The organism is Paenibacillus chitinolyticus NBRC 15660, from assembly GCF_000739915.1.
Lineage (GTDB): Bacteria > Bacillota > Bacilli > Paenibacillales > NBRC-103111 > Paenibacillus_F > Paenibacillus_F chitinolyticus.
In genome coordinates, this window is the sequence record NZ_BBJT01000009.1 from 114,509 (window position 1) to 171,837 (window position 57,329).

General features: G+C 53.3%; 55 protein-coding genes and 1 other annotated feature (2 of these 56 running past the window's edge). Of the genes, 43 read left to right on the forward strand and 12 right to left on the reverse strand.

Annotation, left to right across the window (positions count from 1 at the left end; all coding sequences use genetic code 11):
- From PCH01S_RS20685 to gndA, 9 genes are all read left to right on the forward strand, one after another.
- Positions 1-40, forward strand: the end of a protein-coding gene (locus PCH01S_RS20685) for a hypothetical protein (RefSeq protein WP_042232593.1). It extends 668 nt beyond the left edge of the window; only the last 40 of its 708 coding nucleotides appear in the window; its start codon lies off the left edge, out of view; the stop codon is at positions 38-40.
- Positions 37-867, forward strand: a complete 831-nt coding sequence (locus PCH01S_RS20690) for a hypothetical protein (RefSeq protein WP_042232595.1) — start codon at positions 37-39, stop codon at positions 865-867. Before PCH01S_RS20685 ends, PCH01S_RS20690 begins: the two co-directional genes overlap by 4 nt.
- Before the next feature lie 6 nt (positions 868-873).
- Positions 874-2,778 (forward strand): ATPase, T2SS/T4P/T4SS family, encoded by a 1,905-nt coding sequence (locus PCH01S_RS20695; RefSeq protein WP_042232597.1) that lies wholly within the window; start codon positions 874-876, stop codon positions 2,776-2,778.
- Positions 2,759-4,846, forward strand: coding sequence for a hypothetical protein (locus tag PCH01S_RS20700; protein ID WP_255246860.1), 2,088 nt, complete (start codon positions 2,759-2,761; stop codon positions 4,844-4,846). The genes PCH01S_RS20695 and PCH01S_RS20700 overlap by 20 nt, the downstream gene beginning before the upstream one ends.
- Before the next feature lie 21 nt (positions 4,847-4,867).
- Positions 4,868-5,347, forward strand: a complete 480-nt coding sequence (locus PCH01S_RS20705) for a hypothetical protein (protein ID WP_009672600.1) — start codon at positions 4,868-4,870, stop codon at positions 5,345-5,347.
- An 8-nt stretch (positions 5,348-5,355) separates the two neighbouring features.
- The gene (locus PCH01S_RS20710; protein ID WP_042232603.1) at positions 5,356-5,742 is read left to right on the forward strand and encodes a hypothetical protein; all 387 of its coding nucleotides are present in this window, start codon (positions 5,356-5,358) and stop codon (positions 5,740-5,742) included.
- Positions 5,743-5,771: 29 nt separating this feature from the next.
- On the forward strand, positions 5,772-6,311 hold the full coding sequence (locus tag PCH01S_RS20715) for a hypothetical protein (RefSeq protein WP_042232605.1): 540 nt from the start codon (positions 5,772-5,774) through the stop codon (positions 6,309-6,311).
- On the forward strand, positions 6,298-7,281 hold the full coding sequence (locus tag PCH01S_RS20720) for a hypothetical protein (protein WP_042232607.1): 984 nt from the start codon (positions 6,298-6,300) through the stop codon (positions 7,279-7,281). Before PCH01S_RS20715 ends, PCH01S_RS20720 begins: the two co-directional genes overlap by 14 nt.
- Before the next feature lie 564 nt (positions 7,282-7,845).
- The gene (gene gndA / locus PCH01S_RS20725; protein ID WP_042232609.1) at positions 7,846-9,258 is read left to right on the forward strand and encodes an NADP-dependent phosphogluconate dehydrogenase; all 1,413 of its coding nucleotides are present in this window, start codon (positions 7,846-7,848) and stop codon (positions 9,256-9,258) included.
- Between the two features lie 90 nt (positions 9,259-9,348).
- Here gndA and PCH01S_RS20730 read toward each other — a convergent pair whose 3' ends face one another.
- Complete coding sequence (locus tag PCH01S_RS20730; protein ID WP_322786831.1) at positions 9,349-9,690, reverse strand: hypothetical protein; 342 nt, start codon at positions 9,688-9,690, stop codon at positions 9,349-9,351.
- A gap of 186 nt (positions 9,691-9,876) precedes the next feature.
- Between PCH01S_RS20730 and PCH01S_RS20735 the strand changes: the two genes are divergently transcribed.
- Positions 9,877-10,425 carry a shikimate kinase gene (locus tag PCH01S_RS20735; protein WP_042232613.1) on the forward strand — a complete coding sequence of 183 codons (549 nt, stop codon included), beginning with the start codon at positions 9,877-9,879 and terminating at the stop codon, positions 10,423-10,425.
- A 26-nt stretch (positions 10,426-10,451) separates the two neighbouring features.
- Here the strand turns inward: PCH01S_RS20735 and PCH01S_RS20740 are convergent, their stop codons facing one another.
- Positions 10,452-10,745, reverse strand: a complete 294-nt coding sequence (locus tag PCH01S_RS20740; protein ID WP_009672581.1) for a rhodanese-like domain-containing protein — start codon at positions 10,743-10,745, stop codon at positions 10,452-10,454.
- 131 nt (positions 10,746-10,876) lie between these two features.
- Here PCH01S_RS20740 and crcB point away from each other — a divergent pair, with 131 nt between their 5' ends.
- The 12 genes from crcB to PCH01S_RS20800 all read left to right on the forward strand — a co-directional run bounded on the left by crcB (position 10,877) and on the right by PCH01S_RS20800 (position 22,162).
- Positions 10,877-11,254, forward strand: coding sequence for a fluoride efflux transporter CrcB (crcB, locus tag PCH01S_RS20745; RefSeq protein WP_042232616.1), 378 nt, complete (start codon positions 10,877-10,879; stop codon positions 11,252-11,254).
- A complete protein-coding gene (locus PCH01S_RS20750) occupies positions 11,251-11,610 on the forward strand; it encodes a fluoride efflux transporter FluC (protein WP_042232618.1) in 360 nt (119 codons plus the stop codon). The genes crcB and PCH01S_RS20750 overlap by 4 nt, the downstream gene beginning before the upstream one ends.
- 57 nt (positions 11,611-11,667) lie before the next feature.
- On the forward strand, positions 11,668-12,966 hold the full coding sequence (gene aroA / locus PCH01S_RS20755; RefSeq protein WP_042232830.1) for a 3-phosphoshikimate 1-carboxyvinyltransferase: 1,299 nt from the start codon (positions 11,668-11,670) through the stop codon (positions 12,964-12,966).
- Between the two features lie 34 nt (positions 12,967-13,000).
- The gene (locus tag PCH01S_RS20760; RefSeq protein WP_042232620.1) at positions 13,001-13,795 is read left to right on the forward strand and encodes a C39 family peptidase; all 795 of its coding nucleotides are present in this window, start codon (positions 13,001-13,003) and stop codon (positions 13,793-13,795) included.
- A 52-nt stretch (positions 13,796-13,847) separates the two neighbouring features.
- The gene (locus tag PCH01S_RS20765; RefSeq protein ID WP_042232622.1) at positions 13,848-14,273 is read left to right on the forward strand and encodes a CoA-binding protein; all 426 of its coding nucleotides are present in this window, start codon (positions 13,848-13,850) and stop codon (positions 14,271-14,273) included.
- 195 nt (positions 14,274-14,468) lie between these two features.
- On the forward strand, positions 14,469-15,221 hold the full coding sequence (locus tag PCH01S_RS20770; protein ID WP_042232624.1) for a hypothetical protein: 753 nt from the start codon (positions 14,469-14,471) through the stop codon (positions 15,219-15,221).
- Positions 15,222-15,356: 135 nt separating this feature from the next.
- On the forward strand, positions 15,357-17,249 hold the full coding sequence (locus tag PCH01S_RS20775) for a glucose PTS transporter subunit IIA (protein ID WP_042232626.1): 1,893 nt from the start codon (positions 15,357-15,359) through the stop codon (positions 17,247-17,249).
- Positions 17,242-18,972, forward strand: a complete 1,731-nt coding sequence (ptsP, locus tag PCH01S_RS20780; protein WP_042232629.1) for a phosphoenolpyruvate--protein phosphotransferase — start codon at positions 17,242-17,244, stop codon at positions 18,970-18,972. The genes PCH01S_RS20775 and ptsP overlap by 8 nt, the downstream gene beginning before the upstream one ends.
- A 31-nt stretch (positions 18,973-19,003) precedes the next feature.
- Positions 19,004-19,549, forward strand: coding sequence for a type 1 glutamine amidotransferase domain-containing protein (locus tag PCH01S_RS20785; RefSeq protein ID WP_042232631.1), 546 nt, complete (start codon positions 19,004-19,006; stop codon positions 19,547-19,549).
- Positions 19,550-19,714: 165 nt separating this feature from the next.
- Positions 19,715-20,164 carry a hypothetical protein gene (locus tag PCH01S_RS20790; RefSeq protein ID WP_241688716.1) on the forward strand — a complete coding sequence of 150 codons (450 nt, stop codon included), beginning with the start codon at positions 19,715-19,717 and terminating at the stop codon, positions 20,162-20,164.
- Between the two features lie 240 nt (positions 20,165-20,404).
- Positions 20,405-21,424: a catabolite control protein A gene (gene ccpA, locus PCH01S_RS20795; protein ID WP_009672618.1), complete on the forward strand. Its 1,020-nt coding sequence runs from the start codon at positions 20,405-20,407 to the stop codon at positions 21,422-21,424.
- A 39-nt stretch (positions 21,425-21,463) separates the two neighbouring features.
- Positions 21,464-22,162, forward strand: a complete 699-nt coding sequence (locus PCH01S_RS20800; protein WP_042232635.1) for a 5'-methylthioadenosine/adenosylhomocysteine nucleosidase — start codon at positions 21,464-21,466, stop codon at positions 22,160-22,162.
- Positions 22,163-22,321: 159 nt separating this feature from the next.
- Here PCH01S_RS20800 and PCH01S_RS20805 read toward each other — a convergent pair whose 3' ends face one another.
- Entirely contained in the window at positions 22,322-23,500 is a 1,179-nt protein-coding gene (locus PCH01S_RS20805; RefSeq protein ID WP_042232638.1) for an acetoin utilization protein AcuC, read from the reverse strand.
- A 36-nt stretch (positions 23,501-23,536) separates the two neighbouring features.
- On the reverse strand, positions 23,537-24,175 hold the full coding sequence (locus tag PCH01S_RS20810) for a GNAT family N-acetyltransferase (RefSeq protein WP_042232640.1): 639 nt from the start codon (positions 24,173-24,175) through the stop codon (positions 23,537-23,539).
- Positions 24,176-24,381: 206 nt separating this feature from the next.
- Here PCH01S_RS20810 and acsA point away from each other — a divergent pair, with 206 nt between their 5' ends.
- Positions 24,382-26,106 (forward strand): acetate--CoA ligase, encoded by a 1,725-nt coding sequence (acsA, locus tag PCH01S_RS20815; RefSeq protein WP_042232643.1) that lies wholly within the window; start codon positions 24,382-24,384, stop codon positions 26,104-26,106.
- Between the two features lie 200 nt (positions 26,107-26,306).
- Here acsA and PCH01S_RS20820 read toward each other — a convergent pair whose 3' ends face one another.
- Positions 26,307-29,387, reverse strand: coding sequence for a transglycosylase domain-containing protein (locus tag PCH01S_RS20820; protein WP_042232644.1), 3,081 nt, complete (start codon positions 29,385-29,387; stop codon positions 26,307-26,309).
- A 143-nt stretch (positions 29,388-29,530) separates the two neighbouring features.
- Positions 29,531-29,846, forward strand: a binding site (T-box leader).
- 60 nt (positions 29,847-29,906) lie between these two features.
- Between PCH01S_RS20820 and tyrS the strand changes: the two genes are divergently transcribed.
- Positions 29,907-31,172, forward strand: a complete 1,266-nt coding sequence (gene tyrS, locus PCH01S_RS20825; RefSeq protein ID WP_407670195.1) for a tyrosine--tRNA ligase — start codon at positions 29,907-29,909, stop codon at positions 31,170-31,172.
- A gap of 97 nt (positions 31,173-31,269) precedes the next feature.
- On the opposite strand, the gene rpsD is transcribed toward tyrS, so the two are convergent.
- Positions 31,270-31,875, reverse strand: a complete 606-nt coding sequence (gene rpsD, locus PCH01S_RS20830) for a 30S ribosomal protein S4 (protein ID WP_042232646.1) — start codon at positions 31,873-31,875, stop codon at positions 31,270-31,272.
- 317 nt (positions 31,876-32,192) lie between these two features.
- Between rpsD and PCH01S_RS20835 the strand changes: the two genes are divergently transcribed.
- From PCH01S_RS20835 to PCH01S_RS20855, 5 genes are all read left to right on the forward strand, one after another.
- Complete coding sequence (locus PCH01S_RS20835; RefSeq protein WP_042232649.1) at positions 32,193-34,208, forward strand: diguanylate cyclase; 2,016 nt, start codon at positions 32,193-32,195, stop codon at positions 34,206-34,208.
- 149 nt (positions 34,209-34,357) lie between these two features.
- Positions 34,358-35,071, forward strand: coding sequence for a TVP38/TMEM64 family protein (locus PCH01S_RS20840; RefSeq protein ID WP_255246861.1), 714 nt, complete (start codon positions 34,358-34,360; stop codon positions 35,069-35,071).
- Between the two features lie 41 nt (positions 35,072-35,112).
- On the forward strand, positions 35,113-36,228 hold the full coding sequence (locus tag PCH01S_RS20845) for an aminopeptidase (protein ID WP_042232653.1): 1,116 nt from the start codon (positions 35,113-35,115) through the stop codon (positions 36,226-36,228).
- A gap of 103 nt (positions 36,229-36,331) precedes the next feature.
- Entirely contained in the window at positions 36,332-36,580 is a 249-nt protein-coding gene (locus tag PCH01S_RS20850; RefSeq protein ID WP_042232655.1) for an HPr family phosphocarrier protein, read from the forward strand.
- 145 nt (positions 36,581-36,725) lie between these two features.
- Entirely contained in the window at positions 36,726-37,010 is a 285-nt protein-coding gene (locus PCH01S_RS20855; protein WP_042232658.1) for a YlaN family protein, read from the forward strand.
- 48 nt (positions 37,011-37,058) lie between these two features.
- Here PCH01S_RS20855 and cax read toward each other — a convergent pair whose 3' ends face one another.
- Positions 37,059-38,102: a calcium/proton exchanger gene (gene cax, locus PCH01S_RS20860; protein ID WP_042232660.1), complete on the reverse strand. Its 1,044-nt coding sequence runs from the start codon at positions 38,100-38,102 to the stop codon at positions 37,059-37,061.
- 198 nt (positions 38,103-38,300) lie between these two features.
- Between cax and PCH01S_RS20865 the strand changes: the two genes are divergently transcribed.
- A complete protein-coding gene (locus tag PCH01S_RS20865) occupies positions 38,301-38,687 on the forward strand; it encodes an Asp23/Gls24 family envelope stress response protein (protein ID WP_042232663.1) in 387 nt (128 codons plus the stop codon).
- A gap of 113 nt (positions 38,688-38,800) precedes the next feature.
- Here PCH01S_RS20865 and ftsW read toward each other — a convergent pair whose 3' ends face one another.
- A complete protein-coding gene (ftsW, locus tag PCH01S_RS20870) occupies positions 38,801-39,982 on the reverse strand; it encodes a putative lipid II flippase FtsW (RefSeq protein WP_042232665.1) in 1,182 nt (393 codons plus the stop codon).
- 12 nt (positions 39,983-39,994) lie between these two features.
- Positions 39,995-40,339: a YugN family protein gene (locus PCH01S_RS20875; RefSeq protein ID WP_009672640.1), complete on the reverse strand. Its 345-nt coding sequence runs from the start codon at positions 40,337-40,339 to the stop codon at positions 39,995-39,997.
- 136 nt (positions 40,340-40,475) lie between these two features.
- Here PCH01S_RS20875 and PCH01S_RS20880 point away from each other — a divergent pair, with 136 nt between their 5' ends.
- Positions 40,476-41,714, forward strand: coding sequence for a M20 family metallopeptidase (locus PCH01S_RS20880; RefSeq protein ID WP_042232667.1), 1,239 nt, complete (start codon positions 40,476-40,478; stop codon positions 41,712-41,714).
- A gap of 50 nt (positions 41,715-41,764) precedes the next feature.
- Positions 41,765-42,199 (forward strand): CBS domain-containing protein, encoded by a 435-nt coding sequence (locus PCH01S_RS20885; RefSeq protein ID WP_042232669.1) that lies wholly within the window; start codon positions 41,765-41,767, stop codon positions 42,197-42,199.
- Between the two features lie 66 nt (positions 42,200-42,265).
- Here PCH01S_RS20885 and PCH01S_RS20890 read toward each other — a convergent pair whose 3' ends face one another.
- Positions 42,266-43,036: a thermonuclease family protein gene (locus PCH01S_RS20890; RefSeq protein WP_042232671.1), complete on the reverse strand. Its 771-nt coding sequence runs from the start codon at positions 43,034-43,036 to the stop codon at positions 42,266-42,268.
- A gap of 170 nt (positions 43,037-43,206) precedes the next feature.
- On the opposite strand from PCH01S_RS20890, the gene PCH01S_RS20895 reads away from it, so the two are divergent.
- The 3 genes from PCH01S_RS20895 (at position 43,207) to PCH01S_RS20905 (ending at position 47,562) form a co-directional block, all read left to right on the forward strand.
- Complete coding sequence (locus PCH01S_RS20895) at positions 43,207-44,904, forward strand: DNA repair helicase XPB (protein ID WP_042232674.1); 1,698 nt, start codon at positions 43,207-43,209, stop codon at positions 44,902-44,904.
- Positions 44,879-46,885, forward strand: a complete 2,007-nt coding sequence (locus PCH01S_RS20900) for a helicase-associated domain-containing protein (protein ID WP_042232677.1) — start codon at positions 44,879-44,881, stop codon at positions 46,883-46,885. The genes PCH01S_RS20895 and PCH01S_RS20900 overlap by 26 nt, the downstream gene beginning before the upstream one ends.
- A 224-nt stretch (positions 46,886-47,109) precedes the next feature.
- On the forward strand, positions 47,110-47,562 hold the full coding sequence (locus PCH01S_RS20905; protein WP_042232680.1) for a YlbF family regulator: 453 nt from the start codon (positions 47,110-47,112) through the stop codon (positions 47,560-47,562).
- A 156-nt stretch (positions 47,563-47,718) separates the two neighbouring features.
- Here PCH01S_RS20905 and PCH01S_RS20910 read toward each other — a convergent pair whose 3' ends face one another.
- Positions 47,719-48,729 (reverse strand): asparaginase, encoded by a 1,011-nt coding sequence (locus tag PCH01S_RS20910; RefSeq protein ID WP_042232682.1) that lies wholly within the window; start codon positions 48,727-48,729, stop codon positions 47,719-47,721.
- A gap of 73 nt (positions 48,730-48,802) precedes the next feature.
- Between PCH01S_RS20910 and PCH01S_RS20915 the strand changes: the two genes are divergently transcribed.
- The 7 genes from PCH01S_RS20915 (at position 48,803) to PCH01S_RS20945 (ending at position 54,966) form a co-directional block, all read left to right on the forward strand.
- Positions 48,803-49,066, forward strand: coding sequence for a YlbG family protein (locus PCH01S_RS20915; RefSeq protein WP_009672616.1), 264 nt, complete (start codon positions 48,803-48,805; stop codon positions 49,064-49,066).
- Between the two features lie 299 nt (positions 49,067-49,365).
- Positions 49,366-49,803, forward strand: coding sequence for a hypothetical protein (locus PCH01S_RS20920; protein ID WP_042232685.1), 438 nt, complete (start codon positions 49,366-49,368; stop codon positions 49,801-49,803).
- 116 nt (positions 49,804-49,919) lie between these two features.
- On the forward strand, positions 49,920-50,831 hold the full coding sequence (locus PCH01S_RS20925; protein ID WP_042232837.1) for a selenium metabolism-associated LysR family transcriptional regulator: 912 nt from the start codon (positions 49,920-49,922) through the stop codon (positions 50,829-50,831).
- Between the two features lie 70 nt (positions 50,832-50,901).
- A complete protein-coding gene (locus PCH01S_RS20930; protein WP_053228761.1) occupies positions 50,902-51,759 on the forward strand; it encodes a PHP domain-containing protein in 858 nt (285 codons plus the stop codon).
- A complete protein-coding gene (gene galU / locus PCH01S_RS20935; RefSeq protein ID WP_042232690.1) occupies positions 51,746-52,627 on the forward strand; it encodes a UTP--glucose-1-phosphate uridylyltransferase GalU in 882 nt (293 codons plus the stop codon). Before PCH01S_RS20930 ends, galU begins: the two co-directional genes overlap by 14 nt.
- A gap of 15 nt (positions 52,628-52,642) precedes the next feature.
- Positions 52,643-53,959, forward strand: coding sequence for a UDP-glucose dehydrogenase family protein (locus PCH01S_RS20940; protein WP_042232692.1), 1,317 nt, complete (start codon positions 52,643-52,645; stop codon positions 53,957-53,959).
- Positions 53,960-54,033: 74 nt separating this feature from the next.
- Positions 54,034-54,966 (forward strand): MerR family transcriptional regulator, encoded by a 933-nt coding sequence (locus PCH01S_RS20945; RefSeq protein ID WP_042232694.1) that lies wholly within the window; start codon positions 54,034-54,036, stop codon positions 54,964-54,966.
- Positions 54,967-55,067: 101 nt separating this feature from the next.
- Here PCH01S_RS20945 and PCH01S_RS20950 read toward each other — a convergent pair whose 3' ends face one another.
- Positions 55,068-56,825 carry an Rqc2 family fibronectin-binding protein gene (locus PCH01S_RS20950; protein ID WP_042232696.1) on the reverse strand — a complete coding sequence of 586 codons (1,758 nt, stop codon included), beginning with the start codon at positions 56,823-56,825 and terminating at the stop codon, positions 55,068-55,070.
- Between the two features lie 174 nt (positions 56,826-56,999).
- On the opposite strand from PCH01S_RS20950, the gene PCH01S_RS20955 reads away from it, so the two are divergent.
- Positions 57,000-57,329, forward strand: the start of a protein-coding gene (locus PCH01S_RS20955; protein ID WP_042232698.1) for a calcium-translocating P-type ATPase, SERCA-type. It continues 2,451 nt past the right edge of the window; 330 of the gene's 2,781 nt are visible here — the first part of the coding sequence; it begins with the start codon at positions 57,000-57,002; its stop codon lies beyond the right edge, outside the window.

The following is a 57,329-nucleotide window of genomic DNA, read 5'->3' on the forward strand; positions in this document are numbered from 1 at the left end:
ACGGATCATCAAACAAGCCATGAGGAGGAAAACAGGATGAGTCAAGTAGCGTTTTGGGCGCCCGTACGGGGGCATGGAGCCGCAACATCGAATGTGCTCGCGGTCTCTACGATGATCGCGCTCGATTATTACGCGCGGATTATGATTACGCATACGAAAAGAACAAGAACGGCGCTGGAAAACGCCTTCGGTCGGCCTTCTTCGGACGGCAATCTGCTGTCGTTCAGCGAGTACGGGCTGGATGCGCTGGAACGGCTGCTTCAAAGCGACAAGATGATGCCCGAGACGATCCAAGATTACACAAAACCGATTGTCAAGGACAGGCTGGATCTGCTTCCCGGTTCGAGGAAGCCGCTTGCGGACCCGGATTGTTTCCGGGAAGAAACACTGCCGTACATCGTAAACAGTGCCAGCCGATACTATGACCTTACCTTTGTTGATGTCGGAGACGGGTATAAGGAAGACAGCACGGAGGTTATTCTGCGTAATTCGGATCTGATCGTCGTCAATCTCAGTCAGAACCTTGAGCTGCTGGAGCGCTATTTCAACAAGGAACTTTGGACGGAATCTCTGCAAAATAAACCGCTTCTCCTCGTGTTGGGCGATTATGACGGAAACTCCCGTTTTAATGCCGTTAATTTGGCCCGGAAATTCAAATGGCGGCAGCCGATCTATACCGTCCCGCACTGCACCGGTTATTTGGATGCCTGCTGCGATAAAAATGTGCTTGAGTTTTTTTTGAGGAGCCGAAATGCGGGCCCGGGTCATTCTTCGTACGCATTCATTACGGAGATCAGGAAGTTGACCAAGGCTCTTCTTGAGCGGCTGGGCCTGGATTCGAAGCTTATGCAGGAAAGGGGAGCCTAGCCCTCCATGCCCACGGACAGGTTAAATCTCGCTTTGATACTCATAGTGGCAGTTTTTGCGGCAGTGTGGTTCTTTGCCAAAACGGGAGGCTGGCGCGTCAGAACTTCCGCTTCGCAAACCGCAAAAAATTACTCTATTGAGGCAATGACTGCCTTCATTAAAGAAGCTTTTGCCGAGATAACGGCGGGCGGGGGCAGCGAACTCCGGTTGTCCGAGGAGGAATACCGGCGCAGCCGAAACAAAAGACTTCAGCTGAAAAGGGCTCTGAAGGGCTGCGGACACGGTGATCTGAAGGACAAACGATACGTAAAATCCGTCATGATGGACCTGCTGACCGGCGTTAACGGACTTGGCGGAACAACGATTCACCACTCTCTGCCTTTTCATAAGCCCGAGCAGCTCACGGCACAGGACCGGTTTGACATTCTGCTTCATCTCTATCGGAAAAAGTACGGTTACGACGGCCTTCATGAATTAATCCGGAAGCATAAACTGGATGCCGTTAAACATGTGATTGAAGACGGCCGCACACCTTCTTATATCGTAACGGCGGAGGAGATTGCGCATGTATTCCGCAAGGAAGCCGGACTGTTGTCGTTTCAGGATAAGCTGGAAATCGTCGTGCAGCGGATCTATCAGCATTACAAAGGCTTCGGCGTGATCGATGCCATCCGCGAGATGCGCATCGACGGTGTGTCGGGAGGAGTTTCCGGTGCGCTTCCGGACAGTGCCGGGTATCGCGGAGCTCCGCTTGCAGAGAGAGAGGCTGACGGAAATCACCGGTATAAGAAAGAAAGCACGTCTTACGATAGCGTTTGGATTTTCTACCGGGGAAAACCCATCCACTTTTCGTTCCTAAGTTTCGGCAGCAGCGAAGAGCTGCGGCGGGTCTGTCAAAACATCTACAAATATAATTATCCGGGTCAGCTTTCCGAAACGAACGGCTATAAAGTGAACGATATGAAGGACGGATCCCGTGTCGTTGTGGTCCGGCCTCCCTTTTCGGAATCCTGGGCGTTTTTCGTCCGTAAGTTCGATCTGCCCAACGCTACGCTGGATCAGCTTGTCCATGGGGGCAATGCCGGGCTGGCTGTGGAACTCATTCGTCACCTTATCAAAGGCTGCCGGATAACGGCCGTGACGGGTGCACAGGGCAGCGGGAAAACAACCCTGCTCATGGCTATGGTCCAATCCATTTCCGCGACCTTGACGCTTCGCGTACAAGAAATGGCGTACGAACTGCATCTGAGGAATTTATACCCGCAGCGCAACATCTTAAGTTTCCGGGAGACGGATCACATTACGGGACAGCAGGGTCTTGACGTGCAGAAAAAAACGGACGGAGCCGTGCATATCCTAGGGGAAGTGGCGACAGACACGGTTGCCGCCTGGATGATTCAGATGGCCCAGGTAGCCAGCTTGTTCACTCTTTTTACTCATCATGCCAAAACGTTTGCCAGTCTGATCGACTCGCTTCGTAACTCTTTGCTCAAAACGGGAATGTTCCAAGATGAAGTCATGGCCGAAAAGCAGGTTATCCGCGTGATTCATTTTGACATTCATCTGCGTAAAAGTGCCGACGGAACGCGTTTTATAGAACGGATAACGGAATGCGTCCCTCTGGATAGCGATTTATATCCGAGCGAAAAAGCGGGCATGACCGACAAGGATAAAGTTGAACTCCCGGGCTTTCTGGACGATGCCTCCGAATTTTTTCGGAGGACAACGGACCGCAAACTTTACGAACAACGAAACATTGTGGAATACCGGGACGGTGCCTACCGGGTTTGTCGGCCGATCAGTCTCCGCAATACCGAGGAAATGCTGGATCATATGACACCCGCGGATGCCCAGGCATTCGAAAGATTTTTGGAAACGCATTGGGGAGGCGATGTTATTGCCGCTTCGTGATTGGTTGCTTGCGATCGCTTTATTCAGCGGGGGCACCGCATGCGTAATTTGGTTTCTGTACGTATACGCGATTAAAAGGCGGGCAAAGCTGAGCGGTTACGGGGAGGACGAGCTTCAAAAGCTGCTCTCTCCTCTAAAAGGAAACGGAAGAAAACAAATCGAACGGCTGTACGGGAAATGTTACGAGATCATGAGCAATATCCCCGGAATTTCCCGTTATACACAGCGTATACGCCGGAGGATTGCTCCCTTATACTCCTACGACGAGAGTATGATTCGAATGGAAACCGGGCGGATTACGCTGCTTGCTTTCCTTATCGGCTGGCTTACCGCGGGATTTGTTTTTCTTTTTTACCCGGATGTTTCTTACATGCTCATGATTTTGCTTGGAAGTCTTGTTCTTCACGGTATCCTCATCGATACGCTCGTCCACCGGGCCGAAGACCGGCTGCTCCGGCAAATGACCGAATTTTTATCGGATGTCCGGCACTTTTATCACCAGCACGGGATGGTGGACGAGGCGGTTTATGACGCCGCTCAGATCGCGCCCAGGCAGCTGTCGCTCCATGCGGAAGCGGTATACGGCACTTTGAACTCCGACCATCCGGAGCGCAGTCTGGAAATCTACTATGAGCATGCGCCGAACCGTTTTTTGAAAAGCTTTGCGGGCGTCTCCTTTTTAGTCAGGGAATTCGGAGACAAGCTGCTTCCGCATGGCTCCATGTATCTGCATGCCCTCAGCAAAATCACTTCTGAAATTCGCCTTGAAATACTCCGTAAAGAAAAACTCCATTACCTCTTAAAAGGACTTTCCGTTATTGCAATCTCCCCGATTATGGCTGCCAAACCCATTGAAGCGTGGGCGCGGCATAACTTCCCGGCTATGGATGAATTTTATACGGGCGCCGCGGGGTTTGCCGTTAAAACGGGCATTTTCGTGCTGATCATCGTCTGCTTTGTCCTCCTCAGAAAGCTTCAGGATACTGCGGAGGAAACAGGAAGCCGTAGAACAGGCCGGAAACCGCCCGAGCAAAAATGGCTGGGTAACCGGCTTGTCAATGCGGTCACACAGAGAGTCGTCCCCGCAGTGCATTCCATGGAACGGGGCAGGCTGCAAAAGCTTCTCAGGGAAGCCAATTCTCCTTTGCTGCTTGAATGGCTTACCCTCCGCCGCCTGCTTACGGGGCTCGCTTGTTTTCTTCTCGTGCTGGGGATGTTTCTGATTATGCAGAGACTTACCTTGCAGCAGGTTTACTTTTCGCCGACCCGCAATCAGGCGATGTTCGGCAGCCTTTCTCCGCAGGAAAAACGGAAAGCGCTGGAAACTGCGGCCTTTGACCGGAACGTCATTCAGAAATTGGAGCGGTCCGGCAGAGAGCTTCGTGAAATGATAGCCGAAGAAATGCGGCAGCAGGGATTCCAGCCCGATCCTACCGTCCTCAACACCGCGGGCGAACGGATTAAGGCAAAACTGGACAGTATTGCGGGGGCATATTTAAGCTGGCGGGAGCTCTTGTTCTGTTTTATTTCCGGTTGGGCCGGCTACCACAGTCCGGTTTGGCTGCTGCATATGCAGAAACGAATGCGAAGGATGGAAATGAAAAACGAGGTGGACCAGTTTTATACGCTGTTGACCATCCTCGCTCATTTCGAACGAATGTCCGTCGAGCACATACTGGAATGGCTGGAACGTTTTGCAGTCTTGTTTCAGTCTCCGCTGTCCGCATGTCTGCTCGATTACGAAGCGGGGGCGGATGAGGCGCTGGAAAAGCTGAAGGAGGAAGCCGCCTATACGCCCTTTGTCCGTCTGGTTGAACGGCTCCAGGCTGCCGTTAATCATATTCCGGTCAAGCAGGCGTTTGACGACTTGGAAGCGGAGCAGCAGTATCACTTCGAGCGGCGCAAGCAGGACTATGAGCGGATGATCGAAACCAAAGCCGGCTGGGGGCGCTGGATCGGTTTTGCCCCCATGTATGCGCTTGTTTTCCTCTACCTGGTCATTCCGCTCGTTTATATGAGCATGCAGCAGATGAATTTGTATTATCAGCAGATCGGTAAAATTTCTTAAGGATAAAGGAGCTGGATTACAATGGGAAATGCACAGAAAGCACTAATCATGGCGGCAGGTTTTTTTCTGGCCATTGCTCTGATTACGATTGCGGTGGTGATGTTTATTTCGGCACAGGATGCCACGAAAGCGGCGCAGAACAATTTTTCGGATATTCAGACGGAGCTTTCCCAGACCGCTTTTACCGTATACGACAATACCGTGGTTTCGGGGAGTCAAGTTGTAAACGCGCTGCGTAAATTTGCCGATAAGGAGCAGTTCGGAATTCAGGTTCAAACGGGAAAAAATCCGGTCGGTTCCTGGTATACGAACAAGATCGATACCACATCGCCGTCAAGCAGCAATTACGGTACGGTAATCGCCTCGATATCCAGGGATGCTGTTGCGAACGCCACCTTGGAGTCTCATATGGATTACGTGAATCCAAGCGGTAAATTCAAAGCGCACATCATTAAGGATAAAAGCAATGTGATCCGTGCGATTGAATTTATGCAGCAGTAGACGAAGCGATGAATCATGCGACTCGCTCCATGCTGTTTGCCGGTGTTTCGGTCTGCATATTCGTCTCGGCTTTAGTCACGGGCATGATGCTGCTCCAAAACGTAAGGGGAGCCATTGCGGACACTTATTTATCCCGGAAGCTTCTCGATTACAACCAACAGCCCGCAAATGCCAAGCTCGGAGCGGTTTCGGTAAAAGGATCCGATCTGATCATGTCCATTTATTTAAACGCCGGAGAACCTTACGACATTGTGGTAAACGGCAAACGCTATCCGGGCGGTCGGCAGAAAGAAGAAACGGATCCTGCCGGCATAGATCCGGCTGCAGCGTATCGTTATTATGTGGTGCGCGATACCGGAGGAACGTTAAAACGAATCGTATATACGACGCCTTGAATTGTCAGGCGTAAACGGGGAGGGAACAGGTGGATACACTCAGCAAGGCCTTTGTCCTCATTTTAGCGGTTTTGCTGCTGTACATTTATCCGCTGTCGGATTCGGCGGCCAGAGAGGATGATCTGTCTCGGGTAATCGCGTTTGAGACGATGACACGTTTTGTCGACAACGTGCGCGATAAAGGACGGCTGACGCCGGCTATGTACGAACAATTTCAAAAGGAGCTGACAACCTCCGGCCAGGAGTTTGATGTGAATATGGAGCATAAGCATAAACGGTACGTGCCTGTATATGACGACCAGGGGCGGTTCGCGGAAAAGTATACGGTGGAGGACGAAGCATTCTATAACGCCCAGATTCTTTCCGTTCTGTTTCCTGAAAACTCGCTTCCGCCGGACCATGCGGATCGTACCTACAAACTTGGCGCCGGCGATTATTTCACTGTGACCGTGCACAGCCTGAGCCGTACACCGGCAGTTGTCTGGCAGGACGCTTTAAACGGAACGAATACGCCCGGCGGACAGCTTTACATGCCGTACGGGGGGATGGTCCGCAATGAAGACAGCTAAACTGGCCATTTTCTTCGTTCTCATTTATGTGCCCTTCGCCTGGATGAACAAATTCGATGCAAAAGCCCAGTTTCAAATGCTGTTTCTGGAGACGAAGTACGATGCGGCTGTAAATGCGGCCGTCCAGGACGGCGCGGCGGCTCTTTCCGTCAATGAAAAGCAGGGGGAAGAGGTTCGGTACGAATCCTCGAAGAAGGTCAGGGTCAACCGGAAAGAGGCTGTCGATAGCTTTTATAGAACTTTCTATTCGAATTTCGGCGTGTCGGAGAATGCGGCGGGCCAGCAGGTTCTTGATTCTTATCTTTCCGCTCTCCTCATTGTCGGCTACGACGGCTGCTACTCCTACACAATCGAATCTTATACGGGTGAAGACGGTTTTGAGAGGAGTCGGAGACTGGAGGGGCCGAAAAGGCCGTACGTCTACCAAGACCCGACAGGAGAGATTATAGCTTTTACGCTGGACGAATACGTAACGGTGAAAAATGCTGCGGGAACCGGCTGGATAGAAGGGTTCCGGAGCGAGATCCAGGCTAAAACGCAAACGGCGCTTTTAAAGCCGGCGGCACGTTTTGACGAAGTCAGGAGAGGCGCGATTATAAACACGATCCAGCGCGAGCTCGAAAATGCGATCCGGGAGCACAATATTCAGACACGCCGGTTGGGAGCTGCCTATACGTTCACGCTGCCCCTTCTGTCGGGTGAAGAATGGAGCAATACGATCAATGATGTGGGGATGCTCGCTTTTGTACAGGGCATTCCGATCGGATACCGGACCTATAACAATTACGCGCTGGGAGGGGCAAGGATCGTGAAGCGGCCCGTGTTTTATGGATACCGGCAGAACAACCTTCCTTATTTCACGAGCAGCCGGTGCCCGCGTCCCCAGGAGATTCTGGAAACCTTCACGAGTCCCAAAGCCGCTGCTGCAGCCGGTTATTACCTGAAAGAATGCGTCAACGGACGGACATAAAACACTCGTTTTCGCGACGGAACAAAGAAAGCGCTCTACCGAAAAAGATTGTCCGATAAAATTGACATCCGATCCGCGTAACGTTTATCATCAAGTCAACGATGAGTTCGATGCGGCTTCCGCACATTTGTGATGCCACGTTTCATTTATGACTGCAGTGATTTAACGTCATAATGCGGTTCACGGGCGGAATCAGCATGTTGGGCGGTTTGACTGATCTGTGCTATCGGGGCGTTCGGGTCCATGTTAAGAACTGGAACATGCGGCAAGTGGAATCAGGCGCAGATGCTTTGGGAAATCTACGGGAATGTGGAAACCACCGGGCAATGTGCTTTTTTTCACACAAATTTTCGTCTGTTCTTAAACGTGTATCGCCCCGAATTTTGATCAGCATACGCAAGCCCGGAAGCTTTGCCTCGAGCCGGGAGCAGCGGTCCTTGCATGATTCGTAACGGAAAATGCGCCGTTTGTTCCCGAGCGGGTCGAATCCATCCTTCGGCAGCCGTTCTGACACCAAGTTGGGAGCGGTGACGATCTAATACAAGAGGAAAGGGTGTTTGATTCATGTCCAAACAGCAAATTGGTGTAATCGGTCTTGCGGTCATGGGTAAAAACCTGGCGCTTAACATCGAGAGCCGCGGCTTTACCGTTTCCGTTTTTAACCGCTCGCCTGAGAAAACGAAAGAACTTCTTGAAGAGGCAACCGGACGCAACCTGGTCGGTACTTTCAGCATGGAAGAGTTCGTGCAGTCGCTCGAAACTCCGCGCAAAATTTTAATTATGGTCAAAGCCGGACAAGCGACCGATGCGACCATTGAACAACTCGTTCCGCTTCTGTCCGAGGGAGATATCCTGATCGACGGCGGTAACGCCTACTTCCCGGATACCCAGCGCCGCAACAAAGAACTGGAAGCCCGCGGCATCCGCTTTATCGGTACGGGTGTTTCCGGCGGTGAAGAGGGCGCGCTTAAAGGCCCGTCCATCATGCCTGGCGGACAGAAAGACGCGTACAAGCTCGTGGAACCGATCCTAACGGCGATTTCCGCCAAAGTGAACGGCGATCCATGCTGTACGTATATCGGTCCGGACGGCGCCGGACACTACGTTAAAATGGTACATAACGGCATCGAATACGGCGATATGCAGCTGATTTGCGAAGCTTATCAACTGCTTAAAGACGTGCTGAACGTCAGCACGGAAGAACTGCACGAAATTTTCACGGAGTGGAACAAAGGCGAGCTGGACAGCTACCTCATCGAAATCACCCGTGATATTTTCACGAAATACGACGAAGAAACCGGCAAGCCGATGGTCGACGTTATCCTCGATTCCGCAGGTCAGAAGGGCACGGGCAAATGGACCAGCCAAAGCTCCCTGGATCTGGGCGTGCCGCTTTCCATCATTACGGAATCCGTATTCTCCCGCTTCCTGTCCGCCATGAAAGAAGAGCGGGTAGCTGCAAGCAAAGTACTGAACGGTCCGGCAGTGAAGCCGTTTGAAGGCAACCGCGAAGAGTTCATCGAAGCGGTCCGTAAAGCCCTGTACGCGAGCAAAATCGCTTCGTATGCACAAGGCTTCGCTCAAATGCGCGCTGCATCCGAAGAGTACAACTGGAATCTGAGCTATGGCGAAATCGCCATGATTTTCCGCGGCGGATGCATTATCCGTGCCCGTTTCCTGCAGAACATTAAGGACGCGTACGACCGCGATCCGGAACTCCGCAACCTGCTGCTGGACGATTACTTCAAAAACATCGTGGAAAACTATCAGGATGCTTGGAGAAACGTCGTTTCCGTAGCGGTAACGCGCGGTATTCCGGCACCGGCTTTCGCCTCTGCGCTGGCTTATTACGACAGCTACCGCACAGAGCGCCTGCCGGCCAACCTCCTGCAGGCTCAGCGCGATTATTTCGGCGCGCACACGTTCCAGCGTGTGGATAAAGAAGGCACCTTCCACTACAACTGGCTCGACAGCTAAAAACGGTAGCCGAACCGGTTCCGTTTCGCCTTACCGGACATTGCGTCCGTTTCGCTGGCATCCGATCGGGTACGGCATCGTCCGTGCTTCCTAATCGTTTGCCGGCGAGGAATCCCGCTCCGAAGGGGGTTCATTCTCGAAGAGACCGTACGAAGCTTCTTTCAGACAGCTTTTGATACGGTCTGCTTCCTGATCGAAGGCGCTTCTGCGATGGACGAGCATCATGGAAACTTCGGCGAAAGATTCAAAGTTTTTCAATAGACGCGGCTGAGTGAGTTCCTTTAACCGGGAATCCTGCTCAGCCATTTTTTTGCGTATAAATTCGAGCGCCCAGACTACGTCATCTCTGCACAGCATGTACGAGGGCTGAAGCATCTGACTCAGCCGACCGGAAGTATTCCGGCTGGGATCGGGAATCCTTGGATGAGGCATCAATCGGACATCGCTCCTTGTAATCTACTGATCCTTCTACGGATTGCGTATGTATTCTCATTTTTGCTGTCTTTGAAAAGGTTTATTCACTATACCATATGAAATTGATGCAATTTGTATTCATCCGGGGCTTTTGCTGTGATATGATAGTGGAAAGTTTAAACCGAGAGAGGATCGACGGGCACGATGAGCACACAACCGAGATCAAATATAGTGCTGATTGGGTTTATGGGCACTGGTAAAACGACTGTCGGGTTAAAGTTGGCTGATCGGCTAGGTTGGCCTATGATAGATACCGATGAGGAAATTGTAAAAAAAGCCGGAATGTCGATTCCGGAACTGTTCGCCACGCACGGGGAAGCTCATTTCCGGACTTTGGAACGTGAGGTCGTCCGGGAGACGCTGGCCGGCAGCCATCGCGTGATTTCAACCGGAGGCGGTGCGGTACTGGCGGAGGAGAACCGGGCGTGCATGAGCGAGCGGGGCTTTGTCGCGGCTTTGTCCGCAAGTCTGGAAACCATCGTGGAGCGGGTTAAGAACGACTCCAACCGGCCTTTGCTGCAGGGAAGCGGACTGGAGGAAAAGGTCCGTACGATGCTCCAGGAACGTCAAGATGCGTACAGGTTTGCCGACCTTACAATCGATACGTCACCGCTTGCCGCGGACGACATTGCCGAACACATCTTTAACGCCTGGACCAAAGAAAGACTGAAGCGGGAAGAACTTTCAGGCTGACCGGGCCGCTCGTCCGGCGGCGGGGCTTAAAGCTGTTCCCAGGCGAGCATTCCGCCCTCCATGTTTTTCAAATTCGCAAAGCCTTGGGACTCCAGGAAATCGTACGCTTTCCCGCTCCGGTTGCCGCTGCGGCAGACCAGAATGACTTCGCCTTCTTTAGGGATTTCGTGAAGACGGGTGTGAATCTCCATCAAGGGAATCGATTTGGCACCGGCAATTTGACCGGCCGCGACTTCTTCGGGCTCGCGTACGTCTATGACGCACAGCGGCTCACCCGCCGCAAGTCGGGCTTTCAATTCCGAGGGTTGAATCTTATTCATATAAAAGCACCTCCTGTAATCTCGTTTTCCCTGTAACTATACAAAACCCGGAAGCGCGGAGTCAAACCGTCTCCGTGCTTCCCCTAGACTATCTTCAAAGCAAAATACGGGACAGAATAGGTGGTTTGCCCATGAAAAGTTGGATCATCGGAACAGCCGGCGTGTTCGGAGCCCTGTCCCGTTACGGGTTATCCGTTCTCTGGAACGAAGGAACCGGTTCCTTCCCTTGGGGCACGCTGGCCTGTAACATGATCGGCTGCATGCTGCTCGGTTATTTCAGCGAGGCTCTGCTGCCGAAATGGCCACAGGAGCTGCGTACTGCCGTTATGACCGGCTTTATCGGCGCTTTCACGACTTTCTCCACCTTTAGTATGGAAACGGTCCGGATGCTTCAGGATCATCGGGTTCCCCTAGCCCTGCTGTACATTGGCGTCAGTCTGCTCGGAGGGCTCCTTGCCGTCAGTCTGGGCACGGCTGCCGCGCACCGCAGGAAGGAGAAAGCCATATGAACGCGGGCTGGATGAATGTGCTGCTGGTAGGGGCCGGAGGATTCGTCGGCTCCATCGCCAGATACAAATTAGCCGGCTGGGTTCAGAGCCGTACGGCTTCTCCGTTTCCGTTCGGCACACTGGCCGTCAACCTCACGGGTTGTTTTTTTCTGGGGTGGCTGTTCGGGCATGTGACGAATGCCGCCTTGCTTATCGGGCTGGGAACAGGCTTTACCGGCGCCTTTACGACGTTTTCCACTTTAAAGCTGGACAGCTGGAAGCTGAGAAAGAAAAAGCTTTTTAATCTGGATATGATCTATCTGGCCGTAAGCTATCTGGCCGGAATCGGCTTAGCTTTTGCCGGCTTCTACATATAAAAACAAGGCCCTACACGGACCACTCATCGACCAAAGGAGAGAACTACCATGAATTCCATGAAAGCCATTGTAAAAGCGACACCGAACCTGCAGGGAGAAATTCAGGCGCTGTCTTCCAAAAACTATACGACTCGTTACCTCCTTCTTGCGGCATTGGCTGACGGTACGAGTACGATCCACTACCCGGCTCACAGTGAAGACAGTGACGCCATGCGCCGGTGTATCCGGGATTTGGGCGCGGTTATCGAAGAAGACGAGCATAAGATGGTTATTAAGGGATTCGGCAAAAACCCTCTCCCTATCAAAGAATTAAACGTCGGCAACGCGGGAGCGGTTCTCCGTTTTCTGATGTCTACGGCAGCCCTCTGCCAAAGTGAAGTTACTTTCATTAATCAGTATCCGGAATCGCTCGGCAAGCGGCCGCATATGGATCTCATTGATACGCTGGAACAAATGAACGTCCAGGTCGAACATAATGAAGGCCGTCTGCCGATAACTATTAAAGGGGGACAACCCCGCGGAGGCAAAATTACCGTATCGGGCAGTGTAAGCTCGCAATTTTTGAGCTCCCTTCTGTTTTTGACTCCTCTGCTCCAAGAAGACAGTGAAATCGAAGTGCTTCACGATTTGAAGTCCAAAGTGATTGTCGGACAAACACTGGAAGTGCTCGAACAAGCAGGGATTCGCGTGGAAGCCAGCGAAGATCTTATGCATTACCGGATTCCCGGCAATCAATCCTATCGTGCGCAGGAGTATGTCGTGCAAGGGGATTACCCCGGATCCGCGGCGATTTTGGCGGCTGCGGCCGTCACCAACTCGGATGTTACCGTTCATCGTCTCGACGAGAACAGCCGTCAAGGCGAGAAAGCCTGCGTGGACGTTCTCCGCGCGATGGGCGTCTCGCTGACTCACAAGGATGGAATCGTGCGCGTACAAGGCACGGGCAAACTTAAAGCCGGCGAATTCGACGGCGATCATTTTACAGATGCGGTGCTTGCTATGGTAGCGGCCGCGGTGTTCGCGGAAGGCACCTCGCGTTTTTACAACGTGGAGAATCTCCGCTACAAAGAGTGCGACCGGATTACGGATTTCCTGAACGAGCTGCGCAAAGCCGGAGCCGACGTGGAAGAGCGTCAAAGCGAAATCATTGTCCACGGCCGGCCGGAAGGGCTTGAAGGAGGCGTGGAAATTAACGCGCATTATGACCATCGCGTCATTATGGCCCTGTCCGTGGCAGGGCTGAGGAGCAAGCAGGGGCTTGTTATCCGCGACGCCCACCATGTGGCCAAATCTTATCCGCAGTTTTTCGATCATATGATTTCACTCGGAGCGCACATCGAATTAACGAACGAATGAATGGGTGAATAGGATGCGCATTATTTGGAGGGGCATGAAAGTAACGTTCGGTTTCTTTCTGATCCTCGGGTTATTGTTCTCAGGCGGTTTCATGTCTGTGATGCTATATGCCAAAATAAGCGGGCAAGACGTTCAGACTGTCATGGCCATGGACGCGAAACTTGAAAAACAGCCTCCGCCTGAGCCGGAGCAGCCTCCGGCGGCGGAACAGGTTCAAGAACAGCCGAAAACGAAGGCTATGATCGATGCGCCCGTTATCGCGCAGAAACCGGAACTGCCGTCGGGCTGTGAAATTACTTCGATTGCCATGATGCTTCATTATAAAGGCATCAAACTGGATAAGATGCAGCTGTACGACGAAATGCCGAAGGACCCGACTCCTATCGTCTGGAACAAAGACGGGACCATTGCCTCGTGGGGACACCCGAACATTGGTTACGTAGGAGACGGCACCGGGAAGTCTAAAGGCTTCGGCATTTACCACAAGGCGCTGTTTCCGCTGTTGAAGTCGTATATTCCTTCTGCCGTAGATATAACGGGCGAATCTTTTGACGTGTATGAAAAACAAATCGCAAACGGCCGCCCGGTTGTCGTTTGGACGACCATCGGTTTCACGATGCCGACCCGCTGGTCCGAATGGAATACCTCCATCGGTCCGATCCGCGCGACATTTTCCGAGCATGCGGTATTGATGGTCGGGTACGACGAGACGTCCGTTTACGTGAACGACCCGTGGACGGGCAGCAAAAATGTCCGGCTGGATAAAAAGCTGTTCATCGACATCTGGGAAGCGATGGGCAAGCAAGGCTTGTCCTACACGGCTGATTAAGAACAGACAACGGACAATGCCGGTTCTTTAAATTACGAAAGGGAGTGTTCTCATGCCTTTTGAAAATCCGTCCAGAGACGAAATCAAAACCTTGCTGGCTTCAGCCGGCCCCATTGCCGTAGTAGGTTTGTCCGATAACCCGGAAAGGGTGTCGCACATGGTATCGGCAGCCATGAAATCCCGCGGATACGAGATTATTCCGGTTAATCCGAATGCGGATGTCATTTTGGGCGGCAAAAGCTATGCCAGCCTATCCGATATTCCCGGTAATGTGGATATCGTCAATGTGTTTCGCAGAAGCGACCAGGTTGTGCCGATCGCGGAGGAAGCGGTCCGCAAGGGAGCCAAAGTTCTTTGGCTGCAGCAGGGCGTTTATAATGAAGAAGCGGCTGAGATTGCGCAACGCGGCGGCTTGAAGGTCGTCATGGACCGCTGCATCAAGGTGGAAGATGCGATTTTGAATCCGAGAGGCAACTGAACCGGTACGATACAGCCGCTAAAAATAGCATTACCCGACTAAGGCGCAGGCTTTAGTCGGGTTTTATTTTTTCAGAAAAAAATATTTCGGGAAGGTTCATAATTTCAGCGGCTCCTGCAAACAATAGGGGAGGCTTCAGAACAAGGAAAGACTTGTCTGGAAGACTCATCAATTTCCTTAAAGGAGGAACTCCGCATGTACAACCAGTATCAAAATCAAGCCGGTATCGGCTCCCAGTCCCAATACCAAAACAAGTTCCAGCCGACCGGTTATGTTCAATCTTCGTACGGTCAGAACCAGTACCAGAATTCCCAGCAATACGGCAGCTACCAAAACCCGCAATCGTTCCACACGGCTAACTACCGCGGCAACCAACCGGGTCATGACAGCTACCTGCGCTCGGATTCCCAAAATCCGGCCCAACAACAAGGTTTCGGACAAGCTTCCCAGGGCCTGACTCAATCCTATGGTTCCCAAGCTTACGGCAACCAAGGAAACCAATTCTACACGAGCCAACAACAAAGCTACGGACAATTCGCTGCCCCTCAGTCTTACCACACGGCTAACTACCGTGGCGATCAGCCGGGACACGACAACTACCTGCGTTCGGATTCCGAGTCTCCGTCCCAACAAGGCTACGGCCAAGCTTCTTACGGGCTGAGCCAATCCGTTGTCGGCCAAGGCTACGGCTCCCAAAATTACGGTTCCCAATCCTACGGTCAATCGTATGGCCAAGGCTACGGCACACAAAGCTACAGTCAATCCGCCTCCCCGCAGTCTTACCATACGGCTAGCTACCGCGGCGACCAGCCGGCCCATGACAGCTACCTGACTTCGGATTCCCAAACTCCGGCTCAGCAGCAGATCGGCGGTTACTCCAGCAGCGTAGGTTCCGCTCAATCCGGCCGTTTCAACACGGGCATTCCGTACACGACAGGTACGTTTTAATTAAAGGCTGACGATGGCTTACAGCATCGTCATGCCGCTTTATGCCGTCAAGCGGGTCTTCGGACCCGCTTATTTGTTTTTGACAAAAAGTGCGGCAGCCATTAGGATCGAAATAGAGAGGAGGCAGGGCTTAAGTTGAACTGGATGGGAAATTTGCAGCAATTCGGGCGTTCTTTAATGCTTCCGATGATTACGCTCCCTGTTGCCGCAGTACTTATAAGACTGGGAATCCTGCCATGGGATAGTTTGGGGGCGGCATGGCTCGGCGATATGATGCTGCTTGCGGGTCATACCATTTTTACATATTTGCCGCTTGTATTCGCGGTGGGCGTTGCTCTCGGTTTGACGGAGAATGCGGGTATTGCCGGACTTTCCGCGCTGATGAGCTACTTTTTATTCACCGTATTGACCCAGCATCAGCTGGGCGAAACGTTTCAACTGGGGGTCGCGGGAGGAATCCTGATCGGTCTGCTGTCGGCGGTCGCGTACCACCGGTGCAAGCGGATCCAGCTCCCCGAATACGTACAGTTTTTCGGAGGCCCGCGGATGGTTCCGCTTATTATGGGAGTCGTTACGCTCGTCCTGTCCATCCTGATGATCAAGCTGGGCCCCGTCCTGGAGAACGGGATGGAGCAGTTGACGGCATGGGTTCTCAGCCTCGGCGGATTCGGTGCTTTTTTGTATGGCATCGCGCACCGTCTTCTTGTGCCTTCCGGGCTTCATTATATCCTGAACAATTTCTTCTGGTTTCAACTGGGCGCTTACAAAGAACCGAACGGTGATATGGTTTATGGCGATCTGCCCCGTTTCTTCGCGGGTGATCCGACGGCCGGGGCCTACATGGCCGGATTGTATCCGATTATGATGTTCGCGCTTCCCGCCATTGCTTTCGCCATTATCCACGAGGCAAGGGAAGATTTGAAGCCTCATGTCCGAGTTACTTTTATGACGGCGGCACTGACTTCTTTCCTGACCGGCGTCACGGAGCCGATTGAGTTTGCCTTTCTGTTCGTCGCTCCTTACTTGTTCGTGATTCATGCCATTTTATCCGGCTTTGCCATGTGGATCGCGTATGCGCTGAATATTTCGCATGGCTTCTCTTATTCCGCCGGAGCTATCGATTTTGTCATTAACGAGCATTTGTCGCGCAACGGATGGATGCTTATTCCGATCGGACTTGTGTTCGGAGCGGTGTACTATGTCATGTTCAGGTACGCCATCCGGCGTTACCGCATTCCGACCCCGGGGCGGGAGGAAGGTTCATCGCTCGAAGAATGGGCAGGCGACATCCCTTACCGGGCGCCGCTTATCGTCCAAGCGCTTGGGGGCAAGGGGAATATCAAAAAAATCGAAGCCTGCATCACGCGGCTGAGATTGACGCTTGAATCCGACCGCCTCATGGATATCGCCGCACTGAAGCACCTTGGAGCGGCCGGAGTCATTCGCTTAGGCGGCGGCAACGTGCAGGTCGTTTTCGGCACATTCTCCGAATTGATCCGGGAAGAAATCATGAAGCTGCTGCGCAAAGACATCCAGCTTGTGCTCTTCAGTTCCCCGATGGCGGGAAGAATGATTCCGCTGGAGGACGTGCCGGACCGCATTTTCGCGGGAAAAATTGTCGGCAACGGGGTTGCTTTCATACCGGACAAAGGGGAGCTGCTGTCGCCGGTAGCGGGTAAAATCATGCACGTTTATCCGACGATGCATGCGCTCGGGATTCAGACAGAGGAAGGACTTGAAGTTCTGCTGCACATCGGCATCGACACATCCACATTAACCGGAAATTTCTTCGAGGCTCAGGTACGGCCCGGAGACGAGGTGGAGGCGGGGCAACTGCTGATCCGTTTTAACTACAGTCAGTTGAAGAAGCACGCCAAATCGCTGGCCACCCCTATGGTGATTACCAATTCGGACCGTGTCAAATCATGGAGTTTTGCCCCCTATAAATCCGTTAAAAAAGGGCAGGCGTCCGTGATGTCCGTTGTGCTGAAAAAACCGGAACAGAGCGGAGGGACTTCAAATGTTTAAAGGGATAGGAGCTTCATCGGGGATCGCCATGGGTCCCGCTTACGTGATCCCCGCCTGGGATTGGGAGTTCCCGGATAAGATGGTGGACGCCACCGATTTGTCGTTTGAATTCGAACGGCTGTATGACGGGATCCGTTCGTCCAAAGACGAATTGGAACATATAAAACAAGAGATCCGGGACGTCCTGGGCCAGGAGCAGTCGTACATTTTCGACGCTCATCTGGCGATTTTGGAAGATCCCGTGTTTATGAACGAAATTCAGGGTATCATCAGCCGGCAGTACAAAGCCGCAGAGGTGGCCGTCAAAGAAGTGATCGACAAATTCGTCGAAATGTTCGACGTATTGGACGATGACTATATGAAAGAACGGGCCATGGACATTAAAGACGTAGGCAACCGTCTTCTGAAGCATCTGCTGGGCAGCGGGGACGATACTCCGCCGCCGACGGATCATTCCTACGTACTCGTGGCGAAGGAACTTACCCCTTCCCAACTGGTGCATCTGGACCCGGCCCGCGTGCTGGGCATCGTCACAATGATGGGCGGACTGACCTCGCACACGTCGATTATGAGCCGCGCGATGGGAATTCCGTTCGTGCTGGGGCTGGAAGGCAAGCTTATCCGGCCTATTCAGAACGGCGACTTGATGATTGTGGACGGCGAGGAAGGGATCGTCTACGTGAACCCGGACAGCGGCACCGTGGAGCTGTACGAGTCGCGCAAGACGGATTGGCTCATGCACCGCGAGCGGCTGCAGGAAATCGCCCACGTCCCGTCCATGACTCAGGACCGCAAGCAGGTCCGGCTGGCGGCGAATATCAGCTCGATCAAAGAAATCGACCAGGTGCTCAAAAACGGTGCTGTCGGAGTCGGTTTATTCCGCTCGGAATTTCTCTACATGGACCGGGACTCACTGCCGGATGAAGAGGAGCAGACCGAGGTGTATAAGCAGGCGGCGGTCAAGCTGGACGGCAGGCCGCTCATCATCCGCACGCTGGATATCGGCGGAGACAAGAAGCTGGATTACCTTCCGCTTCAGGTGGAGGAGAATCCGGCGCTGGGATGCCGGGCTATCCGGATCTCGCTGGATCGCCGCGAACTGTTCAAAACCCAGCTTCGCGCGATTTTGCGGGCCTCGCACTTTGGTCAAGTAAAGCTGATGTACCCGATGATCTCCTCGCTGGGCGAGCTTAGAGAGGCTAACGCTCTGCTGGCGGAAGCCAAGCAGGAACTGAAAAGCCGGGGTAAGCCGTTTAACCCCGACATTGAGGTCGGCTTGACGATTGAAGTGCCGGGCGCGGCCCTGATTGCCGACGTTCTGGCCAAAGAAGTTGATTTCTTCAGCATCGGAACCAACGATCTGATCCAGTTCGTTTTGGCGGTGGACCGGATGAACGACAGCATCGCCCATTTGTACAATCCGTATCATCCCGCCGTAATCCGGCTGCTGAAGCTGACCATTGATGCGGCCAAGGCGGCCGGTATACCCGTTGCCGTATGCGGGGAGTTCGCCGGAGATATCCGCGCGCTGCCTCTTTGGCTGGGGCTGGGCATCGAGGAGCTGAGCATGTCCGTCCAGCTTATTCTTCCGATCAAGCATCGTCTGCTGACGAGCAATCACGCCGAGTGCGAACGCCTGCTTCAGGAAGTCCTGCAGTGCGGCACCAGCGAAGAGATCGAGCAGGTGCTCCGGCAGGCGGATTCCAGGTCGAGCGCTTCTTAACCTATTCTCACTAAACCAGGAGGGATTTACTATGACCGTACAGGATTTGAAAGGCCAGCGCATACTGGCGTTTGTCGATGAGGAATTCGAGGATCTGGAAATGTGGTACCCCGTTCTTCGTTTGCGGGAAGCGGGAGCAGTCGTCGATATCGCAGGGCCCAAAGCCCGCGAAATTTATCACGGCAAATACGGCGTGCCGATTACGACGGATGTCGCCTTCGGAGACGTAAGCGCGGCCGATTATGACGGGCTGTACGTGCCTGGCGGCTGGGCGCCCGATAAACTGCGCAGATATGCCGACGTTCTGCGGTTTACCCGCGAAATTCATGAGGCGCAAAAACCGATTGCGCAGATTTGTCACGCGGGCTGGGTTTTGATTTCGGCCAAAATCGTGGAAGGCTATACGATGACCTCTACACCGGGCATCCGGGACGATCTTGAAAACGCCGGAGCGATCTGGGTGGACGAGGAAGCCGTGGTCGACCGCAATATCGTTTCGGGGCGGCGTCCTCCGGACCTGCCCGCTTTTATGAAAGCTTTTATCGAGGTATTGATTCAGAAAAAGGCCACAAATTAACGGTAGGCACAGAGATAACGCTGCCTTCAAAAATAAATGAAATTTTCAAAAAAAAGGGAATATGTGACAGGCCTTGAAAAGCAGGAATATCATTCACCCGGATAGAAGTAGCTAAGTAAGACGAAGACAGCAAGTTTCAATCGGCTGCTAGAGGAGTGAGTGATTATGATGCAAAAAGGGTACTGCTGCGGACAACCGATTCATTTATGCTTGAGAACCGTCGTGTTTAAACAAAAGGTAGAGATTGAAAACGTACCCATCTACTCATGTGAAGCATGCGGCAAAAGCGTTGTTTATTCGAGCGTAAAACCTAAAGTTACGGAATTGATCGATACGCTCGGCCCGAAACCGGAAAAGCAGATCCTGCGGTTCGAAGACGTGTCCGAAATCGCCTGCCTCATTGTCCGGCTCGCTTGTTCCTCCGAGGATGGGTACGGATTTAAGCAGGCCGTTGAGGAAAGAGTCAATGAATTGCTGGATCTGCTGCTTCTGGCTACCTCTGTCGGGGATATGGGCTGGGCGGGGGAGATCCGCAGCAGGCTGGCTCAAATCAGCGAGCATATGCTGTCGGACGACCGGCTGCAGGAAGCTTTTGCGGATAGGACTTGCGGCTGATTGCAGGCAGTGACCTTCCTTACATCCCCATCCGCCGGATGCGCTTGGATAGGATTGCGGTTGATTACTTAGCCAACTTGAACGATGAGGCTTCCCGCGAAAGCGGGTATGAACATCGTTGAGTTGGCTTTCATGCGTATTTTTTGCTACTATTAGGTGTGAAAGTGTTTTAATTGCGAAAAGGGAAATAATGTCGTATGATAGTCTGTAATATGGCAAGGACGACGAATATTTGAATAAATGGAGAGAGTGACCGTGACCGTTACTATTTATGACGTAGCAAGAGAAGCAGGAGTATCGATGGCCACGGTTTCGCGTGTCGTCAACAATAACCCGAACGTGAAGCCGCAGACAAGGAAGAAAGTATTCGAAGCAATCGAACGGCTCGGTTATCGCCCCAATGCTGTTGCCCGGGGTCTTGCATCGAAGAAAACAACGACAGTCGGCGTGGTTATCCCTGATATTTCAAACTCGATTTTTGCGGAAGTGGCGCGTGGAATCGAAGACATTGCGAACATGTATCATTACAATATTATTTTGAGCAACGCCGACAAGAAGAAAGAGAAAGAAATCCGCGTCATCAACACGCTGCTGGAGAAGCAGGTGGACGGGCTTCTCTTTATGGGCGGCGTCGTGACGGAAGATCATATCAATGCGTTCCGGACTTCTTCCGTTCCGGTTGTGCTCTGCGGTACGGCCGACGAGCAGAACGTAATGCCGTCCGTCGATATCGATCACGAGAAAGCGGCTTACGATGCCGTGCAGCTTCTGATCGAGAGCGGCCACCGTACGATCGCCATGATCTCCGGACCTCTTCAAGATCCGGCTAACGGCTTTGCGCGCTACCAGGGCTACAAGAAGGCGCTGGAGCATGCAGGCATCGAAGTGAACGAAGATTACGTAAGACTGGGCAATTACCGGTATGAATCGGGAATCGATGCGACGGATTATTTCCTGAAGCTGCCGACGCGCCCGACCGCTATTTTCTCGGCGACGGACGAAATGGCGATCGGCGCCATTCACAAAATTCAGGACGAAGGGCTTTCCGTACCGAAGGATATTTCCGTGATGAGTATCGATAATATCCGGATGGCTTCTATGGTGCGTCCTCAATTAACGACGGTGGCGCAGCCTATGTACGATATCGGCGCGGTGTCCATGCGTCTACTTACGAAATTGATGAACAAGGAAACGATGGAACTTACTCAAGTCGTTCTCCCGCATGAAATCATTAAGCGCAGCTCAGTGGCTCCTCGTTGAGCCGCTTTTTGTTGAGCGGAAAGTAGAGGCTACATTAGGATGATAAATAAAATCGGTCTGATCGGCGCCATGAATGAAGAAATCGAACTGCTTGTCGGCGGGATGAGCGGCGTAACCGAAACGAACAAAGCCGGCATTACATACAGGGAAGGCCAGTTTGAAGGCAAATCCGTTGTGGTTTGTAAATCGGGAGTAGGCAAGGTGAACGCCGCCGTCTGCACGCAGATTCTGATTGACAGCTTCGGTGTTGATGCCGTGCTGTTTACAGGCGTTGCCGGAGCGCTGGATCCGGAGCTGAATATTGGCGATATCGTCATCTCCACAACCTGCATGCAGCATGACATGGATGTGACGCCCCTTGGCTTCCCGCGCGGAGTCATTCCTTACGAGGAAGTCTCGGTCTTCAAGGCGGACCCTCAGCTGGTGAAATTGGCGGATGAGGCAAGCCGGGAGCTGTTCCAGGGAAGAACGAAGCAAGGACTCGTCCTGTCCGGGGACCAATTCGTCGCTTCGCGCGACAAAGTGGCGGAGCTTCACCAGGAGCTCGGCGGGACCTGCACGGAGATGGAAGGTGCGGCCGTGGCGCAGGTTTGTTCCATGAACAAAGTTCCGTTCGTCGTGATCCGGTCCATGTCCGATAAAGCGGACGGCTCGGCGCACGTTAATTTCGCGGAATTTACCAAGCAGGCTTCCGAAAATTCGCACCGGATCATTGAACATATGGTGCGTTCGTTATAATGGACGGATAGGCATATGAAGAAGGCTGGCCGGTTTTAAACCGGTCAGCCTTTTTTGTTCCAACGGATTTGAAAGAAATTTCGTCTGGCATGCACGCAGCAGTGGAGATATCACCCATGTACGGAAGCAAACTGAATTAAAAAACCGCGGGGATCGCGCTCACTTTAAATAAAGCAGAGCGATCTCCACGGTTTTCTTGTTTTTCTCGGTAATGATTTCCCTGCGCGGGATCGGTTCCCAATCCGCCACGTCATCTAGCCAAGTGGCCGGTAGCCTGACGGGGCTTCCGGGCTGCTGCTCGGCAACCCACGCCGCCGGCAGGGGAAGGAGTGGATTGCTCTCCAGCTCCTGTAGCAGCGGGTGCCCGGTCATGACCAGCCAGACCAGGCTCCAGGCACGCGGAACGACCCTGTAGATGTCGTAGCCTCCGCCGCCGAGCGCAACCCAGCGGCCGTCACACCACTTGTCGGCCAGCTCGCGGATTAGCTCGGGCATTCTTTTGTAGATCCGCATGGAACAGTGTACATGGGCCAGCGGATCAAGGGCATGCGCGTCGCAGCCGTGCTGAGACACGATGATATCGGGCTTGAAACGCTCAATCAGCGGCACCAGAACCGCTTCAAAGCTTTCAAGCCAGGAGTCGTCTTCGGTGTACGGCTCCACCGGAACATTCACGCAGGTGCCGAACGCTTCGCCCTCGCCCCGCTCCGTCACATCTCCCGTCCCGGGAAATAAATATTTCCCGGTTTCGTGGATGGAGAACGTGCATACGCGCGGATCGGTGTAAAAGCTCCATTGAACGCCGTCGCCATGGTGGACATCCGTGTCGATGTACAGAACCCTCGCGTTGTAATGCTCGGTAAGATGGGCAATGGCGGCGGAAGCGTCGTTATAGACGCAGAAGCCGGCTCCCTTGCTCTGCAGAGCGTGGTGCAGGCCGCCGCCCAGATGGAACGCCCGCTTCGCTCTGCCTGACATTACGGTATCGGCAGCCGTTATGGAACCGCCGACTATCATCGAGGTGACGTCATGCATCCAGGCGAAATAGGGCGTTTCCTCCGTGTCCAATCCGTACTTGGCCGCGCTGTTCACCCAATCAAGCGAAGGGGAGAGTTCGCTAAGCGCTTTCACGGCATCGATATAAGCGGGTTGATGGACGCGGAGAAGCTCGTCATCCGTGGCTACGCGGGGAGTGACGATTTCGGAGTCGTTCAGAGCTCCGGCCTTTCTGAGTAGGTCAATCGTGAGCAGCAGTCTTTTCGGATTAAAAGGATGTTCCTCGTTGAACTTGTAGGTCGCTTCATGCTCGTTAAATACAAAAACCGATTCGTTCTTCATCTCGAGCTGTTCCTCCCGTAATCCAGGAAATGGTTCTTAATACATGAACCGTTGTTGAAAGCGGATGCGGTCGAACTGCTCGACGGAAGCCAGTGGAACTTTGCTTCCGATGCGAACCATCAGGCAGTTGGCCGGGTGCGAACATATTTCCGGATCGTCGGTGGCAAACCACACCATATCTACGCATTTCATCAGGTTTTCCATCATTTTGCGGTAATCCCACACACTGAGCCCGCTGCTTTCCAGGTCCCAATGCCAATAATATTCGGTCGTGAACGTAATGACGTTCTCCAACTGTCCGTCCGTAAAGGCGAGCCGGATCATCTTTTTGCCGAGTCCGAGATCCCGGTAGCTGTTGGCGACTTCGATCGCCCCGAGTTCAATCAAGTCAGGCATATTGCCTTGTGACCAGCGTTCGATTTCATCGGGATAATGGAAGGTGACATAGCCTACAATCCAGTCCCCGGTACGGGCGATAATAATGCGGCCCTCGGGCAGCTCCGCGATTTCGATCAGGGCTTCATGCTGGTCTTTCGGCTTGCGGAAAGCATCCAGATCGGCATGCATCTGAAGGCCGCGCAGGTGATCGGGGGATACGGGACCCTCCACGGTGATCTCCGCATCCAGGCCAGGCGGCAAGAAAGAGTGCGAATGATAAATTTTTTTATGGTCCATGAGAGGGAGTCTCCTTAAAAGCGGCGTCGGTAACGCAGTTCTCTCTATACTCTCTTATATCACATTTTTCGGCAAATTGAAAAGCAATAGGCAAACATAACCTGCTGTGATATAATATACATGGTGAAAAGTGCGCTTTTCTTCCTGTCAGGCACAAAGCATTCAAAAAAGATTGAAAGCGTTTCAATTGTCGGGAGGTAGGAGAAATGAACCAATTAAAAGGTGAAGTAGTAGATGCAGTTTCACAAAACGGCAACCTAGGCGATTACGAAAAAGCCCGGGAATCGTTCAATTGGGAACAGATAGAATCCAATTTTTCCTGGTTCGATACAGGTAAAGTGAACATGGCTTACGAAGCGATCGACCGCCATGCCGAATCTTCCAGAAAAGACAAAGTCGCCCTCTATTATAGCGATCAGAAGAGAGACGAGTCCTATACCTTCTCTCAATTGAAAACGACATCCAATCAATTCGGGAACGTGCTCCGCAAGCTTGGTGTGAATAAGGGAGACCGTTTCTTTATTTTCATGCCGCGTACTCCGGAACTGTATATGGCGCTTCTCGGGGCCATCAAGATCGGTGCGGTAGTCGGACCGCTCTTCGAAGCATTCATGGAAATGGCGGTACGCGACCGTCTGCACGACAGCGAAGCTGTCGCCATTATTACGACACCCGCACTCGTACACCGTATCCCAACGGCCGAGCTGCCTAATCTGAAGCATGTTATTGTCGTTGGCGAAGATCTTGAACTGCAGGAAGGCCAAGTGGATTTCCACAAGGAAATGGCGCAGGCGTCCGAAGAACTCGACATCGAGTGGGTAGACCGTGAAGACGGATTGATTCTGCATTACACATCCGGTTCTACAGGCAAGCCTAAAGGCGTTTTCCATGTGCATAACGCCATGGTTCAGCATTACTATACGGGCAATATTGTCCTTGATCTTAAAGAAGACGATGTGTACTGGTGTACGGCCGATCCAGGTTGGGTTACCGGCACATCTTACGGTATTTTCGCCCCTTGGCTTAACGGAGCTACGAACGTAATCCGCGGCGGACGTTTCAGTCCGCAGGACTGGTATAATACGATTCAGAAATACGGAGTGACCGTCTGGTACAGCGCTCCGACCGCTTTCCGCATGCTGATGGGTGCCGGAGACGATGTGGTCCACCAGTTTGATCTGTCCTCGCTCCGTCATGTACTGAGCGTAGGGGAGCCTCTTAACCCGGAGGTCGTACGTTGGGGTCTGAAAGTATATGGCCAGCGTATTCACGACACCTGGTGGATGACCGAAACAGGCGGCCAGCTCATCTGTAACTACCCGAGCATGCCGATCAAGCCGGGTTCCATGGGACGTCCGATTCCAGGGGTGGAAGCTGCCATTATCGATGACAGCGGCAATGTTCTTCCGCCAAACCGGATGGGCAACCTAGCGGTCAAAACGCCTTGGCCGTCCATGATGCGCAAAATTTGGAACAACCCTGCCAAATACGAAGAGTATTTCAGAATAACCGGCTGGTATATATCCGGGGACTCCGCTTACATGGATGAGGATGGCTACTTCTGGTTCCAGGGCCGTATCGACGACGTTATTAACACCGCGGGCGAGCGGGTAGGTCCGTTTGAGGTAGAAAGCAAACTGGTCGAGCATCCGGCCGTTGCGGAAGCGGGTGTTATCGGCAAGCCGGATCCGATGCGCGGCGAGATTATCAAAGCGTTCATCGCGCTTCGCGAAGGGTTCGAGCCATCCGATGAACTTAAAGCGGACATCGCCAAGTTTGTAAAAGAAGGTTTGTCTGCGCACGCATCTCCTCGCGAGATCGAGTTTAAAGACAAACTTCCTAAAACGCGCAGCGGTAAAATCATGCGCCGCGTGCTCAAAGCTTGGGAACTTAACCTGCCGACAGGCGACCTGTCGACGATTGAAGATTAAAAAAGGAAAGAGCGGCCTGACGGCCGCTCTTTTTTGCTCTACAATTGTTCTTTTTCATGGGTTCGGTTTCCGTTCCTATGCAAGTTCTGCGATTTTCGCTTGATAGATAAGCTAAAAGAAAAGCCCGGAGCTGCCAAGCAATCAAGCTTAGCAGCCTCGCGGGCTTTTCTTTTAACATTTATCCGGCGCGTTCAACGGATTTAACGAGCCGCATATTTTACCGCGGAAGACAACCGAGATTCTCCGGCATCGTTCACGGCCGACACTTTGTAATACCCGTCATGTTTTACGGACGAGTTTGCATATTCGGCAGAGAGAGCGGCATCGATCTTTTTGTAACTTCCATCCGCTTTCTCGGCATAATAGACATTATAGCGTTTAACTTTATCTTTGGAAGAATTCTCGTTCCATTGCAGCTTTAATCCGCTGCCGCTGCTTTTCACGCTCAGTCCTGTAGGAGAGGACGGTGTCTGCTTGGTTTCCGATTCCTGGTCGGAGCCGCCGTTCCCTCCGTTTTGGCTGCCTCCGTCTCCCGGAACTAATCCGGAGTCAACGGAGGAGCCGGAGCCCGTCGAAGAGGCTTTTCCGGGAGCGGATTCCCGTCCGGCTACGTCAACCGCGGTGACATAGTAGGACTGGGCGGATGAGGGGCTCACGCTATCCGTGAACTTGCTGTCGCTTCCGGTCATGACGACCTTGCCATTCTGCCGGATATAAGGACCGCCGTTGTCCGAACGGTACAGCCGGTAGCCGACTACATCGTTGTTCCCGCTTGGCTGGAACGTGATGACCACGGTGCCGCCCGATTTGGTTGCCGCCACTTTCGAAGGAGGATTCGGATCGCTTCCGTCATCCTTGCGCGGGTCGATCTCGGAAGGCGCGTCCTCGTCGTAGTCCTTAGGCTTGTAGAAGCTGAGCGGACGGCGGTTCTTGGCCGGAAGTTTGTTAAGAACCGCAGAAAGCTCTTTCAGCAGGGAATTAACTGACTTCTCGCGGACAATAACAACTTTCGATTTTACCATATCGCCCGGAGTCTGATCTTGCGCAATATAGTTAATGCCGTTGTATTCGATCGTACTCATGGATTTCATCGAGTTATCGACGGTTTTAGGAATGTATTTACGGTTAAACCAATCCGTCACCACGTGTCCGGACTGCCGGTTCAAATCGCTCGGAAGTTTGCCGGACACGTCGGATACGGTCGCCTGAACGACCGTGGAAGGCCGATTAAACGAGGTGTCCGGGAACAGCTCGGGTTTCTTCTCGACGGCGGTGTTCATAATGAGCGACCACATGTTCATGGCGCGCTGAGTCCCGGCTTTACTGAGCTTATTCACCGGAAGCTCGTAACCCGCCCACACACCGACCGTAATGTTCGGAGTATACCCCATGAACCAGGCGTCGGCATCGTCCTGCGTAGAGCCGGTTTTACCGACCACCGGTATTTTGCCGTAAAACTTAAAGCTTTTCTTGATACTTGTCGCCGTTCCTTCTGTAATAACGGTTCTCATCATGTCCGTAATCAGGTAGGCTGTCTCCTCGGAGAAGACACGCGTCGGCTTCATTTCGTGCTCATAAATTACTTTGCCGGTCGAATCCGTAATTTTCCGGATCATAAACGCTTCGTTGTACAGTCCTTTGTTGGACATGGCCGCATAAGCGCCGGTCATATCCTTAACGGTCACGCCGTATTTAAGACCGCCGATTACGCCCGTTTGAGCGTTATAATCGTCTTTTTCAATCGTGGTAATCCCCAGTTTCTTGGCGAACGTCCAAGCTTCCTTAATTCCGACGGTGTCCGTGAACAGCTTGATCGCCGGGATGTTGTAGGATTGGTTCAACGCCTTGCGGGCCGTGATCAGTCCGCTGTACTTGTGGTTCCAGTTCTCGGGAATGTGATAGCCTCTCGCTCCGTCTTTCAAAATTACGGGCGAATCGTCGATAACGCTGGCCGGCTGGATTTTGCCGGATTCCATGGCGGGAATGTATGCCGCAATCGGCTTCATCGTGGAACCCGGCTGCCTGACGGCCTGGACCGCGTTGTTCATCTGCGATTTGTTGAAATCGCGACCTTCGATCATCCCGAGAACGGCGCCCGTTTTGCTGTCCATCATGACCGCTCCGACTTGTTCCTCGCCTTTTTTGGAATCGGTCGGGGAATAGTTCTTCGCTTCTTTGCCGATCGTCTGCATGGAGTCATAGATCGTTTTGTCTATGCTCGTGTAAATTTGATAGCCGCCGCGCAGAAGCTGGGTATGCATAGCCTTGGATGCTTCGCTGTAAGCGGCCGCGTCTTTTTCGGGATCAAGGTCCGGATGCTCCTGTTTAAGAAGCAGCTTGACGGCTTCTTTCTCGGCTTCAATCATGAGATAGGGGTAGCTGGCATATGCTTTTTGCTGGCGCTTGGCAAGAGAAGCTTCAATATCGAAGGCGAGTGCCTCGTTGTACTGCGCTTCGTTTATTTTGTTTTCCTCGCGCATCCGCTTCAGCACAAGTTTCTGGCGTGCAATCGCGTTTTTGAGTCCCGTCGGATTGGGCGCGCCGCTGCTCGTGTATGCCGAGTAGTTGCTCGGCTGCTGGGGAAGGCCGGCAAGGTAAGCGGCCTGGGCGACATTCAGCTGATTCAGTTCGTCGATATTGAAGACGCCTTTGGCGGCCGCTTTAATGCCGAACAGGTTATAGCCCGTAGCTCCGTTTCCGTAAGGAATTTTATTTAAATAGGCCAGCAGAATCTCATCTTTGGATAAAAGTCTTTCCATCCTCAAGGACAACAGGATTTCTTTGGCTTTACGCCCGGCATCCCGGTCCAATGTCAGAAAAACGCGTCTGGTCAGCTGCTGGGTGATCGTACTCCCGCCGGTTTGTACGTCTTCGTTCAGCAGTTTCTGTGTTACGGCACGGGATAAGCCTTTCAAGTCAACCCCGTTGTGTTTGTAAAAATCGTTATCTTCAATCGCGAGCACCGCGTCGAGAACGACTTGAGGAATTTCCGCCAATTCGGCAAGCCGCCTGTCCTCTTCCGTACGAAGCTGTCCGATGACGGCATCGTCGTTAAAGTAGACAAAGCCCGTGATGGCGTTCTCTTCGATTTTTTTGCGCATTTCCTCTTTATTCCGGACGGGCTCGTTTTTGACAAGAGCGCTTACGTAGCCGAAAGCGGCGGCTCCCCCCATAATTCCGACAACAAGAAATGCCACAAACAACCACTTAACCGTATGAAAGGTGACTTTAAGCGTCTTTCGGACTCCCGGATTTTGTAAAAAAGAAAGTTTTTTTGCCATTTTACCAGGATTCCTCCTTTAATAACCGCCTCAATTATAGCACAAAGCCAAAATCTTGAATACCGCCGTGACTTTGGTCCTAAGGACGCGGATTGACACCGTTTGTTTCTTTATGATATAAATTTAGGGAACTGGATATTAATCAAAATGCGTCGATGGACTTCAGTAGCGGGAAGATGCAGGGAACAGAGAGCCGATGGCGGGTGTGAATCGGTGCCGGTCTCCTCAGCGAAATACCGTCCGGAGCAGGGATTGTGAACACGAGAGCAGCCGGCCGTATGATCGGAACGGCTTGACGACCGCCGTCTGGTCAGGATTGAGCGGAAGTTTCTTTCAGTAGCTTTCTTCCGGGATATTTCCCGTTATCCGAATGGAGTGAAAGCGCCTGCCTGGCCTTATGCCGGTGAAGGTGCTTTAATTAGGGTGGTACCGCGAGTTTAAAGCCTTCTCGTCCCTTGTGGACAGGAAGGCTTTTTGTTATGCAGCGAAAACTTCAGCAATGAGAGGGATGGAAGCAAGATGACGATGAAAGATGTATGGGAAAAGTTGTCGGCCGAGCAGAAGGCCGAAGCGGAGCGCCAGGTTGAGATCCTGCGCCGCGGAGCGGTTGAAATTGTGCCGGAGGAAGAATTGAAGCTGAAAATCGCCGAGTCCCTTGCGGACAACCGGCCGCTCAAAATCAAGCTGGGTCTGGACCCTTCCGCGCCCGATATTCATGTGGGCCACACCGTTGTGCTTCACAAGCTCCGGCAGTTCCAGGAACTGGGGCACCATGTACAGCTTCTGATCGGGGACTTCACGGGCCGTATCGGCGATCCTACGGGAAAATCCGAGACACGCAAGCAGCTGACGGAAGAAGACGTGAAGCGCAACGCGGAGACGTACAAAAAGCAGATCTTCAAGATTCTCGATCCGGAGCAAACGACCGTTTGTTACAACTCGGAATGGCTCAGCCCCCTGAATTTTGCCGATGTGGTGGAGTTGTCCGCCAAATTGACGGTTGCCCGCGTGCTGGAGCGCGACGATTTCTCCAAACGCTACACCTCCGGTCAGCCTATCCACGTGCACGAGTTTTTCTACCCGCTTATGCAAGGCTACGATTCCGTTGCGCTGAAATGCGACGTGGAGCTTGGGGGTACGGACCAGAAATTCAATCTGCTTATGGGGCGCACCCTGCAGAAGGAGTACGGCGTACCGGCCCAGGTCGCAATCATGATGCCGCTGCTTGAAGGACTCGACGGCGTAAATAAGATGAGCAAGAGCCTCGGCAACTACATCGGGATCGATGAAGCGCCTAACGAGATTTACGGCAAAGCGATGTCCGTTCCCGACGAGCTTATGCTTAAGTACTATGAGCTGGCGACGGATCTGAGCCATGACGAGCTCAGCGCGCTCCGTACGGGAATCGAAGACGGAAGCGTTCATCCCCGCGACGCCAAAATGCGGCTGGCCGCTACGTTTGTGCGCATGTACCACGGCGAGGAAGCCGCAAGTGAAGCGGAGCGCCACTTCGTCACGGTATTCCAGCAGCGTGCGCTGCCGGACGACATCGAGGAAGTCGAGCTTGCCGCAGGAGAGCTTGAGGATGGCGGAATCCGCCTGGTGAAGCTGCTCGTAACGCTGGGCCTGCAGGCGACCAACGGAGAAGCGAAGCGCAGCATTCAGCAGGGCGGTGTCCGCTTGAACGAAGAGAAAGTAACCGACCCGAACGCGTCCGTAGAAGTGAAGGACGGCGATATTCTTCAAGTAGGCAAGCGTAAATTCGCGAAAATCAAATTAGCGTAATGCACGATAAAGGCTTCCCCTTCACAACCGGGAGAAAGCACAAAAAAAGCCCCGATCCGGAGATCGGGGCTCTTTTGCGGTCGAACCTGACGGTTGACTAGGAAAGACGGTTGTAGAACTCGACGATTTGCTTCTCGTCGATCTCTTGCGGAAGCTCGGAACGCTCAGGCAGACGAACGTATTTACCTTCCAGAGCCGCTTCGTTGAATTCAACGTAAGCCGGGAGGTAGTTACGGTTAGCCAGTGCTTCTTTGATTACGGAGAGACCGCGGCTTTTTTCACGAAGACCGATCACGTCGCCGGTTTTAACCGAGTAGGAAGCGATGTCGACTTTTTTGCCGTTTACAGTCACGTGACCGTGAGCAACAAGCTGACGCGCGCCTGCACGGGAGTTGGAGAAGCCAAGACGGAATACGAGGTTGTCCAGACGGCTTTCAAGAAGCTGCATGAACGTTTCGCCTGTAATCCCTTTTTGCTTTGCAGCAAAGCTGTAAAGGTTGCGGAATTGCTTCTCGTGTACGCCGTACATGAGGCGAAGCTTTTGTTTCTCTTGAAGCTGCATGCCGTAGTTGCTCAGCTTCTTGCGTTGTCCCGGGCCGTGTTGACCTGGAGGAAACGGACGCTTGAGTTCTTTGCCGCTGCCGCTCAGAGAAATACCGAGACGACGGCTAAGTTTAAATTTAGGACCTGTATAACGTGACATATGGATGTTACCCCTCTTCAAATGTTATTTTGGATAGATGGGCAGATCACGTGATAGTTTCGCCGGCGGACGCGAAGGGCGTCCTCTGAGAAGCTTGTTCAGCCGCAGGCTAATCAGCAGCGAAGCTATAGAGGGTGAGTCACGAAAATCTCCCGACAACCTTTTGTACTCGACTATTTATTTTATGCAAAAAAAGGACTTATGTCAAGCGCAGCACTCCGTATAAACTCTTGGAAAAGATAGTGCATAACTACTAAAAATTTAGTATCATTAGGAGTATACTTCTTAATTATTCGGAAGTGGAAAAGGAGTTGTCTATGAGCGACAAACTTCACCACCCCTTACCGTACTATCCCGTCGAAAACGCGAAAAAGCTTGATGAATCAAGCCTGGAGCCCTATGTTCTTCATCTTGACAGGCAGGGCGGCGTTCTGTCGCAGCGCGACGAACTCCATCAGCTTTTCAAAGATTGGATAGGCCGGTCGGCTCGGTATCTGCGCAGTTTTAATGGTTCTTTGGAACTATTTGATTCTTTCGGTCAAAATATCGGATTTTATACCGCGGAAAATTTTTTGCACCCTCTATACCGGGACGGAACAGCATGGACGGAGGAGCTGCTCGAACGAACCGCTTTCTCGCAGTGTAAGCGCCACCAGAGACTGGTTACCGTCGACGATTCCACATATAACGAAGGGGCGCTGCGCGGCTGTGTGACCTGTGCCGCTCCGCTGTACAACCCGTCCGGAGAATGTGTCGGAACGATCGGCATCCTTGCCGGACCGGTTCAGGATCACGCCCTGCTGGAGGCGCTGCTCGAGTCTCAGATCCTGTCGCTGCAGCAGTTCAGCATGAGCGGCCATTCCGCCCGCACGGCGCTTTCCTTGTCGGGGCAGATCAACCGCAACGAGCGGGAGCTGCGCAAATGGGAAATGCTGTTCGAGATGACGAACAAGCTGCATGCGCAGATCGACGTTAATGCCGTTCTTACGGTCGTAATCGATTGCATCCAGGAGCTGTACCCGTTCGTCATGCTGGATTTGCTGCTTTCGCAGGACCATCATAACGGAGCTCTTCCATTCAAGCTTCTCCGCTACCAGAGTGGCGAGGAAGACATCTGCGCCAAGGCGTTTTTGGAAGGCGAGCTGTTCGTGTACGAAGAAAATTTGGGAGACGGAATCCGCCGCCGGGAGATTGCGGCGCCTCTTTCGGGAAATCAGGGTGTATACGGAGTTCTTCATCTTAAATATACGTGCGATACAGTCGATCCGGCGGAGCTTTCCTTTATAACTCTGCTTGCGGACGCGGCCGGCACGGCGTTCGAGAATGCGAAACTCTACGAGCATTCCAATCTGCTGGTCAACGAGCTGCGGCTCATCAACGATATGACCCAGAAGCTGACCCAAAGCTTGAGTCTTCACGAAATCTTCGATTTCGCCTGTGGAGAACTTACGGATATCTTCAAAGGAGAATTCTGTTGTATTCTTCAGAAGGAAGAAGAGAAGGAGCGGCTTGTCGTCAAAGCGAGCAACTTCAATCGGCTGCATTACGAGCATCTCGAACCGGGGACAGGCTACTCGGGGCTCGTTTACGACCGGAAGGAAGCCATCATCGTGTCGGATTACGACCCGAGATTCCACGTTTCGTCGAAACTGATGGAATTGTCGAAATCGAAATCGCTGATGGCGGCCCCGATTCTTGGAGGGGGAGAAGTGCTTGGCGTTATCCTGGTCGCTCACCGCGAGCCCCATTATTTCTCCTACGATAACTTCAAACTGCTTCAGGCGCTCTGCAGTCATATCGGTCTGGCCATCACGAATGCGACTTTGCATGCCGAGCTCCAGCGGCTGGTCATTATGGATCAGCTGACCGGCTTGTATGCGCGTCATTATTTGAATAACCAGGTACAAGAGATGCAGAAGAAAGATTTCTGCGGGTCCCTCATCGTAGTGGATATCGATTATTTTAAACAAGTGAACGATACTTACGGCCACCAGGTCGGAGACCAGATTCTTATGCAGGTCAGCGGGATTCTGGCTTCAAGTATCCGCGACACGGACATCGCTGCCCGCTGGGGCGGTGAAGAGCTGGCTGTTTATTTACCGAAAGTCGGAAAACAGCAGGCTCTCCGCGTCGCCGAAAGAATCCGGGAAAGAGTCATGAACGAGACGCGTCCGGGAGTGACCGTGTCCTGCGGGGTATCGGACTGGTTCTGGGAAGATGATAAAATCAGCGTGGAATCCCTGTTTTACAAAGCCGACATGGCCTTGTACCAGGCCAAACACGATGGCCGCAATCAAATCGTTATGGATCAAAGCCGCTCCTTCACCTCGTGAGGAGCGCTTTTTTTATGCCGGAAAGGACGGAGTCTAGTTGGAGACGCTTCGTGCGGCTCTTCCGCCGGTTAAAAGGTGACATATCGGGTAATAATGGGCCTCGCAGTTTACATCATCCCAGAAAATGTTACAATAAAAATGTCAGGAGGATGGCGAGTTTGAAATGGCTTACATTTATTCGTACCAAACGATTTATTTATGGGATGACGATCGTGCTGGTTATCATTGCCGTTCTTTCGATCCTCTATAGAAAATCGGATTGGAGACATATGGGCGCGTCTATGGAGCAATTGACTCCATGGCTTATTTCGCTTGGCATGCTGGGCAAAACTCTGGGTATAGCCTTGGTCTTTCTGCAAACTCTGTTTCCCTTCGTACCGTTCGTGATCATAGCGGGCGCCAATGTCGCGCTGTTCGGAATCAAGTGGGGTTTTGTGGTGAATTACGTCATGTCGGTGCTCAGCAGTGTGACGGCGTTTATTATCGCCCGCTATTTTGCCCATGACTGGGTCGAAAGAAAACTGAGCTCCAAACCGCTTGTGCAGCAGTTCAACAAGAAGCTGGAGCATCACGGTTTTTTGTACATCCTAATGGGGAGGCTAATTCCCGTCATTCCATCATCAGCCATCAGCTTTGGAGCCGGTGTTACTTCGGTAACGTTTCGCCAGTTCGTACTGGGGACGACGATCGGTAAAATTCCGATGGTGCTGCTGGAGTCCCTGATTGCCCATGATTTGTTTCATTTCAAAGCGTATAAGGGCCGATTATTCGTTCTGCTTGCCATTTTTGTTATTCTGATGGTACTCGGCAGTCTATTTAAAAAACGGCTGGATGCCCGGAAGCAGGACAAACCGTCCTCGTAATCCGGGAAATACATAATCATTTCAAGGAGGCAATGAAGTTCATGCGTGACCCGAGAATTCAACAACTTGCGGCCAATTTGGTCCAATATTCGCTTGATGTCAAGCCAGGAGAAAATGTGTGGATCGAGATGTACGGATCCGAACGGGAACTCGTCCGCTGCCTGATCGAAGAAGTTTATGCCCGCGGAGGCAAGCCTTACGTGGATCTGATCGACCGGCGCGTACTCGGTTCCTTGATTAAATCCGCAACGAAGGAACAAATGCAGGAATGGGGAGAAGCCGATCTTGCCCGCATGAAAAGAATGGACGGTTACATAGGAGTCAGAGCTGGAGAGAACGTGAACGAATGGGCGGATGTGCCCGAAGAGCAGATGAAACTGTACAGCCTCTACTATCAGAAGCCGGTTCATCTGGAGCAAAGAATCAAGCATACCCGCTGGGTGGTGCTCCGCTATCCGAACGCTTCCATGGCCCAACTGGCCAGCAAGAGCACGGATGCTTTCGAAGATTTCTATTTCGACGTGTGCAATCTCGACTACGGCAACATGGACGCGGCGATGGATCCGCTGAAGGCTTTGATGGAGCGGACCGATAAGGTGCGGCTGGTCGCGCCCGGTACCGATCTGACTTTTTCGATCAAAGGAATTCCGGCAATCAAATGCTCGGGTCAAAATAACATTCCGGACGGGGAATGCTTCACGGCGCCTGTCCGCGATTCCGTTAACGGGACGATTACGTTCAATACGCCTTCGATTCAGTCGGGCGTTACGTTCGACAACATCTCGTTCCACTTCGAGAACGGCAAGATTGTGGAAGCGACAAGCAGCGACACGGCGCGCATTAACGAAGTTCTCGATATGGATGAAGGCGCCCGTTATATCGGAGAGTTCAGTCTGGGCTTTAACCCTTATATCCAGCATCCGATGAAAGACATTTTGTTTGATGAGAAAATCGACGGAAGCTTGCACTTCACCCCCGGACAAGCCTACGAAGAAGCGGATAACGGCAACCGTTCCTCTCTGCACTGGGATCTCGTTCTGATTCAGCGTCCGGAGTACGGCGGCGGAGAAGTGTGGTTTGACGACGTGCTGATCCGCAAAGACGGACGGTTTGTAATTCCCGAACTCGAGGGCCTTAATCCCGAAAATCTGAAATAAGCCCTTTTAGAACGTGCAATGGAAAAAGTTGTTGCGTGTAAGGGGTTTCATCGTGTAACATAGAACTATATGACGACGTTGAACCGTATAGGAGGAATGCTTCATGCCAAGTGCCAACAATGCAGCGATTGTGGAAATTTCCCAGACTGCGAATCAGTTCAGATCTTCCATCGTACTGCAATACGATAATAAGTATATTGACGTTAAAAGCATTCTGGGGCTGTTTACGACGCTTCTGAGCTCCGGCAGCTATGAGCTTCATGTTCACGGAGCGGATGCGGATGAAGCCAAGAAAGCAATGGCCGAAGTATTCGCCAAGCATCAGCTGGCCATTCAAATCGTGGAAGACTAATCCGAGAAATAAGGGCGTCCCGCATGCGGGGCGCTTTTTTTATATGGTTTGAAAAGGAAGGCAAAGGCCCTTTCTCTTGTAACTTGGCTTATTATCGTCTATATTAGACTTAAGGCGTAGGAATCTGTACAAGGGGGAAAGAAGTATGTCTTCATCGGATTTGCTGGTGAGTTTGAACCAGAAAGCACTTAATCTTCTTGAAGAAGATGCATATAAAATCGAAAAGCTGATCGAAATTCAAATGGAAAACTTGACGACTCGTCAATGCCCTTTGTACGAAGAGGTGCTCGATACACAAATGTACGGGTATTCGCGGGAAATCGATTTCGCAATCCGTGCAGGACTTATTCCCGCCAATGTCGGCAAGGAACTGCTGAATAAGCTGGAGCGTAATTTGGCGAAATTGTATGAAGCCTTAAATAAAAAGTAACCCACACCAGGCGGGTTACTTTTTTTGTTGATTCTATAAGGAAGTTCACTAGACGAGGAAGAAGACGACACCGAGGATCAGGTAAACCGCCAGTAGAAGGACCCCTTCATACCAGTTGGAGGAACCGTCCTGAGAGATGGATTTCGAGATAATAACGGCTACCCCGATGGCGACCAGCTCGTAAGTGGTGAAGACGATGTCCATTGTGTTCCCCATGAAGAAGCTCGAGAAAATAAGAACGGGAGCTACGAATAAAGCAATCTGGAGCGAACTCCCGACCGCGATCTCTACGGCGGCTCCTATTTTATTCTTCAGAGCCATCATAACCGCGGCGCTGTGCTCGGCCGCATTTCCGATAATCGCAATAAGGAAGGCGCCGACGAACAGTTCGGAGAGTCCGAATCGGGAAGTGAATTCTTCCAGCGTTCCGACGAGCCACTCACTTTCGAAGCCTACCATAACCGTAGCGAGAATAAGGAAGAGGATCGACGTCCTTTTGGACCAGGCCGGTTCGCTGTGTTCGACAACTTGATCGGAAAGCTCCTTCTTGTGCGTCACCATCGAGAAAATGAGCCACAAAATGTAGGCTACGATCAGGACGCCGGCCACGATCAGGCTCATCTGCGTCGTTTCTTTCTGGGTCAGACTTTTTGCAAAGACCGCCGGAATGAATAACGCGATCACGGCAAGTGTCATCAAGGAGGCATTGTGCGAGGCCAGCTTGATGTTGAAATTTTGCTCTTTAAACTTCAGACCGCCCGCCAGCACGCTCGCTCCAAGAACGAGTAGAAGATTACCGATAATGGCTCCCGTTAAACTGGCTTTTACGACATCGAACATGCCGTCTTTGACGAGAAAGAAGGCAATGATAAGCTCCGCCGCATTTCCGAAAGTCGCATTCAGGAATCCGCCCATCCGGTCACCGGCGTAGTGGGCGACGCTTTCGGTCGCTTTTCCCAGGAATCCGGCCACAAACAGGATAGCCAGACACGAGATAGCGAACTGGATTGTCGTGCCCCAGTGCATATAATGCGCGACGGCACTAAGTGCGAATGTGACAATTAAACCGATGTTGAACAGGTTCTTTCTCAAAAGCTATCCCTCCGCTTAAGGTTAAGTATCTTACAGGTATGTACGCTTTAAATAATATACCCACAAATGGGAATGTTGTAAAATAGGATTTCCGCGCCATAGAAAAAGTCCGCTTCCTTCCGGCTGTGACGCATTCGGTTGCTTTCTCAATTGCCAGCAATTACAATAGGGATAACGATTGGTGAAGGAGTGGTTCGGATGGTCGAAGAAATTCAAACGGGTAACATACGCATTTCAGACGATGTGGTGGCTACAATTGCCGGCCTCGCCGCTTTGGAAACACCGGGAATCGCCGCGATGTCCGGCGGAATATCAGAAGGATTCGCCAAACGTCTGAGCGGTAAAAATGTTCAACGCGGTGTTTCTGTAGAGGTCGGACAAGTGGAAGCGGCCGTCGATCTCCGGGTCATCGTCCTTTACGGAAGCAAGATCCAAGATGTATGCAGAGAACTGCAGCTTAACGTGCGCGAAGCGGTGGAGAACATGACGGGACTCCGGATCGTGGAGGTAAACGTCAAGGTGGAAGGCGTTTCTTTCAAGGAAGACGAGGCCGCCTCGATTGACGATCCGACCCGCGTGAAATAATCCGATTCCGGCCCGCTGCCGGGTAGCGTACATACCAAAAAAGGATGCCCTGGGGGCATCCTTTTTTTCTTGTCACGCACGCACAGACTATCGGATCAGGGGAGAAAGCGCTTCTAGCGGTATACCCGCGTAGTCTGCGTAACCTTCTCGACCTTCTCCTTCTTCTCCAGCCGGTTCTGCTCGCGGGAAAGGCTGAGCATGATCCCCATGCTGATCAGCGTGACCATCATGGACGATCCCCCGTAGGAGATGAGCGGGAGCGTAACCCCGGTCATCGGCAGCGTTCCTGTTACCCCGCCGATGTTGATAATGGCCGTAACTCCGATCATGGTCATAATGCCGACGCCGGTCAGCATTCCGAACCGGTCCGGGCACCGGACAGCAATGACGAGTCCGCGCCACAAGAAGATGATGTAGACCAGCAGGAAAAGTATGCTGCCGATCATGCCGAGCTCTTCGCCGATAATGGCGAAAATAAAGTCCGTATAGGGCTCGGGCAGATAGAGCTTCTGGATGCTCTGTCCAAATCCGGCCCCGGTAATACCGCCATGCCCGAAAGCGTAAAGAGACTGCATGACCTGAAAACCGCTGTCCAGCACATCGTCTTTGGGATTCAAGTAAGTAGTGAACCGTTTCATCCTTAGCCCGACATGATCGGAAGCGGATTTAAAATTAAATAGAAAGTAGAAGCCGAGAAACACCGCAGCGGCCAGTCCGCCTGCCACCCCGAGGGAAAACAGATGCTTCACACGGGCGCCTCCCACGAAGATCACCACGCTGGCGCAAAGGATAAGAATAGCGGCCGAACCGACGTCCGGCTGGAGTAGAATCCAGAAGGCGATAAAAGCCGTAATGAGAACAGCTGGCATTAGGCCTTTTTTCATATTCTGAATATTATCGCCCTTCTTGCTGATGAGCTGCGCCAGGTAAACGATTACAGCGAGTTTGGCAAATTCGGCGGGCTGGAGGCTGAACGTTCCGAGCGGGAGCCAGCTTCTGGAGCCGTTAATTCCTTTGAAAAAGAGGACGGCTACCAGCATGGCGACCACCACAAGAAAGCCGGGCTTGACCCAGTTTTTCAGTTTGCTGTACCGGATGTTCATGCAGAACAGCATCAAGAACGTGCCGATTACGGCAAATAAAATTTGTCTGGTCGCAAAATACCAAGGGTTGCTGAACTTGGTCGATGCGTATACCGAGCTGGAACTGAAAACCATCACGATGCCGAAGCAGACCAGCGCGAAGGTTAGGAAAAGAAGCAGAAAATCTGGCGTTCCTCTGCGAGGGGTACTCAAGAGAGTCTCCTGTTACGCCAGCAGTTGCTGAAGTTGGGACAACTTCTGCTTCGCTTTGTTCAAAATCGCGTCCGGAATCGGGGATTCGTAGTCGAGACCGTGCGGGAATGTAGCTCTGCCTATGTATGCTTCTTCGATGTACAGAATCGCGTAAGGAGATTCCAGTTTGCCGGATTCGGCACGTGTGTTCACACGCAGATAGTAGTCGGATTTCGTCGTAGGGTCTTCCATTTTCAAATCATAAGTTGCACGGGTATATTCCCACTGCCCACGTACAAAACCGAGTTTGGTCGTTACTTCGTCGAGGTGGGCAAGATCGCTTTTCAGGCCTTTAAACCCTTTGGTTTCAATAATCAATTCAGACGCCTCCAATTTCTATGCATTCTTTAACCATGATAGTATGTTTCCCTACGTCTTGCAAGTAAGAGCAAACCCGGAATCGTGTAAAATTGTTGTCGGTTTGGCGGTGAAAGACGTGGGAGGATTTGGTACAATGAAAGGAAGAAACGTATCAAACACGGGGGCGGGTGATACCTTGATCATACAGGGTGAGGAACTGGATAAAGAATGGGAAGCGATGTACGAGACGATGGTGTCCTGGAGAAGGCATCTGCATCAGCATCCGGAGCTCTCTTATAAGGAAGTCAATACGGCGGCTTTCGTAGCGGAGAAACTTACCGAGTGGGGGCTCGATGTCCGCACGGGGGTGGGCGGTTACGGGCTGATCGCCGATCTTCAGGGCAGCGCTCCCGGACCTACGGTCGCTCTCCGGGCCGATATGGACGCACTGCCGATACAGGACGAAAAACAGTGCGGCTACGCATCGAAGGTTCCCGGCATCATGCATGCCTGCGGACACGATGCGCACACATCCACTCTGCTTGCCGCCGCGAAAATATGGAGCACGAAAAAAGAACGGCTGAAGGGCAGAATTCGGTTTATTTTTCAGCATGCGGAGGAAGTTACCCCCGGCGGGGCCGCTTCCATGATAGAAGCGGGCGCCCTTGATGGGGTGGACGTTGTATACGGTGTACATTTGTGGACACCTCTACCGGTTGGGGCAGTCGGATCGAACCCGGGAGCGATGATGGCCGCGGCCGATGAGTTTCATTTTGAAATCCGGGGCAAGGGCGGCCACGGAGGAATGCCTCATCAAGCGATTGACAGCGTTGTCATCGGCTCGCACGCGGTCGTGAATTTGCAGACCATCGTCAGCCGGACAGTGAGCCCTATCGAGTCCTGCGTGGTCACGATCGGTTCCATAAACGGCGGAACCAACTTCAATGTCATTGCGGAAACCTGCAAAATGAAAGGGACGACCCGGACGTTCGATTCCGCTTTGAGGCTGCAGGTGAAAGAAAGGATCGAAGAAATTGTAGCTTCGACCTGCAAGATGTACGGGGCCGAGTCGGTCATGGACTACCGGTTGGGGTATCCGCCGCTGGTCAATCACCCCGGCGAGTTCGAACGGTTCCTTGAAGTCGCCTCCGGCATGCTTCCGGAAGACAGCGTTCTTACGATCGAGCCGGTGATGGCTGCGGAAGATTTCGCGTATTACCTTCAGCAAGTGCCGGGCTGCTTTATTTTCGTGGGAGCCGGGAACGCGCAGACGGGTGCGGACTATCCGCATCATCATCCGAAGTTCGATCTGGATGAGAGGGCGATGCTGACTGCCGGCAAACTGCTGACGCGAATGGCTCTGCATGTTTTGGACGAAACGGGGACACGCTAATTCCAGCCCTAACATAACTTGCCGTTATGCAAGTGAAGGAGGAATTCTTCGTGCCTACAGTCCGAGAGGTCATGTCGACCGACTGCGTAACCGTAACGCTGCAGGATAACGTATATGAAATTGCGCTTAAAATGAAACAGCACGATATCGGATTCATTCCCGTTGTGGAAGGAAACACGCTGATCGGCGTCGTAACCGACCGGGATCTGGTCGTCCGCGGCTATGCCGAGAAACACAGCGGGTCCACGGCCGTTAAGCAGGTTATTTCCGAGCACTTGACGACGATCTCGCCCGAAACGGATGTCCAGGAAGCGGCCAAAGTGATGGCCCAGCACCAGGTACGACGGCTTCCGGTCGTCGAGGACGGCAATTTGGTCGGCGTTATCGCGATCGGAGACCTGGCGGTCCGGGATAAGCTGGAAGACGAGGCGGGAGAAGCGCTGAGCCGTATTTCGAAAGGGCGGAGCACGTCCTCGAACAAATGAATGCCGCTTGGCAGCCCAAAAAAACGCACCGGCATCCGGTGCGTCTTTTTTTCGGGCTATTATAGACTATCCGGCTTTGCGGTAGCCGGCCTTCTTGGCGTCGTTCTCCGTGCAGAACATGGCTTCCGCCTGTGTCTGCTCGTAGGAGGAGCTGCCCGGAACGTGATAAATTTTTTCTTTCTTGGAATTGATATTGCCTTTGATTTGAGGATCGGGGCAGGCTGCCGTTTGATTGGCATCTTCCGAATTTTTGCCGGAGCCGCCTTTTGGGGAGTCGCCGGTTTTGGAGGGAGTTGAAGCGCTTTTGGCGCCCCAAAGGCCCTTGTTTTTGGAGCGGGCTTCCCGCTCCGTTTTTACAAAACGATCGGAGAACATCACATTGGGCTGAATGGTCATCACGTTGGCATACCCCTCCTGTAGAAGAAGTTCGTTATACATGACGGACTCCCCTTCAATAAAGACGTAACGGAGCAGCCGGCCGTATTTATCGGTATCTCCGGCATCGTTGAACAGATAGACGGTTGCTCCGGTCAACCGTTTTTTCGTATAGTCGGACGCTTCCTTGCCGTAAGGTTCGACAGGGCTGTTCGGCTTAACGGTTTCAGGCGTATTGCACCCGATCAGCCGCACTTTGTCTCCGTTTTCCAGCTCGAACGTATCGCCGTCCACTACTCTTTTGACCTTGGCTGTCGTCATTTTTTGCGTTTTCAGCTCGGGATAACGTGCAAGGACGGTTTCTTTGAACGATCCGGAATCCGTTTTTGGTTGGGCGGACCCGCAGGCGGCAAGAAAAAGGGCGGCAAGAATAAATAGAAGAAGGGCTTTTTTTGTGTTCATGAGATCCATTCCTTGTTGTGAGTTTGAATGCTCCTTTGGAAAAAGGAACCTCGTCATTATACAATGCTCCGAAACGGAGCACAAATGATCCGGCAACGTTTATTTCTCGGAAGTTCCTTTCATACTAAGAATAGTGAAGAGAGAATTCGGATAAAAAGGGAGGCCTCGCCGTGAATCCGGCATCTGACAATGCGCTCATCGTTCAACAGGATCTTACTGTACTGGCGGAAGCGGATCATGAGCGTTTCGAGTCGATCCGTGCGGAGTTGGCGCTTTTCGCGGATCTGGTTAAAAGTCCGAAGCATCTTCATACCTACAAAATAACGCCCTTGTCCCTGTGGAATGCGGCGGCTTCGGGCCTGCGCGGCGCCGATATTATCCGTTTTCTGAAGGAGGAATCGAAATACGGTATTTCCCGCCGCATGGAGGATGAACTTCTCTCCATTCTGGGCCGGTACGGACGGCTTCGGCTCATTTCCGACAAGGGGAAGCTGTATCTCCAATCCGCAGACACGGAGCTGCTGGCCAGACTGGGCGGTTTGAAAGAGTTGAAGCGGTTTTTCGACCGGGAAGACGCAGGTCCCGCGGAAGCTGTGCAAAGTTCCGCACTCGCAGTCCGGCCGGACATGAGGGGCGTCATGAAGCAGGAGCTGATGCGGCTCGGATATCCGGTCATTGATCTGGCGGGTTATCACGCGGGAGAAGATCTTCCGGCGGAGCTTAAAGGAGTGGAGCTGAGAGACTACCAGCGCCAAGCGGTAGAGTGCTTTCATCCGGCCGGCGGTTCGGACGGAGGCAGCGGAGTGCTCGTTCTGCCCTGCGGAGCGGGAAAAACGGTCATCGGCATCGCCGCGTTGACAAAACTAAGCTGCGCGGCGCTGATCCTGACCACAAATGTGACATCCGTCCGTCAATGGATCAAAGAAATCCTGGCCAAGACCAGTCTGGACGAATCACGCGTCGGTGAATACAGCGGGGACGTCAAGCTGGTTAGACCCGTCACCATCGCGACGTATCAAATTCTTACACACCGGCGTGAAAAAGGTGGCGAACAAGCCCATATGGAGCTGTTCAACAGCCGCGACTGGGGGCTCATTATTTATGACGAGGTGCATCTTTTACCCGCTCCCGTTTTCCGGGCGACCGCGGATATCCAGGCGACCCGGCGGCTCGGACTGACGGCGACCCTCGTGCGCGAGGACGGACGGGAGGAGGATGTTTTTTCCCTGATCGGCCCCAAACTGTTCGATATGCCCTGGAAGCGGCTGGAGCTGGAAGGATGGATCGCGCGGGTAACCTGCACGGAGATCGGCGTGGAGATGGAGACCGGTGAGCTGCAAAACTATTACGAAGCGGACAAAAGAAGCCGGTTCCGCATAGCCGGGGAAAACTCCCGCAAATTTCCGGCGTTAACGCGTCTCCTGGCCCGCCATGACGGAGAAGCGATTCTCATTATCGGCCAATATTTGGACCAGTTGAAAGAAGTCGCCCGGAAATTAACGATTCCCTTTATTTCCGGGGAAATGCCGCAGGCGGACCGGCAGCGGCTCTATGAAGCTTTTAACTCCGGGCTTGTCCGGATTCTCGCCGTTTCGAAAGTGGCTAATTTCGCCGTCGATCTTCCGGATGCTTCTGTCGCTATCCAGCTTTCGGGGAGCTATGGCTCCAGGCAGGAAGAGGCTCAGCGCCTCGGGCGCATACTCCGGCCCAAGAAGGGGAGAAACGAAGCCTTCTTCTACACCTTGGTCAGCAGAGGGACGAGTGAGCAGGAGTATGCGATTAAGCGGCGGATTTTTCTACTCGAACAGGGGTACGAATACAGGATAGAGGAGGGCGGGAGCGATGAACTATGCGCAAATACTCGATAAAATGCCGCCGGCCGCTTCCAGGCAGCTGCTCGGTCAAGATTGGATAAAAAGCGCGGCGGGGCACGGTATAGAGGCCCGGGAAGCTTTCGGAAATGAGGACGTGCTCAGAAAGCTCCGGGCAGCTCTGCAGCCCGATGAGGAGAAGCTGCTTCGGCTGATCGTCGTCCGTTTCGGCAGCCGGCCTTTTACACCGGCCGAACTTGAGAAGGAAACGGCGGACTGGGCGGCGGCTTTGGTTAAAACGGCCCTCACGGGTCTGCGCAGACGGGGGCTGATCGCGGCGTTCCGCAAATCGTGGGGCGACCGGCTGTTCCTGCTTCCGCAGGATGGTCTTCGGGGGTGGCAGGCCGTGTTTTTTGGCCCCGGCTGTGATGTAGTCGGGCACGGCGACGGAGCGGGCAGCCAGCGGAATGCCGGCAGCGACTATAACGCCAGGCTGCGGCAGCTTTACGAGCAGGGCGATAAGCCCCGGCAGGGACTTGCGCTGGACTTGTTTCTGCTGCTCAATTATGCGGATCTGCACGAGCTGCCGCTTACACAGCGCGGAGCTCTGCACAAGCGCCACGTACAGAGAATGACGGCGCTTCTCGGCTTTGACGAAACCGACCTGGCCGGCTGCGGGCTCCAGTTCGCGCATGCCGATACCTATCCGGTATCGCTGGCGGCAGCCTTGGATTTTTTGCAGCGGCTGGGGCTTCTGCACCGGATCCGGGACCGGCTCCTTCTGCACAAGCCCCGGCTTCGTGACTGGCTCGCCACGGACGAAGCGCGTCAATCGGAGATGTTGTACCGGCTTTGGACGGAACACCGTTTTCCCGAAGACGTGGATCTGCAGCACGCGGTATGCCTGCTCGACAAGCTCGCGGCCGGTACAAAAATACGGCTGAGCCGATTGGCGGCAGAGCTGAACAGGCGGGAAACGCTGGCCGGAGGAGAGGAGGAGGGAGCGCGTTTTTCCCTCGGGTTGGTTCAGAAATGGCTTCAACCTCTGCGGGCGTTCGGATGGCTCGACTGGGAGCCGGAAGACAGCGGTGACGTATCGGTTAGCTGGCTTCATCCCGTACGGTATGAACAGAGAGCGAATGAGGAGCGGAAAACGGCGAAACCGTCCGCTTTTTTGTATGTACAGCCGGATTTCGAGGTGATGATCCCGCCGGAATGCCCGTTTACGGTACGCTGGGAAATCGCCCGTTTCGCCGAGCTCGTGAAAAGCGACCGCATGGCCGTGTACCGCCTGACCAAAGAAAGCGTCCAAAGAGGGGCGGATCACGGAACTCCGCCGGAACAGGCCTTGGAGCTTCTCGAAAGTCATGCCCGCCACGGTGTGCCGGAAACCGTCCGGCTTACGATCGCCGCATGGGGCGAGCAGTACGGCCGGGTCGTGCTCGGCGGCGTGACTCTTTTGCGCTGCGCGGACGCGCAGCTGGCGGAACAAGTCTCGCGCCATCCCAAGATCGGGAGGCTGCTGCTTGAGAAAATCGGGGACTCTGATTTTATCGTTCCGGCAGGCAAAATGTCCGACATGATGAAGCTGCTGGACGCGGCGGGCTTTTCTCCGCGGCAGGCGGCTGATTTTCAGGACGAAGAGGAAGCACCGGACCCGGATGGAGATCCGGAAACAGAAACGCTTAAAGGAATCGTGTACGATCAGGACCCCGTCCAGTACCTGGAACTGGAGACCCGCCTGCCTACCGCAGAGGAAATGTATCCCGGAATGCGGGATATTCCTGCGGTCTGGTATCGGGAAAGCAGGGGGTACCATGCGTCGACTATTCTTAAAATCGTTCGGCAGGCGGTTACCTGGGGAGCCCCTGTTTTAGCCGAAGTTGAAGGCGGTGCAGTGGCGGTATGGATTCCGCGCAGGGCCGTGGAACGGGGAGAAGAGCTGACCATCGAACTGTCGGACGGCGCAGGCGGAAACAGAACGGTTCAAGCCGGTCGGATCAGCCGCATTCGTATCCTTTTGCCCGGAGTATCGTAACTTAAATTTGTTAAACTTGATTTATGGAAAATTATGTAATATAATTTACCTTGTACGAATCGTTTCTTTATTTTCAAACACCGAGACGCCTGTAAACGATCCTTTTTTTTCTGAGGAATATCCAACAAAAGTCATCCCGTATGCTTTTAAAAATGGAGAAAGTCCTAGGGAACTGTGATATGATAGGGGGAGTACGCAGGAAACACAAAAGGAAGTGATCGATTGTGAGTGTGGCGGAAGCCAAAACGATGGATATGTCGTCCATTCTAATGGGTGCGTATCAGGTGGGCGATCTCATTAACAACTCTGCCGAAGTGGCGGATTATCTATATTGGAAGCAGGCGGTGGAACAGGATTTCGAGGCGCAGAGGCTCGTGAGAGAGTTCAACAAAGCCAAAGATTTGTTCGAGGAATGCGAGCGTTTCGGCCATTTCCATCCCGATTACCATGCCGCGCTGGACAAAGTCCAAGCGGTGCAGTCCCGGCTTGAACAGGTGGAGAGCATAAACAGGTTCAAGGAAGCGGAGGAACGGCTGGATCAGCTGCTGTATACCATATCGAAAACTATCGCGACTGCCGTATCCGATACGATCAAAGTTCCCGGCGGGCTCGACACCGGATCGGGCGGCGGCTGCTCCAGCTGCGGATCTGGCGGGAGCTGCTCCAGCTGCGGTTAATCTCCGCAGGAACCGGACAAGCGGAACCGGGGGCTCGGCCCCCTCTAGGTTTCCGCACCGGCAGCCTTGACAATCCGAACGTCTCTTGACGGTAACGAGAATAGGTGATTTAAAAAAGCCGTGCCTGCGGATGATTCCCGCGGACACGGCTGCTGTTTAAATAAGCTTGAAGTCGGCTTGAATGGAGCCTACGACGGTGCCCTGCCAATTCGTGACCTTCGGTTCACGAAATTCCGCAAGGGCTTCCATCTCGTCCGTATGAAGCAGACCGAGCTGGACAAGCGCTTCGAACATCGCGCAGTAAAGCGCTCTCTGGGCGCCGTCCTCGATTTTCAGGACAAGCCCCAGTCCTTCATCGGGTACGGTGACGGCGAAGAGTCCTTCGGCGCCCATCTTCCCGATGATTCTGCCGCCGGTCGCCTCGGCGAGCCGCGTGTCGAAGCGGTCGCTTCCCGCGAGGTAGGAAGGCTCCCGCCGGATGGCCGCAATGATGCGGCGGCAGGCGTCCGCGCGCTCGGCGGAGAGGCCGTCGGGCTTGCCGAGACGCGCGTAAGCGAGCGCGAGACGGTCGATGGCCAGCCCGAACACGGGCACGCCGCAGCCGTCTACGCCCAGAGGAATTTCCTCGGGGGCAAGGCCCGCCATCTCTGCGACGGCCTGGAGCATCTGGCGCTGCACGGGATGCTCGGGCGACATGTAATGCTCGGTGCTGACGCCGAGCTTAGCCGCCAGAGAGAGCATGCCGGAGTGCTTGCCGGAGCAGTTGTTGTGCAGGGGCGTGGGGGCTTCCCCCTCCTGGCGCATCTGCCGCGAAGTCGGCTTGTGGAACGGATAGTGCGATCCGCACTGCAGATCGTCCGCTTCCGCGCCCGCTTTGGCCAGAATGGAACGCGCCGCGCGGACATGCCGGTCTTCCCCGTTATGGGAAGCGCAGATCAGGGCGATTTCGGCGTCCGTGAAGCCGAAGTCGGAAGCGGCGCCCGATTCGAGAACGGGCAGCGCCTGGATCAGCTTTGCGGTGGAACGCGCGAATGTAACCGCTTGAGGATCGCCCAGGCTGTGAAGCAGGCGGCCCGTATGATCGACGACAGCGATATGGCCGCGGTGAATACTTTCAGTGATGGGCCCGCGAATGACGCGGGCAATGACAGCCGAGGAAGCCGACATTTAGGATCATCTCCAACCCGTAAAATAGAATCAGTTTATCAGAAGCCAAACCTGTCTAAAGGAGTCAAACGACATGATAACGGAGCGAACCGGACTTATCATATGGGTGACTGATTTGAAAGCCGCCAAAAACTTGGAGCGCTTCGGATCGGTGCACTACATGTCCAAGAAAATGCACTATGTGGTGCTGTATATTCATGCCAGCCGGTATGACGAAACCGTACGCCAACTTCAGAAACTGGCTTACGTACGCAAGGTGGAACGTTCTTACCGCGGTGAAATTAAAACCGAGTACGAAAGCCACGGACCGGACAAATCAAAATTTTACACACTGTAGAGCAAAAGCGCAAATCTGTTTTTCCGAATAAGCCGGTTATTTGACCGACGGTCACTCCTTGTTGGCGTTGCGGCTGGGAAGTATTCTGAAATGTTATTTCATCCTCTTTGCAGTTTATGAGAAGATTGATTTTTTTGTTAATTTTGAATTTTCTACAGTTGTGTGACATTTTTTCTTGTACCGCGCCATATTTATAAATTAAGTGAGCGTTTTTATTTGGAAATATTTAAATATTGAGTTACAATGGTTGAAAACCAGTAGGTATAAAGGCCTAAATGCTTGGAGAGGAGTTGTGATTCATGAGGGACAAAACAATGGACCGCTGGAGCACGTACGAACCTTTTTATGTTAACCTGAACGACAAAAAAATTGCGGACATTGTGATCACGAATCACGCTCGTCTCCGCTGGACGGACCGGGTTGAAAGCGAGAAAACCGGCTTCGAGGACATATGCGATTTTTTATGGGATAAACTGAAAGACGGACGCATCGCTTCGTATTACAAGAACGAACAGGACGTTTATCTCGTGGACGACGATCTGGTGATGGTCGCCGAGTTTTCCGTCATTGAGAACGAAACCGATATTGCGGGCAACCCGCTTCATAAAATGATTATCGTGACTTTCCTCGGCAGAATGTCGGAGACCATCGAGCTGCGCGATCTGAAATCGTACTACTCGTGGCTCCGCCACTCCCGCCGGATGACGCTGATCAAGAACAGCCGCAAGCGGCGGTAACTCCGGCAGATGAAGGGTTTACGACACGACGAAGAGCATGCCTGCATTTTGCAGGCATGCTCTTTTTTCTGTCTTATAAATGCTATAATAAATGCGGAGAAAGGGCGGCGATGACGATGGCTCTGAATTTTCACCAGCTTCATATCTTTTACACGGTAGCCGAAAAGGGCAGCTTTTCGCACGCCGCGCAGGCGCTTCATATGACGCAGCCCGCGGTCACGATGCAGGTGCAGTCCCTGGAGGATCATTTCGGAATCAAGCTGTTTCACCGCTCTACCAAAAAAATCGAATTGACGGAAGCGGGAAGGACGCTGATTCCCTACGCCCGCAAGTGCGTCGAGCTCATCCGGGAAACCGAGAACGCCATGACAGGCTTTACGGCCATGGCCGAAGGACGGCTGCAGCTCGGAGCCTCGCTGACGATGGGGGAATACATCCTGCCCCGCCTGCTGGGACCCTTCCGCAAAGAATACCCGAATATTTCGGTTGCGATGAAAGTCATGAATACGACGCAAATTTTGGACGAAATTTTTGCCCATCAGCTGACGTTCGGCCTTGTCGAGGCTCCCATTCAGCATCCGGATGTCCACACGGAAGCCATTTTGAGCGATGAGCTGAAGCTGATTGTCCCTGCGGGGCATCCGCTGGCGGAGATGGAGACGATCCGTATGGAGGACGTTTTCCGATACCCGTTCGTCCTTAGGGAAGAAGGCTCGGGAACCCGGCGGGTCATGGAAGAGGAGCTGGAGCGGACGGGCATCTCATGCAGCGGAATGGACATTGTCATGGAACTGGGCAGCACGGGAGCCATCAAATCGGCGGTAGAAGCCGGTCTCGGCGTTTCTATTTTGTCGCAGTCATCGGTTAAACATGAGGTCCGGCTTGGTATATTAAAGATAAAGGAAATCGAAGGCGTGTCTTTTTCGCGCAGTTTCTACGCGATTTATTTGAATTCGACCCTTCTGCCGTTGTCGGCGGTCAGCTTTTTGAATTTTATGCGGCGGGACGATTTGGTCAAATGGCTTTAGAAACGGGCGTTACATCCCTATAGAGATGACCGGATACATTTTGCCGGAGAAAAAAGGAGGGGCACCATCTATGACTCAATGGGCCGATTTACATACGCACACGACGGCGTCGGACGGAACGCAGGCGCCCGAGGACAACGTCCGGCTGGCTAAGGAAGCCGGGCTTGCGGCCGTAGCGATAACCGATCACGATACGGTTTCCGGCGTCAGGGCGGCGCAGCTTGAAGGCAGGCGGATAGGGATCGAAGTCGTTCCCGGCGTCGAAATCAGCACGGTGGCCGGCGGGCAGGATATCCATGTGCTCGGTTACTACATCGATACGGAGTCGGAAAGCTTTCTGGAGCGTCTGGAAGAGCTCCGGAATACGCGCAACAAGCGCAACGAGATGATGCTGGCGCGTCTGAACGAGATGGGTCTTGCCGTTTCGATGGAGGAAGTCGTCAAACACTTGGAGGCCGGCAAAAGCGAAGAGGACACGATCGGCCGCCCTCATATCGCAAACGTTCTGCTTGCCAAAGGATATGTAAGCTCGATGAACGAAGCTTTCGAGAAATATCTGGGCAAAGGCGGAGCCGCTTATATCAATCCGCCGCGCATTCGTCCCGTTACGGCCATCGACTGGATTAGAGATGCCGGCGGAGTCGCCGTGCTTGCCCATCCGGGTCTTTACGGCGATGAAGACATCGTGCGGGAACTCATCGCATATGGTTTAGATGGCATCGAAGTCAACCACGCCGATCATACGCCGGAGCAGGAAGCCCATTACGGGCGCCTGGCCCGTGAGCACGGGCTGATCGCAACGGCAGGCTCGGATTTCCACGGCGTTCGCGCCGGCCAGGTATTTCACGCTCCGCTCGGTTCCAAGCGCACTTCGCTGGAAACTGTGCGGAAACTTCAGGAACGGAGGAACAATCGTGAAAATTCGTAAAGCGATCATTCCCGCGGCCGGTCTCGGAACGCGGTTTCTGCCCGCCACCAAGGCGCAGCCCAAGGAAATGCTGCCGCTGGTGGATAAACCGGCCATTCAATACATAGTCGAAGAAGCCATCGAATCCGGGATCGAGGATATTCTAATCGTCACGGGACGTAACAAGCGCGCGATCGAAGATCATTTCGACAAATCTGTCGAACTGGAAATGATGCTTGAGGAGAAGGGGAACGATGAGCTTCTTTCCCTGATCCGTACGGTCACCAACCTGGCCGATGTGCACTATATCCGTCAAAAGCAGCCGCTCGGTCTGGGCCATGCGATTTACTGCGCCCGCAAGTTTATCGGGAATGAACCGTTTGCGGTACTTCTCGGAGACGATATCCTTCGTTCGTCCAAACCCGCTCTGCGCCAGATGATGGACGTGTTCGAGGAGACTCAGACGTCCGTCATCGGCGTCCGTGAAGTTCCCTGGGAAGATGTGAGCAAATACGGAATTGTCGTACCTTCGGACGAAATTACCGCTTATAAGAAAATTGCGGATCTCGTGGAGAAACCGGACCGCGGCGATGCGCCTTCCAACCTGGCCGTAATCGGCCGCTATCTGATTATGCCGGAGATTTTCGATATCTTGGAGAAATGCGAGCCAGGACGCGGAGGCGAAATCCAACTGACGGACGCGCTGCGCATTTTGAACGAAAAGCAGCCGATGGTCGCCTATCCGATCGAGGGGAGAAGATACGACGTCGGCGATAAATTCGGCTATATCCAGGCCACCATCGAAATGGCTCTGGAGCGGGAAGGGCTGCAGGAGGAACTGCGCTCGTATTTAACGAACCTCGTCCGTCACGAGTTTCATATCGGATAAGGAGGAGAACCTTGAATGGAGCGCATTGCCGTTATTGGGACGGGGTATGTCGGGCTCGTTACCGGATGCTGCTATGCCGAAATCGGGCATGAAGTCATCTGCGTAGACATCGATCCCGATAAAGTTCGCCGTCTCAGCCTTGGCGAAATTCCGATTTACGAACCCGGGCTGGGGGAGCTTGCGGCTTCCAACCAAGCCGCCGGCCGGTTGTCTTTCACGACCGACCTGGCAAGAGCCGTGCAGGACTCGTCCATTATATTTATTGCGGTAGGAACGCCTACGCTCGAAAACGGGGAAGTCGACATGCAGCAAGTCCGCGGCGCGGTGGAGACACTGGCGCGGCAGATGAACGATTATAAAATCATCGTAATGAAAAGCACGGTGCCCGTAGGAACGTCCAGGCGCATCCGGCAGTGGATGGAAGAAGGGCAGCAGCGGCCCGTTCCCTTCTCCGTCGTGTCCAATCCCGAGTTTCTAAGAGAAGGGACGGCCATTCACGACACGTTTCATCCCGACCGGGTCGTGATCGGGTCCGACGATGCGGATGCCGCTCTCCGCGTAGAGAGGCTTCAGGCCGCGTTCGGCGGCGAGGTTGTGCGGACCGACCCCGAGAGTGCCGAACTGATTAAATATGCGTCCAATGCCTTCCTGGCCGCTAAAATTTCATTCATCAACGAGATGGCGAACGTATGCGAGAAAGTAGGTGCGGACGTTAGTCTCGTTGCCCGGGGAATGGGGCTCGATAACCGGATCGGGCCCAAGTTTCTGCAGGCGGGAATCGGTTACGGCGGCTCCTGCTTCCCCAAAGATACGAGGGCGCAGTTGAAAATCGCCCAAAATGCCGATTATGATTTCCGCATTCTGCGGGCGGTCATCGAGGTCAATACGCTTCAGCGCGAGCGGTTTGTGGAGAAGGTAACGGCCGCTTTGGGCGGAAATGCGACAGGCCGGAGCATTACGGTATGGGGGCTTGCGTTTAAGCCGAACACCGATGACCTCCGCGATGCCCCTGCGCTGGATATTATCCGTGCCCTGCAGGAGCGGGGAGCGGTTGTGACGGCGTACGATCCGGCCGCGGCTTCCAAAGCGTCTGCCCTGCTTCCCGGTGTACGCTGCCTGACCGATCCGTATGAGGCCGCGGAAAATGCGGAAGCCGTGGTGATCGCAACCGATTGGGAAGACCTGCGGCGTATCGATTTCGATAGGCTCCGCAGCCTTGTCCGGAAGCCGCTTATTATCGACGGGCGTAACATGTTTGCCCCTGCCGAGATGGCGGAGAAAGGGTTTACTTATGTGTCCGTCGGACGCCCCGCATTCCCCGGCCCGGTTTAAACCGTTCATTGTATAAGCTTTGTTAATGGTTTATAATTGGGGCATGTTCAAGGTTAGCCGGGGGTACAAAAGACATGAGCCGACTTTATACAATCAAGGAAGCTTCGATGCGTTCCGGACTTTCCACCCAGTTGATCCGCAAATGGGAGGAGCGTTACGGCGCCGTTCAGCCGGACCGTTTTCCGAATGGGTATAGAGGCTACACGAATCATGATATAGAAACATTGATATGGCTGAAAAGCAAGGCGGATTCCGGTGTTCCCATCGGTCTCGCCGTTCAGGAAAAACAGCTGCGGCTCGAAAGCTCGGCTTCGACCGAGACAATCTCTCGGTCGGAGGCCGAGCTTCCGTTTATCCACAGCGAACTGAAAGAGTATCAGGAGAAGCTGCTGGGTTTATTTCTTCAGCTGGATCAGGCGGGCGCCCAGCGGTTTTTCGACCGGCTTGCGGCGCTGCACCAAATGGACTTTATTCTGCTTCAAGTTCTGCAGCCGACGCTGATCCGAGTCGGAGAGATGTGGGAACGAGGAGAAATCTCCGAGTATCAGGAGCATTTCGGGAGTCATTTTATCCGGGAACGTCTGCTGGCGTTAAAGAACTTATTTTCCATTCCGCCGGGCGGCCCCAGATTGATTACCGCCTGTTCCCCTTACGAGAGTCATGAACTGGGGATTCTGTTTCTGGGTTATTTCGCGCTGCAAAACGGCTTTCAGACGCTGTATCTCGGGGCTTCGCCTTCGGAGAAGGGCATCCTTGATTGTCTGGAGCAGATCCGTCCTGCGGCGTTCGCCTTCGGTTCTTCGATGAAGTCGATGCTGGACGAAGCTTATCTGTTCTATGCAAAGCTGGACCGGAGAATCGGGGAGCTCGGCAGCCGGACCAAAGTGTTTATCGGCGGAAATGCGATCGAACGCGACGAGGTGCTTCACGGCACGAAGCATATTTACCTGCTTTCCGGCGATGCGCGGGAATGCGCGCTTAAACTGAAAAAGCTGACAGCCTATTGAGCTGTCAGCTTTTTTGGTTCGGTGTCCCGGCGGTGTTTCCGCAGTCAGGACCCGGTTGCTTGTTCGAATGCAGCAGGCTACCGGGGCCAGACTGCGATTTTTTAAGCCTTCACAGTTTGCGGCATCTGCTTGATCAACTGGTCGTCCGGTGTCACAAACAGCGTTTTCTGCTGTTCGTAAATAACGAATCCCGGCTTGGCGCCGCTTGGCTTATGTACGTGGCGGATGAGGGTGTAATCCACGGGAACCGAGCTCGATTCCTTCGCCTGGCTGAAATAAGCGGCAAGCTGGGCCGCCTCGTGCAGGGTGGCTTCGCCGAAAGACTGGCTGCGGATCACGACGTGCGAGCCCGGAATATCCTTCGTATGCAGCCATGTATCTCCGGCGCTCGCAAGCCGGTTCGTCACATAGTCGTTCTGGGTATTGTTCTTGCCGACGTAAATCGGAACGCCTTCGCTTGATGTGAAGCAGGCTACGGACGGCTTATCGGTTTTTTTCTTGCGCTTGCCTTTCGTATGGCGCTCACGCACATAACCCTGCTCCGCAAGCTCATCCCGAATTTCCGCGATATCCCGCATAGAGGCGGAACCGAGCTGCTGAAGAAGCGAGGAGAGGTACTGGATCTCCATCTCGGTCTGGCTCATTTGCTCCTCCACGTAGGCCAGGCTGTTTTTACTTTTTGTATATCGTTTAAAATAGCGCTGCGCATTCTCCGAAGGCGTAAGCAGGGGATCGAGCGCTATGCTCTGCTGCGGCTGGGCTTCCTCGTAATAATTAACCACAACCGCTTCCTTATCCCCTTTGCGGATTTGATGCAGATGGGCCGTAAGCAGTTCACCCATAATGCGGAAACGGTCCGCATCTTTCGCTTCTTCCTTCGTTTCCCGCAATTTATCCATTTTCTTGATGTTTTTGGCTTTCTCGTTCTGCAAAAGCTTGACGAGATCGGCGGCACGCTGCTTGACGGTGTCACGCTCCGCCTTGTCCCCGAAGTAACTTTCCAGGCACTCGCTGACGGTAGGGAACAACCGGGACTCGCCTTCGATCTGGGTCAGTTCCATGACTGAGAAGAAAAGCTTGCCCGTCTTCGTTTCTTCAACGATGACGGGGGAATACCGCCGCTCGCGCACTGCGTCCGTCACGCTGCGGAAAGACTGCCACAGCGGGGCGAGCGCGTCCTCGCCGTACGGCACGCCGAGCCGGGTTCCGCTGCGGTAGACGATTTCCCGCGCCGCAAGGGGGCTCAGGCCGCTGAAGGAAGCGAGCATCTGCTTCTCCGGCGCGGCGTCTTCCCCGATTCCCGCGCTCATGCTCCGGCGGAACACGGCTTCGCTCGTATCCAGCGGATTCGCTTTGTCTTGGGCCGGAGGCTCCGCGTAGGCGCTGCCGGGCATGACGATGCGATAAGAGCTGATCGCCGGCGTCACGTGATGAATGCCGTCTAGGATGGTGCCCGTGGAAGGGTCCATCAGAATCAGGTTGCTGTGTCTGCCCATGATCTCCACGACGATGGTTTTCGTGCTCACATCCCCGAGTTCGTCGCGCTGGCGCACACGGAAGTGAACGATCCGCTCCAGCCCGACCTGCTCGATGGAGTCGATGATGCCGCCCTCGCAGTGCTTGCGGAGCAGCATGCAGAACATGGGGGCTTCCTGTGGATTCAAGTACTGTCCTTCCGTCACGTGCATGCGCGGATAGGTAGGATTCGCGGAGAGAAGAAGTTTAAGCGAACGACCGCGGGCGCGGATCTGCATAACCACGTCACTGCCCGTGGGCTGATGTATTTTATTAATCCGGCCTCCTACGCATTCCTGCAGCTCGTGCACGATTGCATGGAGGACCAGTCCGTCTAATGCCATGATGAAAGTCTCCTATCCAAGTTCATTACATTCTATCATGCCATAAATGCGAGGAAATTTTAAGTTCTTTCTTTAGAAGCACCGTCCAAGCTGGGATATTTTGCGGCTTGTCTGAATACATTTAGCAAGAGAAGCGGGTCTTGCACCTGAAAGTAACCGGGAGGGGAAACGGTGATGAGTCAGAAAGAATGGTACCAGATGACGGCGGATGAAGTCCTGCAGTCGCAGCGCGTTCATCCGTCCGAAGGTCTGTCATCGGCAGAGGCGGACAACAGACAGACCGAAGCCGGCCGCAATGAACTGTCCGAAGGAAAAAGCGTTTCGCCAGTCACCTTGTTTTTAAACCAGTTCAAAGACTTTATGGTTCTCGTATTGATGGGGGCCACACTCGTATCGGGACTGCTCGGCGAATATTTGGACGCGATAACCATCGTCGCCATTATCATCATGAACGGAATTCTCGGGTTTATACAGGAATTCCGCGCGGAGCGTTCGCTCCGTGCT

What these genes read in the sequence shown, in the direction of transcription:
- PCH01S_RS20690 (WP_042232595.1), top strand. Translation starts at nt 37, where the DNA reads ATGAGTCAAGTAGCGTTTTGGGCGCCCGTACGGGGGCATGGAGCCGCA.
- PCH01S_RS20695 (WP_042232597.1), top strand. Translation starts at nt 874, where the DNA reads ATGCCCACGGACAGGTTAAATCTCGCTTTGATACTCATAGTGGCAGTT.
- PCH01S_RS20700 (WP_255246860.1), top strand. Translation starts at nt 2,759, where the DNA reads ATGTTATTGCCGCTTCGTGATTGGTTGCTTGCGATCGCTTTATTCAGC.
- PCH01S_RS20705 (WP_009672600.1), top strand. Translation starts at nt 4,868, where the DNA reads ATGGGAAATGCACAGAAAGCACTAATCATGGCGGCAGGTTTTTTTCTG.
- PCH01S_RS20710 (WP_042232603.1), top strand. Translation starts at nt 5,356, where the DNA reads ATGAATCATGCGACTCGCTCCATGCTGTTTGCCGGTGTTTCGGTCTGC.
- PCH01S_RS20720 (WP_042232607.1), top strand. Translation starts at nt 6,298, where the DNA reads ATGAAGACAGCTAAACTGGCCATTTTCTTCGTTCTCATTTATGTGCCC.
- gndA (WP_042232609.1), top strand. Translation starts at nt 7,846, where the DNA reads ATGTCCAAACAGCAAATTGGTGTAATCGGTCTTGCGGTCATGGGTAAA.
- PCH01S_RS20730 (WP_322786831.1), bottom strand. Translation starts at nt 9,690, where the DNA reads ATGCCTCATCCAAGGATTCCCGATCCCAGCCGGAATACTTCCGGTCGG.
- PCH01S_RS20735 (WP_042232613.1), top strand. Translation starts at nt 9,877, where the DNA reads ATGAGCACACAACCGAGATCAAATATAGTGCTGATTGGGTTTATGGGC.
- PCH01S_RS20740 (WP_009672581.1), bottom strand. Translation starts at nt 10,745, where the DNA reads ATGAATAAGATTCAACCCTCGGAATTGAAAGCCCGACTTGCGGCGGGT.
- crcB (WP_042232616.1), top strand. Translation starts at nt 10,877, where the DNA reads ATGAAAAGTTGGATCATCGGAACAGCCGGCGTGTTCGGAGCCCTGTCC.
- PCH01S_RS20750 (WP_042232618.1), top strand. Translation starts at nt 11,251, where the DNA reads ATGAACGCGGGCTGGATGAATGTGCTGCTGGTAGGGGCCGGAGGATTC.
- aroA (WP_042232830.1), top strand. Translation starts at nt 11,668, where the DNA reads ATGAAAGCCATTGTAAAAGCGACACCGAACCTGCAGGGAGAAATTCAG.
- PCH01S_RS20760 (WP_042232620.1), top strand. Translation starts at nt 13,001, where the DNA reads ATGAAAGTAACGTTCGGTTTCTTTCTGATCCTCGGGTTATTGTTCTCA.
- PCH01S_RS20765 (WP_042232622.1), top strand. Translation starts at nt 13,848, where the DNA reads ATGCCTTTTGAAAATCCGTCCAGAGACGAAATCAAAACCTTGCTGGCT.
- PCH01S_RS20770 (WP_042232624.1), top strand. Translation starts at nt 14,469, where the DNA reads ATGTACAACCAGTATCAAAATCAAGCCGGTATCGGCTCCCAGTCCCAA.
- ptsP (WP_042232629.1), top strand. Translation starts at nt 17,242, where the DNA reads ATGTTTAAAGGGATAGGAGCTTCATCGGGGATCGCCATGGGTCCCGCT.
- PCH01S_RS20785 (WP_042232631.1), top strand. Translation starts at nt 19,004, where the DNA reads ATGACCGTACAGGATTTGAAAGGCCAGCGCATACTGGCGTTTGTCGAT.
- PCH01S_RS20790 (WP_241688716.1), top strand. Translation starts at nt 19,715, where the DNA reads ATGATGCAAAAAGGGTACTGCTGCGGACAACCGATTCATTTATGCTTG.
- ccpA (WP_009672618.1), top strand. Translation starts at nt 20,405, where the DNA reads ATGGAGAGAGTGACCGTGACCGTTACTATTTATGACGTAGCAAGAGAA.
- PCH01S_RS20800 (WP_042232635.1), top strand. Translation starts at nt 21,464, where the DNA reads ATGATAAATAAAATCGGTCTGATCGGCGCCATGAATGAAGAAATCGAA.
- PCH01S_RS20805 (WP_042232638.1), bottom strand. Translation starts at nt 23,500, where the DNA reads ATGAAGAACGAATCGGTTTTTGTATTTAACGAGCATGAAGCGACCTAC.
- PCH01S_RS20810 (WP_042232640.1), bottom strand. Translation starts at nt 24,175, where the DNA reads ATGGACCATAAAAAAATTTATCATTCGCACTCTTTCTTGCCGCCTGGC.
- acsA (WP_042232643.1), top strand. Translation starts at nt 24,382, where the DNA reads ATGAACCAATTAAAAGGTGAAGTAGTAGATGCAGTTTCACAAAACGGC.
- PCH01S_RS20820 (WP_042232644.1), bottom strand. Translation starts at nt 29,387, where the DNA reads ATGGCAAAAAAACTTTCTTTTTTACAAAATCCGGGAGTCCGAAAGACG.
- tyrS (WP_407670195.1), top strand. Translation starts at nt 29,907, where the DNA reads ATGACGATGAAAGATGTATGGGAAAAGTTGTCGGCCGAGCAGAAGGCC.
- rpsD (WP_042232646.1), bottom strand. Translation starts at nt 31,875, where the DNA reads ATGTCACGTTATACAGGTCCTAAATTTAAACTTAGCCGTCGTCTCGGT.
- PCH01S_RS20835 (WP_042232649.1), top strand. Translation starts at nt 32,193, where the DNA reads ATGAGCGACAAACTTCACCACCCCTTACCGTACTATCCCGTCGAAAAC.
- PCH01S_RS20840 (WP_255246861.1), top strand. Translation starts at nt 34,358, where the DNA reads ATGGCGAGTTTGAAATGGCTTACATTTATTCGTACCAAACGATTTATT.
- PCH01S_RS20845 (WP_042232653.1), top strand. Translation starts at nt 35,113, where the DNA reads ATGCGTGACCCGAGAATTCAACAACTTGCGGCCAATTTGGTCCAATAT.
- PCH01S_RS20850 (WP_042232655.1), top strand. Translation starts at nt 36,332, where the DNA reads ATGCCAAGTGCCAACAATGCAGCGATTGTGGAAATTTCCCAGACTGCG.
- PCH01S_RS20855 (WP_042232658.1), top strand. Translation starts at nt 36,726, where the DNA reads ATGTCTTCATCGGATTTGCTGGTGAGTTTGAACCAGAAAGCACTTAAT.
- PCH01S_RS20865 (WP_042232663.1), top strand. Translation starts at nt 38,301, where the DNA reads ATGGTCGAAGAAATTCAAACGGGTAACATACGCATTTCAGACGATGTG.
- PCH01S_RS20880 (WP_042232667.1), top strand. Translation starts at nt 40,476, where the DNA reads ATGAAAGGAAGAAACGTATCAAACACGGGGGCGGGTGATACCTTGATC.
- PCH01S_RS20890 (WP_042232671.1), bottom strand. Translation starts at nt 43,036, where the DNA reads ATGAACACAAAAAAAGCCCTTCTTCTATTTATTCTTGCCGCCCTTTTT.
- PCH01S_RS20900 (WP_042232677.1), top strand. Translation starts at nt 44,879, where the DNA reads ATGAACTATGCGCAAATACTCGATAAAATGCCGCCGGCCGCTTCCAGG.
- PCH01S_RS20910 (WP_042232682.1), bottom strand. Translation starts at nt 48,729, where the DNA reads ATGTCGGCTTCCTCGGCTGTCATTGCCCGCGTCATTCGCGGGCCCATC.
- PCH01S_RS20915 (WP_009672616.1), top strand. Translation starts at nt 48,803, where the DNA reads ATGATAACGGAGCGAACCGGACTTATCATATGGGTGACTGATTTGAAA.
- PCH01S_RS20920 (WP_042232685.1), top strand. Translation starts at nt 49,366, where the DNA reads ATGAGGGACAAAACAATGGACCGCTGGAGCACGTACGAACCTTTTTAT.
- PCH01S_RS20925 (WP_042232837.1), top strand. Translation starts at nt 49,920, where the DNA reads ATGGCTCTGAATTTTCACCAGCTTCATATCTTTTACACGGTAGCCGAA.
- PCH01S_RS20930 (WP_053228761.1), top strand. Translation starts at nt 50,902, where the DNA reads ATGACTCAATGGGCCGATTTACATACGCACACGACGGCGTCGGACGGA.
- PCH01S_RS20940 (WP_042232692.1), top strand. Translation starts at nt 52,643, where the DNA reads ATGGAGCGCATTGCCGTTATTGGGACGGGGTATGTCGGGCTCGTTACC.
- PCH01S_RS20945 (WP_042232694.1), top strand. Translation starts at nt 54,034, where the DNA reads ATGAGCCGACTTTATACAATCAAGGAAGCTTCGATGCGTTCCGGACTT.
- PCH01S_RS20950 (WP_042232696.1), bottom strand. Translation starts at nt 56,825, where the DNA reads ATGGCATTAGACGGACTGGTCCTCCATGCAATCGTGCACGAGCTGCAG.